The organism is Pararobbsia alpina (assembly GCF_902859895.1).
Classification (GTDB): domain Bacteria; phylum Pseudomonadota; class Gammaproteobacteria; order Burkholderiales; family Burkholderiaceae; genus Pararobbsia; species Pararobbsia alpina.
The window spans coordinates 1-57,671 of the sequence record NZ_CADIKM010000029.1 but is presented as its reverse complement, the minus strand read 5'-3'; the positions used below and the strand labels follow the sequence as shown (position 1 = coordinate 57,671).

The following is a 57,671-nucleotide window of genomic DNA, read 5'->3' as shown; positions in this document are numbered from 1 at the left end:
TATTGACGATGTACGCACCGCGTTTCATCTTCGCGATCATGCGTTCATCGAACAAATGCTCGGTTTCCGGGTGCAGCGGGCAGTTGATGGTCACGACGTCGCACACCTTCACCATCGATTCGACATCGGGATGCCAGGTTACGCCGAGCTCCTTTTCGACGTGCTCCGGCAGACGATGGCGGTCGGTGTAGTGCAAGTTGACCTCGAAGGGCTTGAGCCTGCGCAGCACACCCGAGCCGATTCGGCCGGCCGCAACGGTACCGACGTGCATACCTTCAAGGTCGTATGCGCGTGCGGCGCAATCGGCGATATTCCACCCACCCTTGAGTACCCATTCATGGGACGGCAAATAATTGCGTACTAGCGACAGAATCATCATCACCACATGCTCGGCAACGCTGATACTGTTGCTAAAGGTCACCTCGGCCACGGTAATGCCCCGTTCGATAGCCGCTTGCAGATCGACGTGATCCGAGCCGATGCCGGCGGTAAGCGCAAGCTTCAATTGGGGGGCTTTGGCAATGCGCGCCGCGGTGAGGTAAGCCGGCCAGAACGGCTGTGAGATAACGACCTCGGCATCGATAAGCTCGCGCTCGAATTCCGAGTCGGGCCCGTCCTTATCCGATGTAACGACAAGCACATGGCCTTGCGCTTCCAGAAAGGCCCGCAAGCCAAGCTCGCCGGACACGCTGCCTAGTAGCTCGCCTGGCTTGAAATCGATGGCACTCGGGGTCGGTGCTGTCTGCCCGTCATGGTATTTCGTGATCCTGGGGATTTCGTCGCGTGCGTATTGTTCGGGCACCCCGTCAATAGGGTCGTCATACAACACACATAGAACTTTGGCCATGATGGGCTCGCTCCCTTTGATGGAAACACGCAGTTCTGCTGGCTCTTGGATGTTCCCCGCTGTAAGGAATAGGTCTAGGATGAAAGCGTCACGCTCAGCTTTTCCAACTGAGCCTGAGCTTCGATTCTTCCAAATACTGTATACGCTCCGGGGACAATAGTCTCCGGTTTATCCCGTTTGCTTCCTTCCAGAAGAGGTGCGCCATGTCGATGTCTGCCACTCTCCAGGACTGCCTGCGCAGCAAGGGCTCCCAGTACGAAATCGTGCATCATCCGCACAGCCATTCCAGTATTGAAACCGCGGCGGCAGCGCATATTCCCGGCGACCGTCTCGCCAAGACCGTGCTTTTTGAAGACGAGCACGGCTATGTGGCGGCTGTGCTTCCATCGACCTACGCCGTGCGCTTGTCCGAGCTTTGGGAAAAGACCGGACGCCGCCTGTTGCTTGCCAAGGAGATCGATCTGCGCGATCTGTTCAAGGATTGTGAGGTGGGAGCGCTTCCGCCGGTCTGTACGGCCTATGGCATGCAAACCTATCTTGACGAGAACCTCGCCCGGCAGCCGGACGTCTATTTCGAGGCCGGTGACCATGAAGTACTGATTCACATGGGCATGGATCAATTCCTGAATCTGATGGACCGAGCTGAGCGGGCACGCTTCGCGCGGCGCATGCAGGGGACGCCAACGTGAACGGCGTCCGCCCGACTGATGCGGCAAGGCTGCGCAGCGCGGCATAGCGCCGTAGATCGCACGGCAGACCGCCTCTGCGTTACGTGCGTTGTCGGGGCGGCACCCCGCGCCAGGTCAGCAGCACCATCAGGGCGAACACCACGTAGGAGAGCGTAAACGCCCAGGCCGGCAATTCGTAGTAGAGCAGGCGACTCACCCAGCGCTGGATGAAGCCTTGTGTCCCGGCCGAGCCATTGCGCAGCCAGTCTTCGAGCACAGTGACGGGGCAGGCAATATCCATCAGTGACAATGTCGACACCAGGCCGATCGCGATCAGATGAGCGATCCGGAACAGCCGATGGTGGACCCATTCCCAACCAAGGCCCGAGCCAACCCAGATCGCCGCGAGTCCGCCCACGATAAAAAGCGCGATCAGCGCGTGCATCACGAGCACCGCATCGGCGAGCCAGATCATCAGTGTCTCCGAGAATCCTCCGCCTTCAGGTCCTTCAGGTCGGGGAGGGTGTCAAGATGTCCTCCACCGTCCGCGGCGATCCTTAAACGGGTTTCTCTGAAATGCCCGGATGCGCGCCGCACGTTCGGCACGGTGTAAATATAGTCCGACTGTAATCCAGATTGCTCAAGAAGGTTGCCGTCGACTACAGGTGTTTCGAAGTTCCTCTATGATCTGACGCTGACCGATCAACACCTCGCGTTGACTCTCCTCTGACGCGCCCGTCCTTACCGAATGAAATATTTCTCGAAGATCTTTGCCGTCCTCTTTCTGGCGGTGCTTGCAATAGGTGTCCGTGCTCAAACCGGTAATCCGTCCCCCGATAGCCAGCTACACAGTGACTTGTCCTTGAAGTATCTCGTTCACTTGCCGAGCAAGCCGACAAGTCCCCCGCCCGTCATCATTCTGCTTCATGGCATGGGAAGCAATGAACAAGACCTATATTCCCTGCAAGCCGCGTTCCCTCAGAAATACGCGGTTGTCTCGGCTCGCGCGCCTTACACGCTCGCTGAAGGCAGTTACCAATGGTTTCAGGGCACGTCGGTCAATGGCCGTCTCGACGGCGACCCTCAACAACTCGCGGCCTCGCGCGCCCGTATCGGCCGGTTCATTGACGAGGTCGTAAGGAAATACGGCTTCGACCCGCACCAGGTATACCTGGTCGGATTCAGTCAAGGTGCAATACTGAGCTACCAGGTCGCGCTAACCGAGCCCGCCAAGATAAAAGGCATCGGCATCATGAGCGGTGCGATCTTCGACTCATTTGTCCCGCTGATCAAGCCGTCGCCGCAACTCTCGCACCTTCGTATTTTCATCTCTCATGGTCAAGCAGATCACCGGATCCCGATCAGCTACGCTCAAGAGGCAGACAAGCGCCTGGAACAGCTGCGACTCACGCTCGAGTTCCATGTCTACCCGGGCATGCAGCACGAGATCAATCAAGCGGCCTTGCAGGATCTGGTCAACTGGTTGCAGGCTTCTTGAAGCCTGATGTCGCAAAGATTGGACGATGACGCGGGGAGGGTGACCACCTTGGCTGTCGAGCGAGTCGGGTCGAACCCTCACGCGGTCATCGTACCAACCCGCTCAATCGTCCAGTAGCGCCTCGAGCACCGTCACCTCGAGCGGGTGCGCGAGCAGCGGTGTCAGTTCGCGAACCAGTTGATTGAAGTGCTCGGTGCCCGCGTGCTCGGTGAGTGCCGCTCGACTCGCCCAGCGCTCATAGAAGACGAAGCGATCGGCGCGATCGAGGTCGCGGTGCGGTGTATAAAGCAGGCACCCCGTCTCGGCGCGACTCGGCGCGACACAACGCAATAGCACCTGCTCGATCGCGTCGGCGGTGCCGGGCTTGCCTTGAACGACTGCGACTACACGGATTTCGGATGACATGAGTTGCTCTCCTTAGCAAAGCGCATGAGTGTAGCGCCATACCGGCAACCCTGCCTGACGTGTAGGCACGTAAGGAAAGTCATGCCGGCATCGCTCGAGCCGCGCAGTAGCCGTGCACTTTTCGTCTCAATAAAGCTAAGTCGTCCGATGGCGATCGAACGCGTTCGCAGCGAGCTCCGTACTCTTGAGGGGGAGCCGATTCAGGAACCGCGTATCCGCGTGCCTGGCTAGATGATGCGCTGCATGTAGACCGGCAGGTCCGGCTCGGGCAGCACGGCCAGCACCTTGAGCCTCTGCAAGGTGCGCTTGTGCGCCGCGTGCAAATGCACCAGCAGCGCGTCGGCCGCCGCATCGATATTTCCATCCAGTAGTGACCGCAACACCGCCCGATGCTCGACGAGCGTCGCAGGCTCGGGATGCAGATTGAACGCGTGGAAAAACGCGTGATTGACGGTGAGCGGCATCAGCGCATGGTCGATCGTGCCGAGCAGCTTCTTGTTGGGCGCGTGCTGCAGAAGGTCCACATGCAAGGTGGTTTCGAGACGCTGAATGCCATCCGCATCGATGGAATCGGGGGCGCGAATGGCCCCTTCAATCTCGGCGAATGCATTCTCGATCATCTCGCGCGAGAGCTTCGGGTAGCTCGCGCGCAGTGCCGCCGGCTCGAGCAAAACCCGAAGCTCATAGTCCTGCGCCACCGCCCGAGCGGTCAACGGCCCGGCGAGCCAGTGCGAATACGCAGACTTCTCCACGAGACCGAAATCGCGCAGCCGGCTCAACGCTTCGCGCACGGCACTGCGACTCACACCGAAGCTTTCGGCGGCCAGACTTTCATCGATACGATAGTGACCGAACGCAATCGCGATCGATACGGCCGCTTCGAGTGCGTGATAAATCCGCTCGCTATTCGACGGTAGTTCCAGCGGCGCCTGGGCCTGTTCGAAGCCGAGCTCAGCTTCCGAAAGCGGTGCGCGAACCGGCTCGGGCACGCTGCCATCCGGGCTCGCGACGAGGTAGCCACGCCCTTCAAAGGTATGCAGCAGACCATCGGCGTGCAACATCTCGAACGCCTTGCGCACCGGCACGCGACTCGTGCCGAAAATACGCGCGACCGGCCCTTCCAGCAGCACCAGGCCGGGCACGATACGGCCTAGCACGATCGCGCTTTTCAACTGGTCGTGGATCAGGCGATAGCGCAGCCGCGTATCGGTGTCGATCACGGTGTCGATCACGGGTTCGGCTGGTTTGTCGGTGCGGGTCGGCTGCTTGAGCGCGGCGCGTGCGCTTCTTGTCATCGTCGGATCAGGGTTGCTGCGTCAGGCACGCATGAAATCGTTCCAGCGGCGCACCAGGTAGTTGTGCTCGTCCATCACGGAATCCCACACGGCGATACGGCCCATGCGCGCGACGTAGTTGCCACCGTCGCGCTGCTGGCCCGCGGCGACCAGATGCTTGCTGGTCGGCCCGGGTAGTTCGGCCGCGGCGGGCTTGCCATCGTACCAGTAAGCCCACTCGGCATCGTTCAGATGATCGCGCGAACGTTCGGGGTTGGAGATATAGAAACCCTGCCGCGCCATGGTCGCGCCGGCCCAGCCGTCGAGCCACCAGTTCAGGTATTCGTAAGCGGCGTCGAGCACGCGGCCGCGCACGACGCGCGAGAGCGCCATGCCGCCGAACCATGCACGATAGCCTTCACGCGGACTCGCCAGCCGGAAGCGCAGGCCGGCACGCTCCAGCTCCACCGTCGCTGGCGACCAGATGCTCTGGATCGCGACCTTGTTCGCGATCATCAACTGCGCGGCTTCGGCGAAGCTCGACCAGAAACCGGCGAAATGACCGCGTCGCTTGAAGTCGATCAGCGTCGCGATCAAACCGTCGATCTCTTCGATCGTCAGGTTGCCGATGTCAGCGAACTTCATCAAGCCGGCGGCCTCTACGGCAAGGGCTGCGTCAATCGCGCCAATCGCCGCATCCGCCTGCAACGCGACCCGGCCGCTAAGCTCGGGCGCGAGCAGCCATGCCCAGCTCTCCGGCGTGGCTTCCAGCGCGGGCGGCAACGCGTCTTGAAGATAGACGAAGCTGTCGGCGTTGTGCGTGAGCGGCAACATGCTGATGCGCCCGGTCGGCGTGCGTGCAAGCGAGTTGTCGGGCTGCACGTACAGACGATCGACCGGCACGCAGCCTGCATTCGTGCACGCGTTGTCGCCGAGCTGGCCGGTGCGCGGCAGCGAGTTGATTTCATCCCAGCGACGAATCCGCGCGGTCTCGATGGGCTGCAACGCGCGCGCGGGCCACAGGTAGTCGATACTGTGAAACCACTGATCGTAGACTTCGTAGCTTTCCGGATGCATGACGCCCGTGCGCTGCACCCCGGAACCATCATCGACGATAAAGCGCAGCCTGATACCGAGATCCTGCTCCGCCTGCTTGCGAATATGTTCCTGCAGCGTGACCGTGGTGCCGAGTACGCGCAGCTCGACCTTCGCCGGATGCACGGCGGCCGAGGTGGGTTTGGGCGACGTTGACTTCGGTTTCAATGAACGGCTTCTTCAAGATGATGTTGGAACCGCGCATACGACGCTTCTATTGCATCGCGCCCGAGGCCTTCAGTGATGAACACCAGCCGCGAGCAACCTTCTGAACCGGAACCGGCCTGAGGCCATGCATCCAGATGCAGCACCGGATGCACGAGATGTTGTACGGCATGCAGCACGGCGGGGCGATCCGAACCCGCAATCGACAGCAGCCCTTTGACACGCAAAATCTTATCACCGTGACGATTGAGCAGCATCGTGAACCAGATCGTGAAGACCTGCCAGTCGATCGGCGCATCGATCTGCAAGCAGAACGACTGGATGGACCCGGCACCCGTCGATGTCCGTTCGCCGCGATGCGCGAGCGGACCGTTTGTCTTAGGGGCCGTGCTCGCCAGACGCTGAGCGCGCCCGAGACGCCCGATCAGATCGATCGAGCTCGCCGATGCAAACAGCATGTCGAGCAAGGCACGACCGCTGTGCCGGTCGATGCCCGTCGCATTCGATATATCGCCGCGAATCAGGATCTCGGCGGCGGGATTGAGCGCCGCGAGCGAAGCGGCCAACTCCATCAAGTGCGTTTCATCGACGAGATCGGGCTTGCTGATGAGCAACCGGTCGGCGGCTGTCACCTGCGCGAGCCATTCGGGAAACCGTGCGTGTTGCTCGGCGGCATTCACTGCGTCGACCACGGTGATGGTGGCATTCAGCGCGTAGTGACTGCGGATCACGGGGTCGGCGAGCAGGGTGGCGACGATAGGCGCGGGCGTCGCGAGTCCGGTTGTTTCCAGCACGACGCGCGTGAACGGCGGGACTTCGCCACGGGCGCGCTGCGAAAAAAGCGTCGCGAGCGCGTCCTTCAGTTCGCCCCGGATCGAGCAGCACACGCAGCCGTTGTCGAGCAATACGGTACGTGCATCCACCTCGCCAATCAACAAATGATCCAGTCCGACGTCGCCGAATTCGTTGACGAGGACGGCGGTGTCGCGTGCGGCGTCGCCTTGCAGGACATCGGCGAGCAAGGTCGATTTGCCGCTGCCGAGAAAGCCGGTCACGAGCGTCAGCGGCAGGATGTCGTAGCTCAGGCTCATGGTGCTGCCGTGTCGTCGATGAAAAGCGTGAGCGGATCGAGCGGATGCCCGAGCATGCGTTCAGCTACGCGCCACACCTGCGCAAAATCGCTGACGATTTCGCTTGCGCCGGTGGGCGACGACAACACGAACGACTGCCCGTGGAAGTCGTCGAGTTTCAGCCGGAACGGCACAAGCACGCGGTTGGCGAGTGCCGCCTGAATCAGGCGCTGTCGACGCGGGTTCGCGCCCGCCACCGGTGCCGTGGTGTTCGACCAGTGATTGCCGCCGCCGAGCAATCCGCACATGCCGCACATGCTTTGCCTCCCGGGTAGTTCAATAAAACGTCAAGGCATCACGTCGCCGGAATTCGGCCCGAGCGTCTGGCCGACAAACAGGTTGCCGCCCGGATCGGACGCAAGCAGCAAGGCCGTGGGCGCGACTTCGTTCGTGAGGCCGAAGCGCCGCAAGGGCAACTCCGCCGACTTCGCCTGCTTCCACGCGGCGCTGATGCCATCGACGAGCGGCGTCTCGATCGGGCCCGGTGCAATCGCGTTGACGAGCACATTGTCCGGCGCGACTTCCAGCGCGAGCGACTTCGTGAAGCCGATCACGCCAGCCTTCGCCGCCGAGTAGTGGCATAACTCCGCCCCCCCTTTGATGCCGAGCTGCGACGCAACGTTGATCACGCGGCCCCACCGTTGCGCGATCATCGAAGGCAATGCGCGCCGCGTACACAAGAATACGCTGCGCAAGTCGACGCGCATCATGTCGTCCCACATCGCCGTGGTGAGATCCGTGCAACGCGCCTGCGTCAGCATGCCGGCGTTGTTCACGAGGATATCGATACCGCCGAATGCCTCGATACAGCGATCAACAATGCGGTTCGCATCGGCTTCTTCGCCGACATCCGCCTGCACGATTTCGACCGTCGCGCCGGCCGCGCGACACGCATCGGCCTGGAGCGCGAGGCGCGCCGCGTCGCGGTCGGCAAGCAGGAGGCGTGCGCCGGCCGCCGCATAGAGGTTCGCGATCGCCGCGCCAATCCCGCTCGCAGCGCCGGTGACGACGGCACGGCGGCCGTCGAGTGAAAACAACGTGGTCATTCGAAAACTCTCCTTAGCCCGGCCAGCGCACGGTCAGGCCGCCGTCGGCAATGATCGATTGACCGGTGATGTAGGACGCGTCATCGCTCGTGAGGAAGCGGATCAGCGTGGCGATCTCGCTTGGCCGGCCGACGCGTTGCAACGGGATCGCGCGGGCCGCTTCACGCAGGCCTTCGGGGCCGAGCGAGTTGACGGCATCGAGCGATTGCGGGGTTTCGATCAACCCCGGGATCACCGCGTTGCAGCGCACGCCGCGCGGCGCGAGTTCCATCGCAACGGCGCGGCACAGGCCGGGCACGCCCGCCTTCGCCGCCGAATAGTGCGCGTGCTGTTCCCAGCCGTAGACACCGCCGGCGATGGATGAGATCGCCACCATCGCGCCGTGGTCCTCAATGTGGCGAGCCGCCGCGCGGAAGGTCCGCATCACACCGGACAGGTCGACGTCGAGCATCTCCAGCCATTGCTCATCACGCATCTCAGTGAGCGCCGCCTGGCGCAGCAAACCCGCGTTCGCGACCGCGTAGTCGAGCCGGCCGAAGCGGTCCACCGCCACCTGGGCGAATGCTTCGACCTCGTCGGCCGAGGTCACGTTGACAGCGTGCATCACGCATTCGCCACCCGCTTCACGCACCGCGCGTTCGGTCTCGGCGGGATCGTGCGGATCGCCGGGAAAATAACCGCCGACCACCGCCACGCCGATCTGTGCATAGGCTACCGCGAGCGCCTGGCCGATACCGCTGGCCGCGCCGGTCACAATGGCGACGCGTTGCGGCTTTGCCTTCGATGCTCCGGACTGCAGGTTCATTTGACTTCCTCGGGATTGACGTGCTTCGCAAACATGATCAGCAAGCCGGACAGGAAACACGGCACCGCGCCGAACCAGATGGCCGCGTGCATCCAGTCGCCGCCGTGGTTGAGCATCGCGGTCACGCCCACACCGGCGAGAATCGCGCCGACCGGACCCATTGCGTGGACGATCGAACTGCCGGTGCCGCGAATGGAGGTCGGATAGCTTTCACCGATGAAGAACAGCGCGGCCGAATACGGTCCGATCAGGAAGAACAGGCCGAGGCTATACAGCGCTACGACGACAGACGTGCTGCTCGGGCCCATGATCATGCCGGCGAAGGCGAGGCCACCGAGCATCCAGCCGATTGCCAGCGTGTTGCGCCGGCCGATCTTGTCGCCAATCAAGCCGTGGCTCAGATACCCGCAATAACCAATCACGTTCGACAACACGAGAATCAGCAGCGAGTTCTCGAAGGACACGTTATGCACACGCGTCAGCACCGTGGTGCCGAGTACGCTGAACACCTGGATCGCGGACCAGTTCAGCAGAATGCCGCCGCCGAGCACGAGCGTCGCGCGCAGTGACGTGCCGCGAAATGCTTCACGCAGACCTGCACGGCTGTGCTGCTCATAGTCGATCCGATGCTCGCTCGCAAGCGTGCGTGCCGCACTTTCTTTACCCGCTTCGCGCAAAGTCTTGATGTGCTTGTGCAGCATGAATTGCGGGCTTTCCTTCAGACGCCGCGTCATGAAGAAGATCACGATGGCCGGGAACGTCGCGAAGATAAAGCAGCCCTGCCAGCCGATGCGCGGCAGCAGCAGCGCGGTCAGGCCCGACGCGATCAGTGCGCCGATCGGCCAGCCACCCTGCACGAGGCTATAGATGAATCCCTTGTTGCGATTCAGGCGTGGATCGTTGGCGGCGGAATACAGCTCGTTGAGGTAGGTCGCATTGACCGTTTCCTCGGCGTAGCCGAGTCCCGACAACGAGCGGATGAGCACGAGCGGCCACTGGCCGAGCGCGCCACCGACCACGGTCAGCCCCGAACACACTGCCGCGCCTGCCACCGTCCACAGGAGACCCGCCTTGCGTCCGGCGCGATCGAGTACCGGTCCGATCCCGAACGCGATCACCGCGGTTCCGATAGCGACCAGCGTCGCTATCTCAGATTGCATGGGGGCATCCCATCCGTAGTGCTTGCCAATCTCCGGCAACAGCGTACCGAACAGAATGAAGTCATAAACGGCGAACACCCACGCGAAGAACGCCACGATGGTGGCGCGTTTCACATCGACCGGCAGGATCTTTTCCAGCTTGAAGCCGGACGCAGCGAGCGGATTCTCTTTCATTATTGGTCTCTCCTTGGGTGGCGGACAGCGATTATTTCCCGCGCGGGTGGCGGGCGAGGAAGTCGTCGGCGATTTCATTGCAGGTGCAGAACCGCACGCCTTCATGCGAGCGGAAATACTTGATCAGCCGTTCGAGCATCAACAGCACTTGCGGACGGCCTGAGACATCGGGATGGATCGTGATCGGGAACACGGCATATTCGTCGTGCTCGCGATACATCCAGTCGAACTGGTCACGCCACATTTCCTCGATGTCACGCGGGTTGACGAAGCCATGGCTATTCGGCGACTTCTTGATGAACATCATCGGCGGCAGATCGTCGAGATACCAGTTGGCCGGAATCTCCACCAGATCGGTTTCCTTGCCGCGCACGAGCGGCTTCATCCAGGTGCTCGGATGCTTGCTGTAGTCGATCTTGGTCCAGGTGTCGCCCACGCGCACGTAGTACGGGGAAAAGTCGTTGTGCATCAGGCTGTGGTCGTACTTGATGCCCTTCTTGACCAGCAGTTCATTCGATACCGGACTGAATTCCCACCACGGCGCCACATAGCCGGTCGGACGTTTCCCGGACAGTTGCGTCACCAGTTCGATGCTTCGGTCGAGCACCGCTTCTTCCTGCTCGGGCGTCATCGCAATCGGGTTTTCGTGGCTGTAGCCGTGAATGCCGATCTCGTGACCCGCATCGGCCACGGCTTTCATCTGCTCGGGAAAAGTCTCGATCGAATGACCGGGGATAAACCAGGTCGTCTTGATCTTTTCGCGCTCGAAGAGCTTGAGCAGGCGCATGGATCCGATCTCGCCGGCGAACAAGCCACGCGAGATATCGTCCGGTGAATCTTCACCACTGTACGAGCCGAGCCAGCCGGCCACGGCGTCCACGTCAATGCCGAATGCCACCAGGATTTCCTTGGCCATCTTTGTTTCTCCTTCGGTTGAATATGCAGCGAAATGGTTTGCGAATGGCGCGTGCGGGTGTCGTCAAAGCCCCTTTGTTTCGAGCGCCGCGGCGATGCGCAACAGCGCGTCGTCGTCGCCTTGGGGTCGCATGATTTGCACGCTGGTCGACAGGCCGTCGGCATCGATACCGGACGGCATCGCGACCGCAGGGGTATCGAGGAAACTGCCAAGCATGGTCATGGCAAGCGTCTGCAGGTTCACCCGCGCGAACAACTCGGGATCGGCGTCGAGCGGCCCGAGCAGTGGCGCAACATGAGCGACTGTCGGCATGACAAGAGTCGCGCCGGCGGTTTCCCTGGCGAAGGCCGAGATCAGCTCTGCGCGTCGCGCGATGAGCAAGCCGATCCGCTCGGCCGGCACGGAGCGATTCGCTTCAAGGCGAGCACGCACGCGCGGATCGATCCGCGTGGCGTCCGGCGAGTCGAGCAAGGCACGATGCACCGCAAACGCCTCGAGTCCACCGAGCCAGCCTTGGTTGCGAACCAGATCGCTCACGGCGGCGAGTACGGCGAGCGGTTTTCGCTCGACCACCGCGCCCGCTTCTTCGAGACGCGCGACGAAGCGTTCGAAGTTTTCGCCGACAGCCGGCGTGACCGCATAGCGCTCGAACAGATTCGGATCGACGATAAAACGCGTGCCGGCGAACGCGCTGGCATCGGTCGCCGATGGCGGCTGGATGGCGCGTATGGCAGCGTCGAATGCAATGCAGTCCGAGACATTCGCGGCGAGCGGCCCGCAAGTGTCGAGCGTCGCCGACAAGGCGACCATGCCCTCGCGCGAGTAGCGCGCCCCGCTCGCGCGGTAACCGGTCAGGCCGTTGAACGCGGACGGCACGCGGATCGAACCGCCGGTATCGGTGCCGACCGCGATCGGCACGATGCCCGTTGCCACGGCGATCGCCGCGCCCGACGATGAACCACCCGGCGCGCGTCTACCCCCTTCGAGAGCAGGATTCGTGGCCGTGCCGAAATGGGGATTGAGGCCGAGACCCGAATAGGCGAACTCGCTCAACCCTGTCTTGCCGATGCAGACCATCCCCGCGCGCGTGCCAGCGGCAACCAGAAGCGCGTCGTCGCGAGCGGGTGGGTGTGCGGCGAACACCGCGGAGCCGGCAGTGGTGACGGTGCCGGCGACATCGAAGAGATCTTTCCACGCGACCGGCACACCATCGAGCGCACTCAGCGGCCGGCCTTCGCGCCAGCGCCGTGCCGAAGCGGCGGCTTCGCTACGCGCGCGCTCGGGCGTGGTCGTGAGAAAGACCGTGGGTGCGGCGAGCGCTTTAGACAGTGCGGCTTCTGCTATCGCGACGGGATCGGCCGCGCCAGCGGCATAAGCGCGCGAGAGCGCGGCAGCGGTAAGACAAGAGGAGGGCATCGGCTCTGGCTTCGTCTGAGTTATAAATGTATGTCGTCAACAACATTCATTTTTATTATGAGCGGGACAGAAATGCAACGAATAGGGGGATTTACCCTTAGTGGGTGTTTGAGAGGGGGCGAGCAATAGCATCCGCGCGCCAGGTGAAAGGGCGGGTCGGCTGTTTGATGCAATGGTGGAACGTTCTGTCGGACTGTTGAGGTGCCTCGGGCACGTGACCGGCTCACCTCAAAAGCGAAAAGCCGCCTTGCAGCGACTTTTCGCTCCCGAAGCATCGCTCAACAGCGAATGTGCTTTTCCCGGGATGGCCGGATGTCGGATCCGATTCCCTAACTCGCTCGCCCTCGACTGAACAGCCGCAGGATCGCAAGCAGGACGACCGCGCCGATCAAGGCGGTCAGCAACGAACCGATGATGCCGCTTCCCAGGTGTATTCCAAGCACACCGCCAAGCCAGCCGCCAATGAATGCACCGACAATGCCGACGACGATATCCATGAGGATGCCGAATCCACCGCCATGAACGATGCGGCCGGCGAGTGCTCCAGCAACGCCGCCGATGATCAGCCAGAAAATGATGCCATGCGAAACGGGTTCCATTGCGTCGCTCCAAAAAAGAAGTCGGGGTAGCCAAGACTCTGGCATGGGCAAGGACACAACCGGTCCATCGGTCCTGCCGGCATCGCGCGGGGAGACGCCATTCGACGTTGACGCACGCTTGGACGGCAGCACGACGAGCGTGGCTGTGGGCACAGTATGCGTGCGTGGCGGGATCGAGGCGAGCGAATGTTCAGGGTGAGGCGGACAAGGATGCCCGTGAGATGGGCTCATCGCCCGCCCTGTGTCTACAGCATTTCAATATTCCCTATGCTTCAAATTTGAGAACACGAAAAACGAAATATGATGTTCTCGCGGATTTTTGATAATGGTAGTTTTCGCAAAGCTCTGGGGATTGGTGAGGCGAATCTATTAGCTTCGATAATCCTTACATTTTTATTTCGGCGCGGTAAATGGCGCGCACGAACGTCAGGCCGCGAGAGCACAACCGAACAGGCCGCAACATGTGTCGACGGGGCTCGCCTCGAACACGCATCGCTCCAGCGCACCGCTGGCCGCGGCTCTCCAGTAACTGTAGTGGTTCTCGCTCACGAGCCGGGTCTCGACTTTGTTGCAATCCGCACTGATCAAACATGCACGAAATACCTATACCAACTCGCTGCGCCTATTACCTCGAAATCAAATTGTGGCAATTTGTTTTTTAAAGCCAGTTGCGTAGAAACATCACTGCACTTCAGTGTGGCGATCGATGATTTTTTGTGTGTTGTTTTTTTATTAATTAACGAAATCGGAATTACAGGGGAAGTTGACTCATGAAGAAGTATCTCTTGCTCGTGCCGCTGATGGCATCGTCCGCGCTTGCGTTTGCCGACGGCAGCGTGACGCTCTACGGGCAGATCGACAACGGTCTCCAGTTCGAGTCGGGCCTGGCCAAAGGCTCGCTGTTTGGCGCAGCGACGGGGAACTGGGCGCCCTCTCGCTTTGGCATCAAGGGCACGGAAGATCTCGGCGGTGGAACGCAGGCCATCTTCACGCTCGAGTCGGGCTTCAGCACGCTGTCGGGCGCGCTGTCCGGCAACCTGTTCGACCGGCAAGCGACCGTCGGCCTGACGAATCCGGTATGGGGTACGTTCAAAGTCGGCCGCATGGGTGAATACGAAATCCAGCAGGACAGCTTCGACCTCGATCCGCAACTCATGCAGGAGTACAGCATTGTCACGCTGGTACGGGGCCGCAACTGGTCGCTTGCCTCGAACGGCTTCGAATACACGTCGCCGAAATGGGGCGGTCTCACATTGAAGGGCCAATACGATCTGACCAACAGCACGACCTGGAACAGCGGCAACCCGGGCAGCGGTCCGGGCCAGCTCGGTGGCGCGCAAGGCCGTTCGGACGGTATCGAGATCACCTATGAGACGGGCCCGATGGAATTGATGGCGATCTACGACGAAATCCGCGACAGCAATGGCGAGTTCGACAATGTCTACGTGAATTCGCGCTCGCTGATGGCGGGCATGAACTACTCGGTCGGTCCGGTCAAGGTCTATGTCGGCTACCAGCACCTCGCCGCGCCGCAGGCATCGAACCAGGGCTATTTCGGATCCGACACGCCGACGGCCCTGCCGGGCGGCGTCACACTGCCGACGGCACTCGATCATGAGTGGCTCGGCGCGCTCTGGCAGGCAACGACTGCGGCGTCCTTCACGGCCGCGGTCTATCACGCGAACGCGAACAACGGTAACGGCAACGCGACGCTGTTCACGCTCGGCGGCACGTATGCGCTGTCCAAGCGCACCTTTCTCTATTCGGAAGTCGGCGCAGTCCGCAACAGCTCGACGTCCAACGTCGGCCTCGGCGATGGCTATACCGATCCGTACGGTGCGAACGTCAACGACGATCCGGCCAGCGGCGCTTCGAACTTCCGCACCAATCCAAACTATGGCGGTACGCAGACGGGTGTCTTCGCGGGTATCGTGACGCAATTCTAAAAACGAACGTAGTCACTTGAACCGAATGGCCACGCGATGTCTCATCGTGTGGCCGTTCGCGACCTCTCGCGCGTCACGCCTTGCAGGCCTGTGCGACGTCCGCGAGCCATGCTGGCAGCCTCCTCGGCTAGGCGGGCAGCAGTAGCAGCGATTGCGCACGCCTGACCGCGTGGGCGCGCCTGTTCACATCGAGCTTGCCAAAAATATGCTTGATGTGGGATTTGACCGTTTCAGGCGCGATATTCAGCATTCGCGATATTTCCTTATTGGATTTCTCTTCGGCGAGCAGCATGAGGATGTCCCGCTCGCGCGCGCTCAGCACGACGTCTGATGCTGGCGTGTCCGATTTCGCGCCGTCCGCCGAGGTCGCAACCAGGGTGCCGAGAAAAGCCTTTGCGGCTGGCGAAAGCGAACTCGCCACCGCGGCGCCGAACAGCGACTTGAGCAATCCATGCATGGCGGGACCCTGGTCGAGCACGCTTGAACGGAAATCCGCCGGCGCGGCGAGTTCGATACAGGCGGCCAGGGCTGTGTGCGCCGCGGGGATATCCGCTTGCGCGGCCTTTGCGAGAGCCAGCGATCCCCCGCATTGCAATGCGAGCTGGTAGTCGCCACGTTCCACGGCATGCCGAACCTGCTCTTCGAAACATGACGCGGCCTCGGACACACGGCCTTCGGCCAGATCGAGATGCGCGCGTGAAAGCCTGGACAGGGTGCCGATTGCGTCGGTGAGGGGCGCGTCAGGGGGTGTTGCCACCGCCGCAGCGACGGCGTCCGCGGCCAGCGCGATGCGCTGCACGCAGGCCTGGGCTTCCCAGAGCCGATTGCTCTGCAGCAACAGGCGCTCGTGCTCATAGAGCAGGGCGATTTCGAGCCGCGCGAGTCCAAGCACCCGCGCAAGCGATTCACCTTGCTCGAGCAACGCGTAAGCATTCTCAGCCCGACCTTGCCGGAATTCGATGCGTGCGCAGACTCTATACGCGGTACGAATCGCGTCGCCGAAGCCCGACATCCGGATGATCGGCAGCCGGCCCTCCAGCAATTGGGCGGCGAGGTCCAGTTCGCCGCGCTCGTACTCGAGGTTGGCAAGAAGGCAGGCCGGTAGTGTGGTCGGCAGCGACAGGATGCCGGTATGCGTTTCGCCAAGCTGCATCGCCTCGATCAAGTGGCGCCGGGCCGCACCGGTTTGCAGCTGCTCGAGTTCGCCGCCACCCCGCAAGGTCAGCCGGTAGATCGAGCTGAAGATGTTGCCCTCGTGTTCATCGGGCCGATAGGGAAGATTCGGCGTCGCGTAGAAGTCCGGCCAGCGGCGTGCGCGCCAATGGGTGAACATCAGCACGTTGTATACCGAATTGATCATCCAGGCGTCATTGTCCGGCGCCGGCAGGCACTCGGACGCGAGCTGCCAGGCCGCGGTGACACGATCGTCCTGGGCGAGCGCGATGGCACGCGCGACCTTGCATTCCCACGCGATGCGCGTCCCCTCGACCGCGATAGGGGGCTCGTGGCTTCGTGGAGTCTCGGCGTCCGTTACGGAAGAGGGGGTGACAGGCAGCCCTCGCTGCCGCATCTTTTCGTGGTCCCGCACCTGCACCTGTGCTTCGATCGCATCGAGCAGAAGGACGTTCGCGGGGCATGCGTCGCCCAGCACGTGCGCCCATGTGATGGCAAGGCGCAGCGAGCGTGGTGAGTCGATCAGCGCGGAGCGCAACTGGGTCTCCCAATCCAGCAGCGTGAGCAGGTCTCCCCGCTTGACGAGTCCCATCGCACAGTGGTCGATCCAGCGGATTGCTTGCGCCGAATCGCCCGCGCGCAGCGCGTGGCGTACGGCATCCGACCAGTATGACTGCGCCGCATACCAGTGGCTCGCCCGCCGGTGTTGCTCGGTGATGGCGGCATCGTTGCCCGCGCGCAGGCGTGCCATCAGTACATCGCGCAACAGCGGATGGCATGAGAACCAGTCACCCTCCTCGGTCAGGCGCGTCAATAGCAGCCGGCCTTCGAGCGTTTCGAGCATCGCCTGGTTGCCGACCGTCCTCGTCAGGGCCTCGCAAAGCGGCGCGCAAAGGCGCTCAGCCACCGCGACCTGTTCCAGGAAAATCACTTCGGCCGCCGGCAGTTGCTCGAGCATTTCGTGTGCGAGCCCGGTGATGCGTTCGAACAGGGCAGGGTAGGGCTCCGAAAGCACGCTGTGCGCAGCGGGCGGTGCGTGATACGCGAGCGACGTGTGTGAGGGGGGAGGTGCTTGCGGCAAATGGGCCGACTCCGACGCGAGAATGGCCAGGCGCAGCGCGGCAGCCCAGCCGTCGGTGAGGGTCTGGAGAGGCACGGCGTAGTACAACGGTAATTGATGCGCACTCAGCAATCGGCCCGTTTCCTCCGTGGTGAAACGCAACTCCGATGCATCGACCTCGAGCAGCTGACCCTGCGTCTGCAGCCGCGTCAGCGGCAGCGCGAGGCCCGTGCGCGAGATGAATACGAGATGGAAGTTGGAGGGGCTGTGCCGGAGCAAGGAGATCAACAGCGCGTGGGTTTCCGGACTCGCGAGATGATGAAAGTCGTCGATGAACAGATACAGTTCGTCGCCGTACTCGAGCACGCCGTTCAACACGATTCCCAGCAATTCGTGTGCTGTCGTGCCGATCGGGCTCATCCGGTCCGGGATCACGAGCCCCGCGGTCGTGCCGGCGACCGGCGGTAGTGCGTGAGCCAGCGCGTGGAGCACATAGTGCATGAAGCGCAGCGGATCGTCGTCTTCGGGGTCGAGCGATAGCCACGCGACCCGGGCGCCGCGTTCGCGCAAGGCGTCCACCCATGCGAGCGCGAGCGTGGTCTTGCCATAGCCGGCCGGCGCGCGCATCACAGTCAACAGACGCGTTTCCATCTGGTCGACCATCAGCCGCTCGCGACCGATCACGTCGAGCTTGCGCCGGGGCGGGGTCACCTTGGGCTTGAGAAAAGGCAGGGCATCCTGGAGTGGGGTCATGTTCCGGCCTGCGGGGGGGCGGGCTGGCATCGGGCCGCGAACCGGGCCATGGATCGGAGTGCGAAGCGGGTCTTGGGTCGGGCTATGCAGTGAGGGGCTATGAAGCGGTCCATCCATATCAGCCTTGAATTGGGCCGCAACGCGTCGATCGATGCCAACAGGGTTGTCAGTATCCCTCAATGCTCCTACCAAAAAAACTGGCCAAAGTGTCTCTTCGGGTTTCCACTACCCCCGTCCCATGCCCCTCGCGGGGGATAGGCCGCAGCGGGGTGTCTTTCGATAATGGACGACGAACATCAAGACCGCATCCGCGGTGACTCTATCCGCGAGGAATACTGAATGGCGGGCTTACAACAGGTGGCAGTGCCACTGACCGGCTTCGAAGCGCCGTTGAGCGAAATTGAACAGACCATCCAGACCAATGTGCGCAAGTTTGCCCAGACCGTCATGGAGCCCCTGGGAGTCAAGCTGGACAGAATGAAGGCGGCTGCGGCGATTGCGCCGGACTCTCCCTATTGGCAGATCTTCCCGGAATTCGCGAAGCTCGGCCTGCCGCTCGAGGCCTTGTTGCAGATGCCAGACGGCGAACGCGGCAGACTGATACCGATGATCTTCGAGGAACTGGGTGCTGGCGACGGCGGTCTCGCGATTTCGCTGGGCGCCTCCATGCTGCCTTGGCTGATCATCTATGCGACTGGCAAGACCGCGTTGCTGGAACGCTATCCCGAAGGGTCCAGGATCGGCTGCTGGGGCATCACCGAACTGGACCACGGCAGCGACACGCTCGATTTCGGACGGATGTGCGCTCAACCCGGCAGCGACTATGGCCGTCCCAACTGCGTGGTGCGTCCCGATGGCGACGCCTTTGTCGTGGAAGGACAAAAGTCAGCCTGGGTATCGAACGGCACCGTTGCCCAGCTTTGCTTGTTATATGCAGCTTTCGACGACGGCAGCGGCGAGCACAAGCACTGTGTGGTGCTGGTGCCGCTGGATGCAAAGGGTGTCTCCCGCGGCAAGCCACTCGAAAAGATGGGTCAGCGCGCGCTGCCGCAAGGCGAAATATTCTTCGACAAGGTGCGCGTGCCGGCCGACCACCTGCTCGCCGGAACGGGTCGGCCATACGACCAGGCCCTCTGTGCCGTGCTCTGCGAGGCCAATGCGATGATGGGTTCGGTCTGGATCGGTGCCGCGCGGCGCGCCTATGAGCTCGCACTTGACTATGCCCATCAACGCAAGCAGGGCGGCGTCCCGATTATCGAGCACCAGAATGTGCGCTATCGCCTGTTTCACATGATGCGCAAGGTCGAGGCAGCACGCGCACTCAATCATCGCGTGCACCTGTTCAATGCGACGGCTCCGGCTGCCGCCCTGCAAGGCTCCATCGCGACCAAGATCACCTCGACGCAGACCGCGCTCGAGGTCGCGAGCGATGCCATCCAGATATTCGGCGGCAATGGCGTCGCCTGCGAGTACCCGCTCGAGAAGCTCATGCGTGATGCGCGCGCTTCGATGATCGAGGACGGATGCAACGAAATGCTCGCAATCAAGGGTGGCACGTTGTTGATCGATTCAGTTCGGATCCGGGAGAGATCGAAGTGAAGACGAACGCTTATGTGGCCGGGGTCGGCATGACCCGCTTCGGCAAGCACGGGGACAAGACGCTCAAGGCGCTCGCCGCCGAGGCCATTCGCGCGGCACTGGCCGATGCGGGCCTCGACGCCCGCATGCTGCAGGCGGCATGGATGGGCAACGCCGCCGCGGGTGTGGTGACCGGACAGGAAATGATACGGGGCGAGGTTGCGCTGCGCGGCATGGGCATCGGTCGTATCCCCGTCGTCAATATCGAGAACGCCTGTGCCTCGTCTTCGACGGCGCTCCAGCAGGCGGCCGCTTTCGTTATGGCCGGCCTTTATGACGTCGTGCTGGTATGCGGCTACGAGAAGCTGTTCCACGAGGACAAGGCCAGGAGTCTCGGTGCTTTTCTAAGCGCGGTCGATGTCGAGGATCCCGAAGGCGCGCTCAATGTGGTCAAGCAGCTTGCCCGCGCGGCCGGGGAGTCCTATGAGTCCGATGGGCCGTCGGCGGCACGCTCGGTCTTCATGGATATCTACGCGATGATGGCGCGTGCCCATATGAAGGCCTACGGCACCACTGCGGGAGATTTTGCACGCGTGGTGGAGAAGAACGCCTTTCACGGCAGTCTCAACCCGCGTGCGCAGTTCCGCGAGCGCGTCTCTGTCGAGGACGCGCTGAATGCGCGTTCGATCGTGGCGCCGCTGACCTTGCCGATGTGCTCGCCGATCGGCGACGGCGCCGCCGCCGTTGTCCTGGTCAGTGCCCGCAAGGCACGCGAGATGAGTCTCGTCAGGCCCGTACGCATGGTTGCCAGCGTACTCGCGACTGGCTGGGACAGGGATCAAGACAGGGACGATGGGCAGCACGACAGCGTGGGCGCCCTGGCGGCCCGCGCGGCCTATGAGGCGGCCGGTATCGATCCACGCGATCTGTCGTGCGTGGAACTGCACGACGCGTCCGCGCCCTCCGAACTCATTGCCTACGAATACCTCGGCCTCTGTGCCGAAGGGGCGGGCGCGAGCCTGCTTGCCGCGGGTGATACCCGTCTCGGCGGCCGCATTCCGGTGAATGTCTCGGGTGGCTTGCTGCGCAAGGGCCATCCAGTCGGGGCCACCGGCTGCGCCCAGATCGTCGAGTTGACCGAACAGTTGCAGGGGCGTTCCGGCGCTCGCCAGGTCGAAGGGGCGCGCATCGCACTCGCTCACAACGGCGGCGGCGCCATCGGTGTCGACGCCGCCGTGACGGTGGTCACCATTCTGCAACGCGAGTGATGTCTATGAATCTTGACGAACATATCTTCGGGCACGTGATCGCGAACCGCGCTTGCACGCACCCGGATTTCCCGGTCGTGACGTTCGAGAACGGCGCGGCGCCCGATGTGGTGCGAACCTACCGACAGCTGTGGGAGAACGGCCAGCGTGTCGCCCAATGCCTGATCGAGCGCGGCATGCAACCCGGTGACCACGTTGCGTTCCTGATGGCCAATCACGCTGAATTTGTCGACTGCATGGTCGGCGCATCGATCGCCGGCGTGGTGTTCGTGCCGATCGATCCGCGCACGCGCGGCGACAAGCTCGCTTTCATGCTGGAGCGTGGCCGCTGCCAGGGTGTGATTGCCGCCGACTATGTATTGGCGCATGTCGGGGAGATTCGCGCGCAGGTGGAAAACCTGCAATGGGTGATCGGATTGCGGACCGATGAAGGCGCCGCGTTCGCATCGAACTGGTCGAACGTACTCGATTTCGCCGCCTCGCTGCCGGCTGGCGTCCCGGACCTGGTGTCGCGCACGGTCGATCCCGCGAGCGCGATGCAGATCACCTTCACCTCGGGCACCACGGGCGACCCGAAAGGCATCGTGATGACCCACGGCCGTTTCTGCGGCGCGTCGGCCCTGTTGCCGTCCGTGTTTGGCTACCGGCCGGACGACCGTCTGTACACGGGGCTGTCGCTGACCCACGCCAATGCGCAGGGCATCACGCTCGGCCCGGCGCTGTGCGTGCGCATTCCCTGTGTGCTTTCGCGCCGCTTCACCAAACGCCGACTGTGGGACATCACGCGACGCCATGGCTGCACGAGCTTCACATTGCTTGGCGGTATGGCGACGGCCATCTACGCGGAGCCTCCGCGTGCGGACGATGCGGCCAACCCGGTTCGCTTCGTGGTGTCCGCCGGCATGCCTGCCGCGATCTGGACGTCGTTCGAGCAGCGTTTCGGCGTCCAGGTGCTGGAATTCTACGGCGCGGCCGAGGGCGGCCTCACGTTCACGCCGATCGGAGTCGGCCCGGTGGGCAGTATTGGCCGCGCCGCGCCGAACCTCCGTTATCGCATCGTGGACGAGGCGGGCTGCGACGTGCGTCGAGGCGAGTCGGGCGAATTGCTGTTCCGGCCCGCGGACGGTACGCCCTTCGAGGTCCGCTATTTAGACAACCCGGCGGCGTCGGAGGCGAAGGGCAAGGACGGCTGGCTCTGGATGGGCGACATCGTGCACGAAAACGCCGAAGGCTGGCTCTTCTTCGAGTACCGCAAGGGTGGGGGTCTGCGTCACGACGGCGACTTCGTCAATCCGGGGTTCGTCGAAAAAACGATCGCCGACAGCGGCCTGGTCGACGACGTCTATGCATGGGGTATCGCGGCGGCGAGCGGCGCGCCAGGCGAGAAGGACGTGGTGGTCGCCGTGGTGCCGAAATCCGGCAACGATTTTGACGCACAGGCGCTGTTTCGCATCTGCCGCCAGACGCTCGAGGCGAACTGCGTGCCGAGCTTTGTGCAAGTCGTCGAGGCCATCCCGAAGACGGCGTCTGAAAAGCCACAAGACCGGATCCTGCTGGAGCACTTCAACACCGCATCCGAAGCCGTGTTCGTCGAGCGGCAAGGCATGCCGGTGAACTGACGAGACGGACCGGTTCGCGCCGCAATCCGTCGCGAGATTCCACTGCAAACCCACTGAACCCCGAGACTCACCCGCGGCATGCGCCGCGGCGCAATCCTGGAGACAATATTGAACGCCAAGCAACCCATCGTCGTGTACGGCATCACCGGCTACACTGGCAAACTGATCGCCGAATACCTGACCCGGCGTGGTCTTCCCTTCGTGGCGGCCGGCCGTGACCGCGCAAAGATCGAGGCGCAACTCGCGACCGTGCCTGGCAGACATCAGGTTCGCATCGAGGCCGTGAGCCATGACGAAGCCTCGCTCACGCGTCTGTGCGAAGGTGCAAAGCTCGTCATCAACGTTGTCGGTCCGTTCGGCCAGCTCGGCGAGCCGGTTGTCAAGGCGGCGCTCGCCAACGGTTGCCACTACATCGACACGACGGGTGAACAGGACTGGGCGATCAAGCTGCGCGACGAATATGGGCAGGCCTTCGCGGACAAGGGCCTGCTGCTCTCGCCCGGTTGTGCATTCATGTGGACTGCGGGCATGATCGCCGCGGAAATCGCGCTCGAAGATCCGGCCATTGACTCGGTCGATATTCTCTACGCGCCGAGAAGCGCGCCGACGGTTGCTTCGACGCTGTCGTTCCTGCGCATGCTGTGCCTGCCGAATCCGCTCAAGCAGTCCGGCGCGATGACTGTCTGGCCGCCGATGACCCAGGTCGACGTGGCCGTACCCGGCAGCCATGCGATCCATGCGGGCTTGCCGTGGGGCGGCGGCTTCGAGCCGATCTGGTTCGAGCACGACACGCGCGTACTCAACTGTTCAGTCCTGGTCGCCTTTCCCAAGGGGCCGCTCGTCGATTTTGTGATGGAACGCATGAAAGAGTATGCGGATCTGGCCAAGACGCACACGCTGAAGGAACTCGAAGCCGTCACCAACGCATGGGGGATGTCGATTGCTTCGACCCCGGAGCGCGAGGTCCCGCGGATCAACCAGACCATGATCTCGGTCTGGGCACGCGGCACGCATGTCGGCAAGCAGATCCTGCTGCACGTGACGTCCCCTTACCTGAGTACCGGCGCGCTGTGTGGGATCGTCGCGCAGCGACTCCTCAACGGTGGCCTGCTGGCGAAGGGATTTCAACCGGCCACGCGGGCATTCGGCCACCGCCAGTTGATGGCCGGTCTTGCTGAAGACGGTCTGCATTGCTGGTCCGAACAGATCCGTTGAATGAGATTGACTCTTGCGTGCAGCGATCCGGCAGCGCGCTACCCGAGGTGTTCGAGGGGGCTCGACCCGTTTTAAGTTAGCATTCGCCAATACGAAAATTGCAAGGCTGCGCCTGGATGGGCGCGGGCTTGTCCATTTACACAGCGTCTGGCTTGCCGTTGAGGCAGCCGGGCGCGTATCCGGCGTCTGCATGAAAGTACCCAAACGGCTTGCCCCGCTGCTCGAGGAAGGGCTGATCGACGAAGTCATCGGCCAGTTGATGAGCGGCAAGGAGGCGACGGTCTACGTCGTACGCAGCGGCGATGCGACGCGTTGTGCGAAAGTCTACAAGGACGCGAAGCAACGCAGCTTCCGGCAGGCGACGTCGTATCTCGAGGGCCGCAAGGTCAAGAACTCGAGACAGGCACGTGCGATGGAGAAAGGCACGCGCTATGGTCGACAGATGCAGGAAGAAATGTGGCAGAACGCCGAGGTCGACGCGCTGTTCCGGCTCGCCAATGCCGGCGTGCGCGTGCCCCAGCCCTACATCTGCACCGACGGCGTGCTGCTCATGGAGCTGGTGACCGATGCGGCCGGCAATGTCGCGCCGCGGCTCAACGACGTCGACCTGACTGAAGCGCGCGCGCTCGAACTGCATGCATTCCTGCTCAATCAGGTGGTTCGCATGCTCTGCGCGGGCATCGTCCATGGCGATTTGTCCGAATACAACATCCTGCTCGCCGATGATGGGCCGGTGATCATCGATTTGCCACAGGCTGTCGATGCGGCGGGCAACAACGAAGCCGAGGCGATGCTCGGCCGTGACGTCGACAATCTCGCCGTCTACTTCGGCCGATTCGCGCCGGAACTGTTGTCGGCTGCCTACGGCAAGGAAATCTGGAAACTGTTCGAAGCCGGCGAACTCCAGATCGACACGCCGCTGACCGGCCGTGTCGAACTCGACGTCCACCCGGTCGACCTCGAAAGCGTCATGCAGGAACTCGAAGACACACGGCTCGAGGAAGACGCACGGCAGCGGCGGCTACGCGAAGCGGAAGCGGACAGGTAAGCCGCCCGGTGAACAGTTCGGAGCGTCAACTGCTTGCCGAACCCAGTGCGTCGTTGCCTGCTGCATGAACGGCTCGCTGCATTCGCGCTCAGCAGAGCCGTCAGTAGTCTTGCCTGCTCAGCGAACCGTTCGCAGCGTCAGCCGGTTGACCGCGAGAAAGGCGAGCAGGGTGATGCCGAAGATGCCCTGCCGCCCCGCTTCGCCGATCTGGAGTGCGGTCAGCAGGCTGGTCAGCACAGTGATGAAGATCGTCGCGAACGCGACGTTCAGATAGTCCCCTCTGCCGCCCGCGAGCGATACCCCGCCGATCACCGCGACCACCACGCTCGTCAGCACATAGGTGTTGCCGAGTCCGAGAAAGGCCTGGCCGACGTAGCCAACCAGCAGCACGCCCGTGAGTGCGGCGATCACCGCGCTTGCCACATACGCGGCGATCCGCACCCGGTGCACGCGTACCCCGGTCAGCCAGGCGGCGGTCGGGTTGGCGCCGGTTGCCATGAGCCGCCGCCCCCATGCCGAGTGTTCGAGAAAGCCGAAAGTGAGCGCGGCCGCGACGATCCAGAGCAGCACGACACTCGGCACGCCAAATACATTCCGTCCCGATAGCATGACGAGCCCTGGGCTTGCCGCCGTGTTCGCCTGGACGACCGACGACCAGACGATCAGCGCGCCGTCGACCAGGCTCGCCATCGCGAGCGTCATGACGAGCGGCGGCACGCGAAAGGTCGCGATGCCGACGCCGTTGACCAGGCCGATCACGACACCGCAGGCGATCGCGCCGACGAACGCCGCGGCCAGTCCGCCCGGCACGCTGCCGATCAGCGCGGCGCCGATGATGCCACCGAGGGTCGCCGCCGCACCGACCGACAGGTCGAGGCCCTGGCCACCCGCGATCATCACGAGGGTCTGCGAAATGCCGAACAGACCGAGGAAGGTCGCAATCTTCAACTGATTGCCCATCTGCGCCGGGCTCGTGAAGCCGGGCACCGCAAGCTGGCCGGCAACCAGCACGAGTGCGACGAGCACCAGCAATAGCAGACGCCGGGATGAGAGCAGGTTCATACGTTCTTTCGACTGCCGACAAAGGTGAAGGCGAGTGCGATCATGACGACCGCACCCTTGAAGACTTCCTGATAGTTGCTCGGCACCCCCGCGAAATAGACGACGTTGCCGATCAGCACCAGCACGAACGCACCGCACACCGCGCCAAGCATCGAGCCGCGTCCGCCCGCGAGGGAAATGCCGCCGATCACGACGGCGGCGACCGACGTCAGGGTGTAGGACAAGCCGAGACGCGCATCACCCGAGGCCGTCTGCGCGGAGATGCATGCCGCCGAGATGAAGACGAACAGCCAGCCGAGCAGATAGCCGAGGATCTTGATGCGGCTGACGCTGAGGCCGGCCTTGAACACCGCATCCTGGTCGCTGCCGGTGGCGATCAGCCGGCGTCCGAAACGATGGCGCTGGATGACTGCCCAGAGCACGAGTGCAAACACCATCGGCAAGGCGGCGACAGGTATCCAGCCGACGTTCGCGGCGAATGCGTTGCTGAGCGCTTCGGGCACGGCCCCGCCGGGCTGCGGCATCAGCGCGAGCGCGAGACCGAACCAGATCGCGCCGGTCGCGAATGTCGCGATCAGCGAACTTTGCCGAAAGTGACCGACCAGGATGCCATTGACCGCCCCGCATCCGAGCGCCACGGCGAGTGCGGTGGCGTAGGTTTCCCAAGGCCCCCAGCCGAGGCCGGGCAGTCCCGCGAGCAGACAGTTCACGAGCGAGATGCCGGCGCCGACTGACAGGTCGAGTTCTCCGGACAGCACGATGACGGCCTGGGCGATGCAGACGAGCACGACCGGCGCGGCGCTCTGCAGATTGCTGCTCAGCGAGTCGGCCGCGAAAAAGCCTGGCTGCAAGGCCGCATTGACGGCCAGCGTCACGATCAGCATCACGACGGCGGGCAGTGCGGTCGAGGCGCGCGAGCGGCCGAGCCGTGCCCGTAGCGAGGCGGCGCCCCGCCTGGCAGGCTGCGCAAGCGCAGTTTCGTTCACGCGTGCGGTCATAGGGGGCTCCTGCTGAAGGGCACGTCGACGTACGCTGTCGCGCATGCAGGAGAACACTTGTTCAAACACACTTTCATGCGGCGCTCCTGCCGAACGACGCACGCGTGACTTGCGCTTCATTCATAGAGGGTCCTTCAAGTTCGCTGACTACGCGTCCTTCGTACATCACGAGCAGGCGATCGCAGACGGCGAGCAGCTCGTCAGTATCCGATGCATAGAGCAGGATGGCGACGCCGCTTTCGGCGAGCGCATGGATCGCCTGGTAGATCTGCTTGCGCGCGATCACGTCGACGCCCTTGGTCGGATCGCTGAGCAGCAACACCTTGACGTCGCGATCGAGCCAGCGTCCGATCACGACCTTCTGCTGGTTGCCGCCGGAGAGCGCACGCACGGGTTGTCGCGGGTTCGAGGTCTTGATCCTGAGACGGTCGATGACGTCCGCGACCATCGTGCGCAGTTCCGTGCGCCGCAGCTGCCAGGCGTGCCGATCGAAGTTGACGCGGACCTGTGCGAGATTGAATTCGACTGAGTGATCGAGCCAGAGTCCCTGGCGATGCCGGTCGTTCGGCACGAGGCAGACGCCGCAGGAGATCATCTGTCGCGGCGAGCGCGGCATGATCGTTTCGCCATCGAGCACGACCTCGCCGGCCTCGTGTGGCAGGAAGCCGGCGAGCGCGTCGAGCAATTCATCCTGCCCGTGCCCCTGGAGACCGGCGACACCGAGCACCTCACCGCGCCGCAAGGTGAGGTCGGCACCGGCAAGCCGGCGCCCCGCTTTGAGACCGCGCACCGTCATCACGAGCGGGCGAGACTCGGCTGGCGTCGACGACGCGCCTACATCCGCCGCTTGCCTTGTCGATCCGGTTGCCGCGAAATCGGACGGGGCTGTCGCCGCACGGGCCCCGGGAGTGGTGGCGCTTGTCGCCGCACGCGCCCCGGGAGCGGTTGCGCTTGTCGCCACAAGATGCACGGTCGCCTCAGGCGGCGTAGCGTCCGTATCCGCCGCCCCGCCCGCGATGCCGCCCATCATCTGGAGCACACGCGCTTCGTCGAGCGAACCCCCGACCTCGAGCTGACCGATGCGCTTGCCGTTGCAAAGCACCACGACACTGTCGCAGAGCGCTTCGATCTCGGCCATCCGGTGCGAGATGAAGACGATCGCCGTTCCTTGCGCAGCGAGCGCCTTGACCATGCCGATCAGGGCATCGACTTCGGCGGCCGCGAGCGCAGCTGTCGGTTCGTCGAGAATCAGCAGACGCGGCCGCAGCACGAGTGCTTTGGCGATTTCGATCAATTGCTGGTCGGCGGCGCCGAGCGTGCCCGCCGGCACGTCGATATCCCAGCCGGCACGCAGCGTCTCGAGCGCATCGGCCGCTTCCCGCCGGGCCGCACGACGATCGATGAAGCCACCGCTCATGCAACGTTCGGCGCCCAGGAATACGTTCTCCCAGACCGGCAGGTCGGGCGCGAGGCCCGGATGCTGATGGGCGATCACGATACCGGCCTGTCGCGCGGCGCGTGGGGTGCCGCGCGGCAGTGGCTGGCCGTCGACGAGTACGCTTCCCTCGTCAGGTCGCGTCTCGCCGGAGATCACGCCCGACAGGGTCGATTTGCCCGAGCCGTTTGCGCCGAGCAGGCCGAGCACGTGTCCGGCCTCGATCTCGAGATCGACCGAAGCGAGGGCGGTCACGCCACCGTAGCGCTTGGTGACGTTGCGTACGCTGAGCAGTGTCATGGCGCCTTCATTTCGCGGCGAACATCGCGTCGAGATCGGGTTCGGACAGCCACTCGGCGAGGAAGTAGCTGTCAGGCTTGTCCTTCATCGAATCGAGCGTCGAGTCGAGCGTCTGCTCAGTCACGGTCTTCGTGATCGGGTAGTAGTAGGTGTTCTCGGGCAGCGTCTTGAGCGCGCGGCCGTTCGCGACGCGCACCGCGATGCCGAGCGCCGTGCGGCTGATATCGGGCGGGTTGGCCTGCACGAACACCTTCATCGGATTGCCGGCGTCACGTTCCTTCTTCCATGCCTCGAGAAAGCCCTTCTGCGCTTCGCCCGTCATGATCGCGACGCGCCGGTTCGCGTTCTGGAACGCGCGCAATACGCCGAGCGCCATGGCGTCCTCGGTGAAGACCGCATCGATCTTCGGTTGCGCCGCGATCACGGTCGCCATCACGGCTTGCGCCTTCGCTTCATCCCATTCGCCATAACCCGACCAAACGACCTTGATGCCCGGGTACTTCGCAAAGGTCTCGAGCGCGGCCTTTTTGCGCGCCTCGGCTGCCGGATGACCCGGAATGCCGTCGAGCACGACGACATTCCCCTCGCCGTGCAACTGGTCGGCGACCCATTGTGCATAGCGCTGTCCCCACTTGTAGTGATCGACGGTCACGTTGATCGCGTACTTGTTCGTCACGGCCTGGTCGAACGAGATCACCGGCACCTTGGCGCGCTGCGCTTCGGAGATCACACCGTTGAGCGCGGTCGCCGAGTTCGCGTCGACCATGATCGCCCCCACCTTCTGGCGAATCATGTTGCGCATGTCCTGGATCTGCTGGCCCGTGTTCGCGCCCGATTGCTGGACGACCAGATCGCTCGCGAGGCCCTGCGTCTTGTAGGTGTCGAACTGCTCCTTCGCGCCCGCAATCATCTGGTTGCGCCATTCGGTGCCGAAGTAGCCGTTGGACAGGCCGATGCTCGGTGCGGCAGTGGCCGCCGCCGTGGCGCCCGCGAATACTGCGGCAAGCAGGATGCGGGCAAGGGGTGCTTTCATTGGGGGTCTCCTCGTGTACGGGCTCGCAAAGCGCTGGATCAGGAGTGCGCTGAAAGCCCGGTTGTGTCGTTGTGGAATGTAGGGGTGTGCGCTTAACCGACTCCGCCTGCCGGCACCAGCACCAGAAGCACCGGCACCGGCACCAGCACCAGCACCAGCACCAGCACCAGCACCAGCACCAGCACCAGCCGGCCGGGCCGCATTGCAGCGGGACGGCGGAGGCCGGTGCCGGGTCTTGCAGGCCGTTGCGCCGCTCAGGCGGTCACGGGCGTCTTTTGCGGGGAGGGCACGTTCGGCTCGGTGAGCGGGGCCGGGCGTTCGCTCCGGGGCGACGGTTCCTTGAAGAACGCACCGTCCTTCATGATCGCGAGCAGGCGGCTGCGATCCTGGAAGATCGTGATGTCCGCAAGCGGATCGCCATCGACGAGGATCACATCGGCGAGATAGCCAGGCTTGATCTGGCCGAGCTGGTCCGGCATGGCCATGATCTCGCCGCCGAGCTTGGTCGCCGATAGGATCGTATCCATCGTCGAGAAGCCGAGCAGCTTGACGAAGTTCTCGAGATCGCGGGCATAAGTGCCATGCGGCATCCACGCGAAACCGAAATCGCCGCCCGGCAGGATACGCACGCCGCGGCGCTTCATTTCCTTGATGCCCTTGATCGCAGTTTCGAGCTCGTGGTGATAGCCCATCTGCTTCGCGATCTCGGGTGTCAGCCCCCAGGCCGACGCTTCATACGAGGTCGTGTAGAGCCAGTGCAGCGCGGGCGCGACGAATACGTGATCCTTGTGCTTCTCGAGCAGGTCGAGCGCTTCCTCGTCGGCGAACGAGGCGTGATAGATGATGTCGATGCCGTGGCGGATGCACATCTTGATCGATTCGGCACTGCGTGCATGCGCGCAGGCACGCACGCCGCGGCGGCGTGCCTCTTCCATCGCGGCGCCGGCTTCGGCATCGCTCATCAGCGTGTCTTCGGCACGCGCGGTGATCGTGATTTCCTCGCCCGACAGATTAAGCTTGATCAGGTCGACACCTTCCTTGAGCAGCGCACGCACCTTCTTGCGCATTTCCTCCGCCCCGTCGACGATCTCGACAAAACTGTAGGCGGGCAGGTGGGAAGGGTTGACGTCACCGAGGCCGCCGGTCGTCGTGATCTCGGGACCGTTGGCGAGCAGGCGCGGACCGGGGATCTTGCCCGCGTTGATCGCATTGCGGATCACGACGTCGAGCCGCGGCTTCGCAGCCGCGGCACCGACCGCCGAGGTATAGCCGCATTCAAGATAGGTGCGCGCGGCGATCATGCATTCGAGCACATGCTCCTCGACCGGCATGCGGCCGATCGAGTCGAGGCTGTCCTGGTTGTTCCAGCTGAAGTGTGCGTGGGCTTCGATCAGGCCCGGCATCAGCGTCGCGCCGCCGCCGTCGACCACACGCACCTCGCCCGAGCGGGGGGCGCCGCCGGACTTACCCTCGGATCTGAAAACCTCCTTGATCCGGTTTCCTTCGATCAGCACTTCGCCCGCATAGGCCGCGGCGCCGGTGCAGTCAAGCACCGACACGTTCGTGAACAGAGTCTGTTGCATAGTGTCTCCACCAGTCGTGGGTCATCGCGCTCCGTCTTCATGCGGATGTCGCGATGGGTCGGGGTTGAATCCCGCCGTGCGGAAGCGGCTGCCGCCGCATGGATGGATGGATGGCTTGTCGTTTACCTATACGTCTGCCTCTAATCGAGCGCTACGTTTGCGTCTACTTCAGAAAATCGGTGAGCGCCTCGCCGACACGCTCGGGTTGTTCGATGGCCGTCCAGTGTCCGCAATCGTCGAGCACCGTGAGCCGCGCGTCGGCGATCAGGTCCCTGAGCGCCTGCGCGGTCGCGGGCGATCCGACACCGTCGTCCTTCCCCGTGAGCAGCAGGGTCGGCGCCGTGATCGCCGCATAGTCGACTTCGACCGCATTCGCGAGAGCTTCACAGGTCGCCGCGTAGCCGGCCGGGTCCTGGCGCAGCAGCAGTTCGCGCACGAACGACACCGCGATGGGTTTGTTCGCACGCGTGGCCGGCGAGAGCGCGGCCCCCACGATGGCGTCGGCGACAGCGATCATGCCCTCGGCGCGTACCTTTGCCGCGCGATCGCGCGGGCCCTGGCGGTTGGCGTCGGCCGGAGCGCGGACCGGCCCGACCAGCGCGACCTGGGTGACGCGATCGGGGTGCTTCGCCGCGAGATGCTGGACTACGAGCGAACCGAAAGAATGCCCGGCGAACGCGGCGCGATCGATCTTCTCATGGTCGAGCAGCCCGATCAGGTCCGCGACGATCTGATCGACTGTCAGCGTGCCGCTGCCGTTGGCACCGCTGCTGCCGCCATTGAGCGGCGAGCGCCCCGAACCGCGCATGTCGGGGCGGTAAACGGTGAACGTTGCGCTCAGCGCGGCGAGTTGCGGAAACCAGAAATTGCCCGTTCCGCCGAGTCCGTGGACCAGGACCAGGGCGGGACCGCTACCGGTTTTCTCGACTTCCATTCCATTGATCAGCACAGAAACTGTCTCCTGACATTGAGGGTAAGTGCGGCGAAAAGCCGGCGCTACCGTGCTGCGTCATCACGCTGTTGCCGTATTACTCATCGCTGCCTTGTTGTCGCGCCTTCCGGTTCGAGACGGCGACCGGCGAGACATCCGTGCCAGGCCGTCGCTCTTGCCGCTGCTACTGAATCCGGTTGGTCAGCGTACCGATGCCTTCGATCGACACGCTCATCTCGTCGCCGGGCTGCAGAAACTTCGGCGGCTTGAAACCGATGCCCACACCCGCGGGCGTGCCGGTCGCGATAACGTCGCCAGGCTGCAGCGCGATGACCGCCGACAGCGTCTCGATCAGTGTCGGGATATCGAAGATCAGGTCTGCGGTGTTCGCATCCTGCCGCAGTTCCCCGTTGACTCGGCACTGTATCTTGAGGCGGGTCGCGTCGATCTCGTCGGCGGTCACGATCCACGGGCCCATCGGGCAGAACGTGTCGATCGACTTGCCGAGGAACCACTGGCGGTGGCGCTGCTGGAGATCGCGCGCGGTCACGTCGTTGACGATCGTGTAGCCGTAGATGTGCTCCCAGGCGTGTTCCTTCGCGATGTCCTTGCCGCCCTTGCCGATGACCACCGCGAGTTCGGCTTCATAGTCGAGTTGCGAGGTCACGTTGCGGTGGGCCTGGACCGGCTCGCCGTCGGCGATGACCGTGCTCGGCGCCTTGGTGAAGACCACGGGGAACGGTGGTGCGGCTTCGCCGTCCTTCGCGGAGGTGTCGAAGCCCGAGTCGCCGAATTCCTTCGCATGCTCGTGATAGTTCTTGCCGACACAGAACACATTGCGGCGCGGCAACAGCGGCGCGAGCAACTTCACGCCGTCGAGCGGCTGCCAGTTCACGTTGCCGTTCGGCTTCGCGGCGGGGGGACGATCCGTGGTGTCCGAATTGCGTTCGATCCAAGCGTTCATGTCGGCGCCGAAAGCGGCGCCCGCATCGATCGCATCCGTGTAACGCGTTCCGTCATCGGAAATGGCCACGACGCGCGGCGAGCCGTCCACCTTGATACTCGCAAATCTCATCGAATTGGTCCCAATTGGTTGAATATTTGTTCCAACAGAGTCCAATTTATTCGTTGTTATTCCGAGCGTCAACCTACTATGGTGGTTGATCATGGAAAGTCCCGAGGACTGGCAAGCCATCAGCGCTCCCCAAGCTGGGCTCGGTGATGAAACCAATTGAGACCAATTCGCCCATTCGATAGAATGGTGGCGACTTCAATCGGGGAACAAGAGGATGTCGACGACTCATGAAGCAGACGGCGTAGACGGAGCACTCGCGCTGAAGAGCTCGCTGATCGAAGGTCTGAAGACCGGGCGTTATCTCGCCGGGCAACGCCTGCCGACTGAACGCCAACTCAGCGAGACGTTCCGGATCGCACGTTCCACCGTGCGCCGCGTGATCGGCCAGCTCAAGGAGAAGGGCCTGGTCAGGCAGAGTGTCGGCAGCGGCACTTATGTGTCCGATGAAATCGAGGCATTGCTTGCGAGCGAGCGGCCGTCGCCTCAGCACAATGTGAGTCCGGCCGAGGTCATGGAGGCCCGCCTGGCGCTCGAACCCTCGCTGATCGAACTCGTGGTGCGCAATGCGACGTCGACCGACTTTGCCGAGATCCAGCATTGCGTCGAGCAGGCCGAGGCCGCCGCGACGTTCGAACAGTTCGAGTACTGGGACGGCGCACTGCACCAGCGCATTGCCGAGGCGACGCACAACAATATCGTGCTCGTCGTGTTCGATGCGATCACGCGGGTGCGCGCTTCGAGCGAATGGGGCGCACTCAAGCGCAAGAGCGTCACACCCGAGCGGCGCGCGGCTTATCAGATCGAGCATCGAGCATTGGTCGACGCGCTGGTCGATCGCGATATCGAACGCGCACGCGAAGCGACGATCGCGCACTTGCTGCATGTCCGCAAGAACCTGCTCGGGCACTGAAGCGGCACTACCGGTGGTGAGGCGACGCTTGTCGTACTTCGTCCTGGCGGCTGTCCACCGGCAGTGCATTGTCCACTTCATCGAGCGCGGCGCCATCCTGGTCGAACACATGGAGGTGGTCGAGGTCCATCTCGAACGCGACCGACTCGCCCAGGGCGACCTCGACCGCACCGCGCAGCGAAGCGCGGATCGATTCGCCCGATTGAAGCGTGCCGCTCACGATGGTTTCCGAACCGAGAAACTCGCGGCCCGTGACCGTCACGCGCAGTGCGCCGCGTTCCGACAGCGCGAGATGCTCGGGCCGGATTCCCAGCGTGCAGCGCAGGTCACCCGTGGTCGCCTCCGCGCGCCGCGCGAGCTGAAGCCGCAGGCGGCCGCCGTCGGCCGACACGGAAAAGCGGTCTTCGCTTGACTGGAGCCCGAGGCCGGCAAGCATGTTCATCTGCGGCGAGCCCAGGAAACCCGCGACAAACTGGTTGACCGGCCGCGCGTACAGTTCGGCCGGCGAGCCGACCTGTTCGATGCGGCCGTTGCGCAAGACCACGATCGTGTCGGCCATCGTCATCGCCTCGACCTGGTCGTGCGTGACGTAGACCATAGTCGCCTTGAGCCGCTGATGCAGCGCGACGATCTCGCCGCGCATCTTCACGCGCAACTCGGCATCGAGATTGGACAAGGGCTCGTCGAACAGGAAGGCCTTCGGCTGCTTGACGATTGCACGGCCAATTGCGACGCGCTGGCTTTGCCCGCCTGAGAGTTGCGAGGGCTTGCGATCGAGCAGATGCGAGATCTGCAGGATCTCCGCCGCGCGCTGGATGCGCGGTTCGATCTCGGCCTTGGGCGTCTTCTGGCAGACCAGGCCGAAGCGCAGGTTCTCGTGGATGTTCATATGCGGATAGAGCGCATACGACTGGAACACCATGGCCATGCCGCGTGCCGAAGGCAACAAATGATCGCAGCGGATGCCGTCGAGATGGACTTCGCCCGAACTGACTTCCTCGAGACCCGCGATCATGCGCAGCAGGGTCGATTTGCCGCAGCCCGAGGGCCCGACGAAGACGGTGAACGAGCCGTCTTCGACGACCAGGTCAATGCCGTGGATGACCGCGGTGCTGCCGAAACTCTTGCGAACGGATTTCAGTTCAAGCCGGGCCATGCTGCGCCTCCGTGAAGGTGGGCGTCGCGCTTGCGGCATCGGCGGGAGCGTCGGCGGCATCGCCACGTGCGCACGAGGCATCAACGGTTGCGACGTCAGCATCGCCGGCCGCGGAGGCTTTGCCGTGCCGCTCGATGCGCCGCACGACAAGCCGTTCTCCCGCACGCATGAGCCGCGGCGACGCGAGATGCACGCGCGAGCCTTCGCGCCGCGCGGTCACACCGTCGACCGTGACCTCGCCGTCGAGCGAAGGCAGCGACAGGGAGGCGAGCTGCAATTCACCCCCCTTGACGTAGAGGCTTACCTCCGCACCGTCGACCGTGACGTCGCCCCAGCCCTTGCCGGCCGACCAGGGGAACACGCCGCTCGCATGGCGCGCGGGTCTGAAGCCGATCTCGCCGCGCCGTGCATCGAAGCTCAGACCGAGCCAGGCGTTGACGAGCGCATAACTCGACAATGAACGTGCGTAATAGCTGCCGCACTCGATATCGTTCCATGGATTGCGATTCGAACCGTCATGCCGGGCCCGCGCCGCGCGCACGATCGTGAGGCCCTCGTCGACGAGGCCGCGCATGATCAGGTGCGAGGCCATCATGTACTCGAGTCCGGTCCAGACTTCCTCGGCGTATGGCGCAGGCACGGCGGGCTGGTGGGTGCCTTCGGGCCAGGTGGCCAGCAGCAGGCCTGCGTCGTTCTCGTAGGCATATACGCGGCATGGGTTGAAGTGATCACGCAGCGTCGGGCGGAAATTCTCCCGATAGACCGACTGCAAGGCCGTGCCGACATGCCGGGGATCGACGAGATCGCCAAGACCCGCGAGGTCCGCATGCCATTGGCCGAGCAACTGGTCGGTGAGGCATCCGTCGCCGACCTGATATTTGATCTCTCGATACTCGTCGGACCAGTAGGCTTGCATGAAACTCTCGGCCAGCACACCTGCCGCGCGGTTTTCGTCGAAGGGTTCGAGCAGCGCGCGATTGCCGAGGTCGAGCTTCTGTGTGAACCAGCGTCCATTGAACAGCTCGCAGTCGACGAACTCGCGGCCCTTGTGCGCGATATGTACGAGTTCGCCGGCAAACGCGGGTTCGTCCATCGCCTCGGCCATCTCGGCGCCGGCCTTGAGTGCCGCGAGATACATGCTGGTCAGCCACGAGTTCGGGCCGAACAGTTCCATGTCGAGCGTGTGATGCTGGCGGCCCCAAAGCACGCCTGTCCGCTCAGGGTCCCAGCGATCCGGATTGCCGGGCGACCACGCATAGTCGATCGCGCGCCGGATCGCGGGCCACTGTTGCCGCAGCCACGCATCGTCCCCCGAGTTCTTCCACTCGCGAAAAGCCTTGATAATCGCGCCGAAGTGACCGTCCGCGCAGGGCCCGATCACATCGAAGCCTGAGCCGAGCGGCAGCCGCTGGCGGAAGGTGAGGCCGCCATTGGGTAGCTGGTTGTAGGCGAACTCGGTCTCGCGCAATGTGCGCTCGAGCGCCGGGAACAGGTAGGGCAGCGCCTGCTGGTAATTCCAGACGTGGGTGCAACTACCCTCGCAGGAGCCGTCGTGTTCGTGCTGGCCTTCCCAGCCCCAGAGCTGTCCGCCCTCGAGACGGATCACCGTCGCGCTGCGCAGGATGCCGAGCGTGCCCGAGACGGCGCTGACGATCTCGCGCGGCAGCGACGAGCCGAACAGCGAATCCCTGAACGCGACCGTGCGCGCTTCGAGATCGGGCCAACGCCGCATCGCATCGGCTCCGCTCGCGAGTGCGTCGGCCCATTGCGTCGCGTAGTAGTTCTTCCACGTCGGCGCGCTGCCTTCGTAGAACGGGCTGCCGGGTCCGCGACGATTGAACCAGTAGATGCTGCCGACCGGGTAGTTCCAACTGATCGCGAAACGAACGCGGCGGCGCTCGCCCGGCGCGACCGTCACACGCGCCGCGAGCGTGCCGTGCTCGGGCTGGCTGAACATATTGCGGCTCGCGCGCGGCGCGTCGTAGCTGCGCTCCTTGAGCCGCCCCGCGCGCGCGAACTCACGCCAGTAGAGGCTCAGGCTGTCGAACCATTGCCCGCGGAAGTGATAGTCGACATGCTCGACATCGTCGGCATCCGTCACGATCGCAAGATCGCCGCGTTGTTCGGGCGGCCGGTCGGCATCGGCCGACGTCAGGTGCAGCGCATGCAGGCCGCGGTCTTCGACGAAGCGATGCACGCCGCTGTCGCAGCCGAGATTGCCGAGCGTGCCGCCGATCGTGTAGTCGATCGAGTGATCGCTCGTGTTGGTGACCTCGATCGTGAACATCGCGACGGGCATCGACGAGTCGCGGTCTTCGTGCGGGATGAAGGGGCTCATCGCCGTGAGCCGAACCTGGCCCGGAAAGCGCGTGTCGGTGAATTCGACCTCGGCCACCGGGAAGCGGCCGATGAAGGTCGCCTCCTCGAAATGCGGGACACCCGCGAGCGTATCGCGGTTTGCTCCGAAACCGAAGCCGTCGAACTTGCGCGTAGCCGGCGATCCGGTCGGGTTGCCTTCATAGGGGCCGTTGAGCACGCGCGCATCGAGCAGCACGCCCCTATGTTCGGCCTTGATTGCGAAATGGCTGTAGCCGTTGAATTGATGGATGTCCGGCTTGTTGCGGATGCTCCAGTCGACGAGCCGGCCACTGCCGGTCAGCGACACGCTGCCGGTGCCGATGCCTCCCAGGGGGAACGCAACATACTTGCTCCGTGTGCCCCGGTAGACGAAATCATCGTCCGGGTGGCTGGCGCTGTCCGTGCTAGGACTGGAATCGCTCGCTGCCTCGGGCGCAGTTCCGGCATAGGTGCCGGTGTGCGTTGCACTTCCGCTGGTCTGCCGTGCGGCCTCCGCAACGGTCTTCTGTGTGGCTTCGTCTTGGTGATCCAACATACTGGCTGTCCCTCCGACGTAGGTATCAGTTCTTGATTCCGCTCATTGCGATGCCCTCGATCACGAGCCGCTGGGCGACGAGGAATATCAGCACCACCGGCAGGATGGCCATGCTCATCGCGGCCATCACGAGCGAGAGGTTTCCTGAGCCGATATAGCCCCGCAGCAGATCCATTGCCACGGGCAGGGTCATCGCATCCTGCGGTTCGAGCAGCACGCGCGCCTGGAAGTAGTAGTTCCATGTTTGCGTGAAGGTGATGATGCCGAGCGCAGACAAGGCGGGCCTCAACTGCGGCAGCGAGATGCGCAGGAAGATTTTCACGTAGTTCGCGCCGTCCATCAGTGCCGCTTCCTCGAGCGCCTTCGGCTGCGAGAGCATGAACTGGCGGACCAGGAACACACCGAAGCTCGAGGTCAGGTACATGAGGGCGAGACCGATCGGATGATTGAGCAGACCGGTCTGCGCATAACCGAGATAGATCGGGATGATCGTGACCTGGGCCGGGAACATCAGACCGATCAGCATCACGAAGAACAGGCTGTCGCGCCCGGGGAACTGCAGCCTCGCGAACGCGAATGCCGCGAGCGAACAGGTCACGAGCTGGCCCACCGTCACGAGTACGGCGATTTCGATCGAGTTCCAGTAGATCTCGAGGAAGGGGATCGACGAGGCGAGCACCGCGCGATAGTTCGCGAGATTCAGGTTCGGCGGCAGGAAGCTCGGCGGCATCCGGTAGGTCTCGGCGACCGGCCGGAACGACATGCTGAAGAGCCAGGCGAACGGCAGCAGCATGGCGACGGCGAGCACGGCCATGACCGCGATGATTGAGCGGTCGATCCATTTGACGCTGGCTCGTGTACGCATGATCGAGGTTCCGTCGACAGGAAAGACTGCGGGCAGGCGCCCGGCTATTGATGAACGAGCCGCCGCGAAGCGACGAGTTGCATGGCGGTGATCGCGAGGATCACGAGCGTCATGATCACGGCGATCGATGCGGCATAGCCGATCTCGAAACTGCCGAACGCCTCCTCCACGATCAGGATCGACATCGAGCGCGTCGAGTCGCCGGGGCCACCCTGCGTGAGAATCACGATCGACTCGTAGACCTGCAGCGCGCCGATCGACGCATAGACGATATTGAAGAACACCACCGGCGAAATATAGGGCAGCACGATCCGGAAGAAACGCCGCCAGTAGCTCGCGCCGTCCATGATTGCGGCATCGAGGATGGTGCGCGGCACACCTTGCAACGCCGCGATGAAGATGATCATGAAGAAGCCGGTGTTCTTCCAGACATCCATGATGATGATCGACATCATCGCGGTGCGGCTCGAGGTCAGCCAGTGGACCGGCGTGAAGCCGAGGCTGATCAGGTAGTAGTTGATGATGCCGAGGTCGTCGCCGTAGAAATAGCCCCAGACGATCGAGACGAACGCGGCCGCGATGATCACCGGTAGGAAGTAGGCGAGCCTGAACAGGTAGAGCAGAAAGGCTGGCATCGCACGATTAAGTGCGAGGGCGAGCAGCAGGCCGATGCCGACGTTGAACGTGACCGCGAAGATCGCGAAACGCAGCGTGTTCCAGAAGATCTGCAGCGAACGGTCATCGGTCAGGAAGCGGTGATAGTTGTCGAGACCGACCCACGTCGCACCGGCGAGGGGATCGTAGGCGGTGAAGCTCAGGTAGACCGTGACCAGCACGGGCGCGAGCACGAACGCGAGGTAGAGCACGAACGACGGCATCATGAACAGATAGCCGACACGCGCCTGCGCGCGGCTCAGGTCCGAGCGGCGGCCTGAGGGAGCGGCGAGCGAAGCTTCGCCGGCAAGCACCGGCGGGCGGCCATGGTTGAACGTGCTCATTCGATTGCGCTATTCCTTCTTGGCGGCGAGCCGCTTGAACGAAGCCTGGATCTCTTCATGACAGCGTTTCACCCCTTCCGCGATCGGCATCTCGTCGGCCATCATCGCGTCGTAGTAGCGAATGAAGATCTTCTCGATTTCCTGGAAATTCGCGGGCGAGGGCACCGGCTTCGTGTTCGGCAGCGTCTGGTAGTAGAGGAAGGCGCTCGGCGGAAACTTGAGAAAGCCCGGTGCTTCAGCGGCCGACTTGCGGCCCGGCACGCCGCCGCCGAGTTCGCCTTCTTCCTTCTGCGTTTCAGCACTCGTGAGTTCGGTGATCAGCGCCTCGGACAGCTCCTTGTTCTTCGAAGTCGACGATACGCCATAGCCGCCGAAGCCGATCACCGTCGTGTCGCTGACCTTGGCCGGTGGAATCGCGACATCCATGTCGAGCTTCGCCTTGATCGCGTTCTCGACGATCCAGTGACCACGCGAAATCATCGCGATCTGGCCCGCGAAGAACTGGTTGTCCAGCATGTCCTTGCCCGGAATCGGCGAGACCTTGTCGACCTGGATCAGGTCGTGGAGGAATTGCAGCGACTCGGCGACCTTCGGGTCGAGCATGTTCGACGCGGTCCAATCCGCATTCAAAATCGAGGTACCGTTCGAGAAGAACCACGGCTGCACGAAGAAGAACTGGTTCGGCACTTCATAGCCGTATTGCTTGACGTTGCCCGCCGAGTCCTTGATGGTCAGCTTCTTCGCGGTCTCACGGAAGTCGTTCCAGGTCCAGCCCTGCTTGGGGAGCTCGACACCCGCGCTCTTGAAGAGTGCGCGGTTGTAATTGATCATGATGTTGTTCCAGCCGATCGGGATGAAATACGTGTTTCCCTGATACGAGGCTTGCTGGAACAGGCTCGGTGCGAAGTCGGAGAAGCCGGGGTTTTTCGCGATGTAGTCGTTCAGCGGGATGAACAGCTTGCGTGTCTCGAAGGTGCGGAAGGTCTCGATCGCCGTACCGTACACGTCGTAGGCGCTGTGCGCGTTGTACTGACTCAGCACCTTCGTCACATAGTCGCCCCAGCCGTTCGAGATCGGGTCGATCGACACCTCGACCTTCACGTTCGGATACTTCTGGTTGAAGCGTGCCACCGCATGCTTGATCGCGGTCAATTGGGCATCGCTGCCGAACGCCATGAGCCGCAGATTTCCCGGTGCATTCGATTGTGCGAAGACCGAGGCGGACAAGGCAAGGCCGGCCGAAAGCAAAAAGGCCGACAGAAGGCGTCTCCTCATGACTGCTCCTCCAGAGCGCAGGAGACTGGTGTCCTCGTACCGGGACGCGCCTCCTTGTTTTACGAGTCGTTTGATCTCGATCCGATGCTTGATTCACCGGCTGTCCGAAACGTTTCGATTCACTATAGACAAGAAATCTGGTGGTGCAAGGTGGGGTTTATGCGGGCTTCGTAAAGATCTCGAAAGATTAGTAAACCAAATTGATCAATGCATCGAGAGCGAATCGACACGCGGCAAGAGACTTGCCGGACATGACGATTCCGTGTCAAACGCGGTTGCATATGGAGCGAATCGAGGGGTGTGGCTTTCCCAGGCGGCGGGTATGCGCTCGCTTCCGGGATAGTGTCGAAGCGGGTCCGTGCACCGATGCGAAGGTCTCGACCCCTGCGGAAGACCCGTGCTTGTACGAAACGTTTCGATGCGCTATACCGGTGGCGTTCCCGCCGCGGAAGAATAGCCATGGTCTCCGTTCGCGATGTCGCAAATCGGGCCGGCGTGTCGATCTCAACGGTCTCCGTCGCCCTTAACAATTCGGCTCGCGTTTCCGCCGAGACGTATCGTCGCGTCATGGAGGCCGTCGAGGCCACCGGTTATTCACCGAACAGCATTGCACGCAGCCTGAGGCTCGGACGGACCAACCTGATCGGACTGGTCGTATCGGAAATCACCAACCCGTTTTTTGCGGCGCTCGCGAAGATCATCCAGAGCGAGGCACTGCGTGCGGGCTATAACCTGATCGTCTGCAATTCCGATGAGAACCCGATGCGTGAGCTCGAACTGCTCGACATCCTGCGTGCGCAGCGCGTCGCCGGCATCATCGTGTCGCCGAGTGGACATGATGAAGCTTACCGGCGTGCACTTGGCGGTTTCGCGGATATCCCGCTGGTCACGATCGACCGTTACGTCGAAGGTCTCGATCGGGGTTTCGTCGGTCTCGACAGCTGTCTCGCCGGACGCATGGTCACGCAATATTTGTTGCGCCTCGGCCATCGCGAGATCGCATTCATTGGTGGACCGGAGGGCATTTCATCTGCCGATCAGCGGCTTGCGGGCTTCGGCGAGGCCATGAACGAAGCAGGGCTCGCGGTGGTTCCCGATCTTTGCCGGCACGCCGACTTCCGCGCCGAGACGGCCTATTCGATAGCGCGCGAACTATTGCTGCGGGCGAGGCGGCCTACGGCGTTCGTTGCAGTCAACAACGTGACGATGATCGGGACCCTGCAGGCGATCGAGGACCTGGGTTTCCAATGCCCGTACGACGTCTCGCTTGCGGGCATGGACGAGTTTCCGCTCGCGGGTGTGTTGCGGCCCCGGCTCACGGTCGCCGCGCAACCGATCGACGAAATCGGGCGCCGGGCCGTCGCGTCGTTGCTTGGCAGTGTCGCCCAGCCGAAGGGGACGGTCTTCGAACATCAAGCGGACTTTCTGCCGCCGACCCTGCTGATCGGCGGCTCGTGCCGGGATTTGCGCGATACGCATGGCGAGGCGAGTGTCACCCGGCACTTGGGCGGATAGCCGGTTCGATAGCACGCGTGCTGGCATGCGGGTGCGGGAAACCACGGTGGTGGACGGCCGCGTGCATCAGTATGCTGGACGGCGGCCGCTTGTCCTTCGCTTTCTTCTGGCTTGTTCTTGTCTATCAGCGCTCGGTATCTGCGAAGCCCGGGCAGATCTTCACGGCGGCGTGCAGTCTCAAATAGGCGCATTCGCGCTTACATATCCACATATCAGGATTCGGCCGGCATCATCCGCGCGCCACGTGGTGCGTGGCCCGGGATGCCGGTGTGGCAGGGCAACCGGCGTTTGCCGGTAACGACAGGCCGGGCGGGCAGCGCCGGTCCCAACTGGAGGAAGACACTATGAAGTCATTCGTTTCCCGCAGTCTCGCGATCGCCTCGGCCGTTCTCGCCTGTGCGTTCGGCGGCCAGGCCCATGCGGACGCCGCGCACCCGGTCGTCGCGTTGTTGCCCGGCGTGACCGATCCCTTCTACTTCACCATGCATCGCGGCGCCGAGAAGGCGGCCAAGGAAGAAAACGTCGAGTTGCTGTTCCAGGTTCCCAAGGCATGGAACACCTCCGAACAGGTTCCGATTCTCAAGGCGCTGATCGCCAAGCATCCGGACGTGCTGCTCGTCTCGCCCGTCGACAAGCAGCAACTGATCGGGCCGCTCAAGGAAGCCTTCGACGCGGGCATCAAGATCATCACGGTCGATACCTTTATCGGCGACGGTCATTACCAGACCGGCAAGGGCGATGCGGACTTCCCGCTGTCGTATATCGCCTCGGACAACCTTGAGGGCGGCCGCGTCGCGGCGCGCGCACTTGCGAAGGCGATCGGCGACAAGGGCACGGTCTATTGCGAAAACAACAAGCCCGGCATCTCGAGCACCGACGCGCGTGCGGAAGGCTTTGTCGACGAGATGAAGAAGCATCCGAACATCAAGGTCCTGCAGACGCTCTACAACGAGGACGACGCGAACAAGGCCGCATCCCATATCGCCGCCGTGCTCGCGCGCAACCCTGATCTCGCGGGCGTGTTCGCGGCCAATACATTCTCCGGTGCCGGCGCGGCGCAAGGCGTGAAGTCGGCGGGCAAGCAGGGTGTGATCAAGGTCGTCGTGTTCGACGCGATACCCGGCATCGACCGCGATCTCAAGAGTGGCCTCGTCGATATCGCGATTGCGCAGCGGCCTGACGATATCGGCTACTTCGGCGTGAAGTACGCCGTCGATGCCATTCGTGGCAAGAAGATCCCGGTCTACAAGGGCACGGAGTTCGTGATTCTCGACAAGACCAATATCGACCAGCCCGAGATGCACGCCCATATCTATTCGAACTGATCGTCCATGGCTCATTCACGACTCGACCGGCTTGAGCTGCTCAGCAGGTTCTGGCCCTGGCTGTTTCTCTGCGTGCTGCTGGTGTTTTTTGAAACCTGCGCGCAGGTCTCCGATCACCGCTCGTTCCTGTTGAATGCCTACAACCTCCAGTCGATCGGGCTGGCCGCCGCGGCTCCGCTGCTGCTCGCGCTCGGGCAGACCTTCGTGATCATCACGGCGGGCATCGACCTGTCGGTGGGCTTCGTGATGGGCCTCGCGGCCGTGTGCGTCGCGCAGTCCACGCTCGCGAGCGAGGCCTCGCCGTGGATCCTGTTGTTCTCGATACCCCTGACGATCCTGGTCTGCCTGATACCAGGCTTCGTCAACGGCCTGCTGATCGCGCGGCTCGGGGTACCGGCCTTCATCGGCACGCTCGGCATGTATGGCGTGGCGCGTGGGGCGGGCTTTCTGGCGGCCGGCAGCGGCATGACGGTGTCGGTCAACAATCCGGGGCTCGCCTGGCTCGGCACAGGCTGGACACCGGTCGTGCTGACCGTCGTGTTGCTGATCGTCATGCACTTCATCCTGTCGAAGACGCGGTTCGGCCAATACACGTATGCGATCGGTGGCAATCCGCAGTCGGCGATACGCGCGGGGATCAATGTGCGCCGTCATCTGATGATCGTCTACCTGATCGCGGCGGCGTTTGCGGCGATCGGCGGGATCGTCTACACCGCGCGATTCGCGGCAGGTGTCGCCAATGCGGGCGAACCGATGCTGCTCGATTCGATCGCCGCGGTCGTGATCGGCGGCGCGAGCCTGTTCGGCGGCACGGGCAATGTGATCGGCACGCTGATCGGTGCGCTGATCATCGCGGTGATCCAGTTCGGCCTGGTGTTCATCGACGTCAACGCCTTCTGGCAGTTCATCGTGGTGGGCATCGTGATCATCCTGTCGGTGCTGATCGACCAGTACAAGGATCGTCTTGGAGATGCACGGTGACTACGCCGATTCTCGAAACCCGCGATATCTCGATCCGCTTCGGCGGTGTCGAGGCGCTCAAGCGCGTGTCATTGCAACTCTATCCCGGGGAAGTGCTTGCGCTCGCGGGGGACAACGGTGCGGGCAAGTCGACCCTGATCAAGATCATCTCGGGCGTCTATCACCCGAGCGAGGGCGAACTGCTGTTCAACGGTGCGCCCCTGCAGATGCGCGACCCGCAGGAGGCGCGTGCGCACGGGATCGAAACGATCTATCAGGACCTTGCGCTCGCCGACAATCTTGATGTCGGCAGCAATATCTTCCTCGGACGCGAGCCAACGCGGCGGCAGTTCGGCATGCAAGTCATCGATCGCCTGAAGATGGCGGAGGTCGCTCGCGAAGTGCTTGACCGACTCGACATCGTGATTCCCGAGCACAAGCTGAGGGGGCCGGTGAAGATGCTTTCCGGTGGACAGCGGCAGGCGATTGCGATCGGGCGCGCGATTTACTGGAACGCGCGTGTGCTGATCATGGACGAGCCGACTGCGGCGCTTGGCGTACCCGAGCAGCGCAAGGTAACGGAGCTGATCGGGACGCTCAAGGCACAGGGTGTGGCCGTGCTGCTGATCTCGCACAATCTGCACGACATCTTTGCGGTAGCCGACCGCATCGCCGTGCTGCGGCGTGGCGAGAAGGCCGGCGAGCGCGCCGTGCGAGAGACGAGCGGCGACGAGATCGTGCACCTCATGGTCGGCGACACCTATGCCGATACGCGCGAGACAGGGGCGCACTAAAACACATTACGCAGCCCCGCGCGGCAGTTCAAGTTTGCTCGGCGGCAAATCCGGACCCGATCAGGCATCGGGTCCGGCCGCATGTCAGGCATGCGGTCACAAAGGGCTTACCAGACGCCCTGGTTCTGCATCGACGTCCACGGTTCTGCGGGCGGCAGCGGATCGCCGGCTTGCAGCAATTCGATCGAGATATTGTCGGGTGAGCGCACGAAGGCCATATTGCCGTCGCGGGGCGGCCGGTTGATCGTCACACCGTGTGCCATCAGCTTTTCGCAGGCCTCGTAGATATTCTCGACGCAATACGCGAGATGTCCGAAGTTGCGTCCGCCGTCGTAAGGTTGCGGGTCCCAGTTGAACGTGAGTTCGACCTGCGCATCTTCGTCGCCGGGCGCCGCGAGAAACACGAGCGTAAAGCGGCCCTTCTCGTTCTCGGTCCGGCGGATCTCTTGCAGACCCAGCGCGTCGCGGTAGAAACGCAGAGATTGTTCGATATCGGTGACACGCACCATCGTGTGAAGGTATTTCATGAGCGAAAGCCTGTTGGAGTATTGGGGGGGAAGAACATCGGCGGGAACACACGCCCGCGCGCCATTGTGCCTTAGTACGCAATATTGCATCGGGGCTCGCTTACCCGGGGCAGAGCACCCCTGCGCGTGACCAGGTCGCTGATCTCTTCGGTTTCCAATGTCATGGTTCCCCATCCGGCGCGAAGCGCTCGACCAGGAAGTCGACGAATGCGCGCACGGCGGCCGACGATTGCCGGTGTTGAGGGTAGACCGCGAATACGCCGCCCGCCGCCGGTTCATAGTCCTCGAGCACCTTGACCAAGCGGCCCGATCGGATCGCGTCGCCGACGATGAAGGTCGGCAGCGCAGTGATGCCAAGTCCGGCCAACGCCGCGTCGCGTGCGAGTTCGCCATTGTTGACGCGAATCCTGCCGGTGACCGCCACAGGCCGCGGACGTTCGTGGATCTTGAACAGCCAGTCGACGCTCTTGCTGTGCCCGTACACCAGGCAGTCGTGATGCACGAGCTCATCGGGGGTCTTGGGCTGCCCTCGTCGCGCGAGGTAGGCGGGGCTGCAGCAGGTGAGCATCTCGAACGGCGCGATGCGTCTCGCGATCAGCGACGAGTCAGACAACACGCCGATGCGGATGCCCATGTCGTAACCCTCTCCGACAAGATCGACGAGGCGGTCATTGAGATCGATTTCCAGCGACACTTCCTCGCAACGTTGCAGGAACTCGGGAATCATCGGCCCCAGATGCATCGTGCCGAAGGACATCGGCGCGGTGAGTCGCAAGGTGCCGCGCGGCTGCGCGTTCTCGCTCGTCACGGCACGCTCCGCTTCTTCGACGTCGCCCAGAATCTGCACGACGCGATCGTAGTAGGCACGCCCGACCGGTGTCACCGACAGGCGGCGTGTCGTGCGCACGAGCAGTCTTGCACCGAGATGCTCCTCGAGCGCCATCACGCGCTTGCTGACGAACTGCTTGGACAGCCCCAGGCGTGCCGCCGCGCCCGTGAAGCTCGCTGCATCGACCGCCGCGGCAAAGATCCGCATGTCCTCGAATTGCATGATTGTCGTCACTGTATTGACAGTATTTCCGATTCTAGAGGATTTATTAAACGAATCGTTGACACTACACTGCTTTCATTGCTTGGTCATTTCGTAAGACAGGCTGGACCTAAAAGGGGGCGGGCCTGTTTCGCGTACTGATGCCATCAAGCAGTCTGCAAAGTTATTCAACACCGTTCTCGGAGGTTCAAATGCTTGAAGTTCGCAAGGCGGGCGACCGCGGGGTCGCTGAGCATGGTTGGCTGAGTTCGCGTCACACGTTCTCATTCGGCCACTACCGTGATCCCAAGCAGCAAGGGTTTTCCGACCTGCTGGTGATCAACGACGACCGCGTCGCGGCAGCGGGCGGTTTCGGCCAGCATCCGCACCGCGATATGGAAATCTTCTCGTATGTGCTCGAAGGTGCGCTGGAACACAAGGACTCGATGGGCACGGGCTCGGTGATCCGTCCCGGCGATGTGCAGATGATGAGCGCGGGCACGGGCATCGCGCACAGCGAGTACAACGCCTCGCAAACCGAGGGCGTGCACTTTCTGCAGATCTGGCTGATGCCGGAGAAGAAGGGGGTCGAACCACGCTACCAGCAACAGCATTTCACCGAAGCCGACAAGCGTGGCCGGTTCGCGAAGATCATCTCGCCCGACGGTGCGGACGGTTCACTCGGCGTGTATCAGGATGCGCGCGTGTACGCGGGCCTCTTCGATGGAGCGGAAAGCGCGACGCTCGAACTCGAGCACGACCGCTATGCCTATGCTCAAGTTGCGCGCGGCGGCATCACGGTGAACGGTACCGTGCTCGAGGAGGGCGATGGCGTGCGGGTGCGCGGCGAACGGTCCCTGACGTTCTCGGGCGGTAAGGACGCCGAGGTCCTCGTGTTCGATCTGCGTCCGAACGAGGAACCGATCTGGTAGAGGTCGGCTTCGAGGCCGCCGAGGTGCGGGGTTCAGGCCCCGTCTGAAACATCGGCACCAACGATCTATTGCCACAAGCAATTCGGGTTACATGTATGACGCCATGAACCCGGCGCCTTCACTGGGGACGCGCCGCCAATGGACGGCGCGCGAGCGTTCGTTGTTCGAATGCTCGCGCGCGACCAGAACGACGTGTTCGGCGTGGACTCCAATTGTCGAAACGATAGTCTGGCGAACGTGCTGGGGTGGTCCAAGGTCGCCCCCCCCTTCGTTAACCTACCGTCTATCAGAATCATCGATCCAAACCGTCCATTGCAGCCCGATGGCGCTCCTTGCGAATCGAGGGTGTCCGTTGATATGTCACACCCATCGTCTTCACGCCTGCGCAATCAGACGATTCCAAACAATTCTCGAAGGCACTCACCACGCATCGATAGAGTGCGCTGATATGCCGCACCCATCGTCTTCATGCCTGCGCATTCAGACGATTCCGAATAGTTTTGAGTTTGTGTTGAGCGTCGCGAACTAGTGCCTTCTGACAGTATTCGAGATCGGTTTTCGATATCGTCTGCGGCATCGCTACGTTGTGCAAAAAAAATGAATGATCGTCGTTATCGCCTGGTGTTCAACCAGTGGCGGGGCATGCGGGTGGCCGTGGAAGTAACGGTGCGCGGCGCCGGCAACGCCGGCCAGAGCGAGGCGGCTGCAGTGAGTTCTGCCTCGGGTTTTGCAAGGGGTTCTGCATCGGACTCTGCCTCGCGTTCTGCAGCGGACGCCGCCGCGCGCGGTGCGGCGGTCATGTCAGGGTTCGCACGGCCTCATACCGCGATGCTGCTGCTCGGCGCGATGCCAGCGCTGATGCCCATGATCAGCGAAGCGCAGGTCGTGGCAGCCGGTGCCCATGCGCCGACGGTCATCCCGACCGCCAACGGCATCCCACAGGTCAACATCAGCGCCCCTTCCGGGGCGGGTGTTTCGCAGAATACCTATTCGCAGTTCGACGTGCCGAAATCCGGCGTCGTGCTGAACAACTCGCCGACGATCGTCAACACGCAGCAGGCGGGCTATATCAACGGCAACCCGAATCTCGCGCCGGGCCAGTCCGCGCGGATCATCCTCAATCAGGTCAACAGCTCCTCGCCGACACAGTTGCGCGGCTACCTCGAGGTCGCCGGCAGCAAGGCCGAAGTCGTGGTGGCCAACGGCTCGGGCATCGTGGTCGACGGCGGTGGCTTCATCAACACCACGCGCGGCATCCTGACCACGGGTTCGCCCCTTATCGGCGCGAACGGCGCCGTGACGGGGTTCGATGTGCACGACGGCCAGATTACTGTGCAGGGCGCGGGGCTCAACGCAGCGAATGTTGAGCAGGTCGATCTCATTGCGCGCGCGGTGCGGGCCAATGCAGCCCTCTATGCGAACCAGCTGAACGTGGTCACCGGTGCGAACCACGTCGATCATGAGGCGCTGGCGACGACGCCGCTTGCGGACCTCGCGGACCTCACGGGCCTCGCGGACCTCGCGGGCACTGGCGCGGCACCCGGTGGCGCAGCACCCGGTGTGTCGATCGACGTGGCCCAATTGGGGGGCATGTACGCGAACCGCATTTGGCTCGTCGGCACCGAAAAAGGCGTAGGCGTGTCGCTCGCCGGCATCGCGGCTGCGCAGGCCGGCGACCTGACGCTCACCACGGAGGGCAAGCTGGTGCTCACCGGCAAGACCCAGGCGAGCGGCAACCTGATGCTGTCCGCGCACGACGGCATCGACAACAGCGGCACGACTTACGCGCAGCAAGCGGTCTCGGTCAGCACGGCCGGTGACCTGACCAACCGCGGCACGCTCGCGGCGCAGCAGAACACGACCGTGAACGCGAACAATGTCGCATCGATGGGCACGCTCGGCGCCGGCATCCACAGCGATGGCTCGATCGCACCGATCACCCAGGGCGGCGACCTGACGGTGATCGCGCGCGGCACCCTCTCAGCGACGGGCCACAACGCGGCGGCTGGCCACGCCACACTCTCCGGCGCAGCGCTCAATCTCGCGGGCAGCCAGACCTCAGCGAATGGCCATCTTGCGCTCACGGCACGGGGTGGCCACCTCAGCGGCGAGCTCAATCTCGCAAACGCGACGACGACCGCGGGCGGCGCACTGTCGGCCCACGCGAGCGGCGACTTGATCAACCGCAACGGGGCGATTCGCCAGTACGGGCAGGCTGACCAGACCTTGTCCGCCGATGGTGTGCTGGACAATACCGGTGGCACGGTGGCGAGTCACGCGGCGAACCTCACCGTGTCGGCGCAGACACTCTTCAATCACAGCGGCTCGATCCAGCATGCGGGCACCGGCACGCTGAACGTGACGGCTGCGCGCGCCGCATCGAGCGTGGGCGGTCAGGTCGCCACCCACGGCGCGCTCACCCTGCAAGCCGCCAGTCTCGACAACACGAACGGCAAACTGACCGCGCAAGGCGCCGCGCGGATCAACGCGGCCTCGGGCATCGTCAACCGAAGCGGCACGCTCTATGGTCACGATGGCCTGACGGTATTCACACAGGGCGCATTGGACAACACATTGGGCTCCGCCCAGACGGTGGGCACGCTATCCGTCACGGCGGGCGAGACCCTGACCAATACCCAGGGCACGCTCTACGCGAATGGCGCGCACGGCAAGCTCGATGTGTCGGCGGGCCGCCTCGACAACACCTCAGGCAAGCTGACAAACGCGGGCAATCGCGCCACGACCGTGTCCTCGGCCACCGGTATCGTCAACACCGGCGGCACACTTGGCGGCAATGGCGACGTGACGGTGAACGCGCAGGATCTCGTCAATACGGAGGGCGCGCAGCTCATTGGCGCAGGCGCCACGAAGCTAAACATCGCGCGCCGCGTGAACAACGCAGGCGGCACGATCTTCGGCGGTACCGCCCTAATGCTGAACTCCTCGGGTGCCATCGTCACGAACGAAGGCGGGGCGATTGCGGGCGGCCAGGACGTGTCGCTTCAGGTGGCGTCGCTGTCGAACCCGGGTGGCACGATCCGCGCGAACCGCGACATCACCGCCAGCGGCGCGATGACGGGCGCCGGCGAGATGACCGCCGGGCGGAACCTGGCACTGAACGTCGCGGGCGACTACACGAACGATGCCGCGAACCGCCTGCATGCGGATGGCGACATGAGCGTTTCCGCCACCGGCACACTGACGAACACCGGCACGCTCGCCGCGACCGGAGCACTGCGCGCCAGCGGCGCGAACGTCATCAATGCAGCGGGCGCAGACATCCACTCGTTCTCGACCACGCTCAACGCGGCGGGCACCCTGACCAACGCCGGGCGCCTCGAGGGTGAGACGGTCACGACAACGAGCGCGACGCTCGCGAACACGGGCACGGTGATCGGCAACGCGCTGCAGGTAAACGCGACGGATGTGCAGAACACGGGCGTGGCGGCCGTGATGGCCGGTGCACAGAGCGTCAAGATCCATGCATCGAACTCGGTCTCGAACACCGATGGCGCACTGATCTATAGCGCGGGCGATCTCGAGATCGCCAAAGACGGTACGCGCGAGCCCGCAGGGACTGCTTCCGACCCTGCCTCCGACCCTGCACCCGGGCTGCTTGCGAACCAGACGGGCACACTCACGAACCGCGCGGCCAGCATCGAGGCGGAGGGCGACATCGACATCGCCGCGCACACGGTCGAGAACATCCGCACCGGTGTGCTCACGCAGGCGGGCACGCCGCAGGTGAGCAGCAAGACGCTGACGATCTGGACCGCGGGCATCCCGATTGGCGATCTGCTGAACAGTCATCGCAGCGACACGTTCTCGCAGTGGAACTGGACGAAGGACCGCGCCCCGCTGAAGGCCGAAATCGTCGGCAGGCTCGCGACACCGATCCGTGTCACGGTACCGAAATCGCAGGTCACGAATCTCGATACGACGGCGCAGACCTTCTCACTCACGCAGCCGCTCACGGAGCACTACAAAGACCGCTCGCAAACGAAAGAGGTCTGCCACGTGCGGGGTGCCTGCACCAGGCGGCCCGTGGCGCAGACCCGGCCCATCGCGACGAACCCGACCCAGTGGTACGAGCGCCTCACCGAGCACGGCGACACCTACACGTTCACCTTCTGGCCGGACTTCGACCCGAACCGGCACATCCGGCCGGACCAGGTCAAGACGCGCTTTGACCTCGGACCCGACTCGCACGACTACAGCGAGATTTCGCGCACGGTGCACACGACGGCCACCTCCGACGCGCTCGTGAGTGCGGGCCGCGCGGCACGGATCCAGGCCCAGGGCGCGATCCGCCTCCAGGCCGACGGGGGCCGCATTGACAACCAGTCCTCGGTGATGGCCGCCGGGGGCGATCTGGTGCGGCGGGCAAGCGGCGGCAGCGTCAGCGATTCGGGCACGGTGCTCCAGCAGACGCTCACACAGCACGCGCAGTCGAGCTTCTACTGGCACCAGAAACGGGGTGGCAGCACCGACACGCAGCGCGTTGACACGGGCATCACGCAGTCGAGCACGACCGTCGATGCGCTGCCCGCGATCGCCGCGTCGAACCAGGACGTGCAGACGCACGCGCAACACATCACCGTGCGTTCGGTGGACCGCCAGGGACAGACCGTCGCCGGCTCGGGTGTGACGGGCGTAGCGGACGTAACGGACGTAACGGGCATAACGGACGTTCCGGGCATAGCGGACGGCCGCGCCGACGGCGCCCAGTCGGGCGCGATCAGTGGCCCGTTGACCCGTCCGCAGACAATCGGCACGGCGACGGGCGGTTTGCCGAACCTCACGCTACCGGTCAATGGCCTTTACACCTATCACCCCGCGCCCGACGCCACGTATCTGATCGCGACCGACCCACGCTTCACACAGGCCGGCCGCTTCCTGTCGAGCGACTACCTGCTCGGGCAACTGGGCCTCGACCCGCAGAAGACGGTCAAACGTCTGGGCGACGGCCTCTATGAGCAACGGCTGATCCGGGACCAGGTGACGCACCTGACGGGCCGCCCCTTCCTCGCGGGCTACACCGACCCCTTTGCCCAATACACCGCGCTGATGAACCGCGGTGTCGCGTACGCGAAAACGTTCGACCTCGAACCGGGCCTCGCGCTCACGCCCGCTCAGATGCGGCAACTGACGACCGACATGGTGTGGCTCGTGGCACAGGACGTGACGCTGCCCGATGGCTCGCATCAGACGGTGCTCGTGCCGCAGGTGTATCTCGCGCAGTCCAACTCGGTCGAGCTGACGCGCAGCGGCGCACTCGTCGCCGGTGGCCGCGTGAACCTGAACGCGAGTGGCGAGGTGGACAACAGCGGGCACGTCCTCAGCGATCTCGCGACGACCGTGGTCGGTCACACCATCACGAATAGCGGCATCCTGGACAGCGCGGGCTCGACGATCGTGGCGGCCGGCGAGGACGTGCGCAACACGAGTGGCCGCACCGGGGGCGACGAGGTGCGCGTGCAGGCCGGTCGCGATGTCATCCATGAGACGCGCACCGAGGGCGTATCGAAGTCGTTCGGCTCGAACACCCTGACCGGCCGGGTCACGGGAACCGGCGTCCACGCGATCGGCACGATCTCGGCGACGAACCGCGCCACCGTTCTGGCGGGCCGCGACGTGAGCCTGTCCGCTGCGACGATCCAGGCCGGCGGCCACGCGACGATCGGCGCTGGCCGGGATCTGAACATCGAGACGACAACGCTCACGAGCACGCAGGACGTGCAGACACGCGACGGGCTGAACGGCGGGCACGATCGGCTTACGCAGAACCTGGGGAGCGCCCTTCTCGCGGGCGGCGATCTGACGACGCGATCGGGCCGCGATACCACGCTCACGGGTGCCACCGTGTCGGCGGGTGGTCATGCGACGCTGGTCGCGGGCCAGGACCTGACGGTGACGGCCGCCAAGGACAGGCACACGCACGACGCACGTTCGATGGGCGGTGAGCTGTCGCATCACACCCGTTCAAGCGATGACGAAACGGTCCAGGGGGCGCGTGTCGAGGCGGGGGGCAACGTCACACTGGCGGCCGGCCAGAGCGCAACGGGCAAGCTCACGATCCTCGGCTCGACCGTCGCGACAGACTCCGGCGCAGTCGAACTCGTCTCGAGTGGAGATGTGACGCTTGGCCGCGTAGCGCAGACGCACGATGCGCAAGGCTGGTCGGAACACCATCATGCGGGGTTCCTGTCGAGAGCCAAGACGACGGACACCACCCGTTCGCATCAGGTGAGCGCGATCGGCTCGACCGTCTCGGGTGAGTCGGTCACGGGCGCGGCCGCTCACGACCTGACCATCAGCGGCTCGACCGTCGCGGCCACGCAGGATGTGAGACTGGCGGCGGCGCACACCCTGCGCCTCGCCCCCTCGCAAGACACGCGCGCGAGTAGCCACTTCCATCAGGAGCTGAAAACCGGCCTCGGTAGTGCGGGCGGTGTCGGTATCTCCTACGGCAGGGTCGACCAGCAGGGCACGACGCACGATAGTGCGCTTACGCAGAACGGCAGTCTGGTGGGCAGCACGGACGGCAGCGTGCATCTGTCGGCAGGGCGTGACCTGCATGTCACGGGCAGCGACCTGATCGCGGCGAAAGACGTGAGCGGCACGGGCGCGAACGTGACGATCGATGCGGCGACCGACACGATGCACCACGACGAGACGCATGAGGTGAAGCAACGCGGCTTCACGCTCGCGCTGAAAGCCCCTGTCCTTGACGGGCTGTCGAACACGGTGGGTCAGGCGCACGCGGCAAGCCGCAGTCAGGACAGCCGCGCGGCGGCGCTCCATGGGATGGCAGCAGCCAGCGGCGCGGTCGATGTGGTCGGTACGGGCGGCGCCGCGGCTGGCGCCCTGGCGAACGGACACCCTCCTGAAGCGAAGCTTGAGCTGAGCTACGGCAGCAGCCACAACACGAGCACGTTCGCCCAAGATTCGACCACGAGCAAGGGTTCGTCGGTCACGGCGGGTGGCACGGCCGCGTTCGTGGCCACCGGTGGCGGCGCATCGAGCAACAGCATGGGCAACACTGGCAACGGTGGCGACACCAGTGTTGGCAGCGGCGATGTCACGATTGCCGGTTCGAACGTGAACGCGAACGATATCGTGCTGTCGGCGAGGAATCAGGTCAGTCTTCATAACACGACGGATACCGATTCGACGCGCAGCACGAATGCGTCGAGTAGCGCGAGCGTCGGGGTGTCGTATGGCACACAGGGCCTGGGTGTATCGGCGTCGGGGTCGAAAGCGCACGGCGACGACAGCAGCGACGCCGCGATGCAGAACAACACGCACGTCAAGGGCGCGAACAGCGTACAGATTGTCTCGGGTGGCGACACGAACCTCATCGGCGCGCACGTGAGCGGCAGGCAGGTCACGGCCGACATCGGCGGCAACCTGACCATCGCGAGCGTGCAGGATACGGCGACCAGCCGTGCCGATCAGGAAAGCTCGGGCGGAAGCTTCAGCATCAGCCAGGGTGGCGGCAGTGCGAGCTTCAGCCGCACGAGCGGCAACGCGAACGGCCGCTATGCGGGCGTGAATGTACAGGCTGGGATTCACGCCGGTTCAGGTGGGTTCGACATCACCGTCCAGGGCAATACGGACCTGAAAGGGGGCGACCATCGCGAGCGAGGCGGATGCGGCGAGGAACACGCTTTCGACGGGAACGCTGTCCTTCTCCGATATGGCAAACAGTTCGAGTTACAACGCGAAAAGTGGTGGCTTGAGCGCGGGGGCGTCGGTCGGTGATGGCGGCAACAACTATGCAACGACTGGCACTGGTTCGGTACATAACGCGGGCGGCATCACGCCCTCGCTCAGTCAGCACGACAGCGGTAGCGACAGCGCTATGACGAAAAGCGGCATCAGCGCAGGCACCCTTAGCGTGATGGATTCCGCGCACCTGACGCAGGACGTGGCGAGCCTGAACCGTGACGCGTCGAACGCGAACGGTATGGTGGCGAAGACGCCGAACGCGAATACCCTCCTGGACAATCAGGCCGACATAATGGCGGCAGCGAGCGCGGCCGGGGAGTCGATCGTGAAGCGCATCGGCGAGTATGCGGATAGCAAGCGAGATACGGCCAATGCAGCAGCCGAACAGGCCGAAACGGAAGGTAATTCCGAACTGGCTGCGAGGTACAGGCACGAAGCGAAGGATTGGGACGAAGGTGGTACGAGCCGCGTGGCGCTACATACTGGGGGAGGCGCGTTGATTGCCGGTCTTGGCGGCGATAGTGCGCTTGCAGGTGCGGCAGGTGCAGGTGCGGCGGCAACGCTCGCAGGCGATCTGAACCAGCTCGCTGATTCGACCAAAGGTGACAGTGACTCCAATTCAGGCCTGATGGCGGGCAATATTGCGGCGAATGTCCTTGCTGGATGGGGCGGCGCACTCGTGGGCGGCAATTCGGGTGCGTTCACGGCGGCGAATGCAGACCTGTATAACAGGAGCGCTGGCAATGGCAGCGGCCAAGGAAGCACGGCCAATTCGGCACTAGGATGGATCGGCGAGCAGTTTGCGAGCGGGGCACGCGGCGCGGTGAACATGGCCAATCAATTCGCAGCGTTGGTGAACGCGAATGGTCCACAGGGACCGCAAGTCAACCCAGACGAGCTGAACGGACCGTGGGGAAACTCGAAACCGCCTGCGATTGGTGGGTCAGCGATTCCGGTTGCGGTATGCGCGCCGCCGGTGTGCGCTGTGGTGCCGATCGCGACACAGGGGACGCCAACGTACCTACCCGGCCATGCGACCATTGTTAACGCACAAGGCGATAGCGTCAAGGCTACCGGGGGCGGCCAGTTCGATGCCTCCGTACCAATGGGCAGCAAGAGTAACCAGTTCAATCAACCGAAAAATCCATCGTATCAGCCTGTCCGCAACGAGGCGGCGAATGTTGACGGAACCGATTTTTCAGGGCACGCGCTCGACCGGATGCAAGATCGAGGACTTACGCCATCTGTAATTCAGAATGCAATTGACAATGGCGTCGCGACGCCAAGTCGAGGCGGCACGGCAATTCACTATGATTCGGTTAACAATGTGTCGGTGGTCACAAACAGCGTTGGCAGGGTCGTTACGGTTAAGTACATCTCGTTATACACATCTTGACTGGCGAGTCTCGGTCGCGAAAAAGCGTGTTTACTTTCAATGACATAGAGCGGCGCTTGTAAACTGGCGGCGGATCGCGTTTACTCTCT

44 protein-coding genes and 1 pseudogene (1 of these 45 running past the window's edge) are annotated in these 57,671 nt (G+C 63.4%); 17 read left to right on the top strand and 28 right to left on the bottom strand.

Going from position 1 to position 57,671, the window contains the following annotated elements:
- Positions 1 to 847 carry the 5' portion of an NAD-dependent formate dehydrogenase gene (locus HV670_RS21865; RefSeq protein WP_175107016.1) on the bottom strand. Its footprint begins 356 nt before the window's first position, so only the first 847 of its 1,203 coding nucleotides appear in the window; its start codon is at positions 845 to 847; its stop codon lies beyond the left edge, outside the window.
- A 203-nt stretch (positions 848 to 1,050) separates the two neighbouring features.
- On the opposite strand from HV670_RS21865, the gene HV670_RS21860 reads away from it, so the two are divergent.
- Positions 1,051 to 1,536, top strand: a complete 486-nt coding sequence (locus tag HV670_RS21860; RefSeq protein WP_175107014.1) for an aminoacyl-tRNA deacylase — start codon at positions 1,051 to 1,053, stop codon at positions 1,534 to 1,536.
- 79 nt (positions 1,537 to 1,615) lie between these two features.
- Here the strand turns inward: HV670_RS21860 and HV670_RS21855 are convergent, their stop codons facing one another.
- Positions 1,616 to 1,990: a DUF2784 domain-containing protein gene (locus tag HV670_RS21855; protein WP_175107012.1), complete on the bottom strand. Its 375-nt coding sequence runs from the start codon at positions 1,988 to 1,990 to the stop codon at positions 1,616 to 1,618.
- A 273-nt stretch (positions 1,991 to 2,263) separates the two neighbouring features.
- Between HV670_RS21855 and HV670_RS21850 the strand changes: the two genes are divergently transcribed.
- Positions 2,264 to 3,013 carry an alpha/beta hydrolase gene (locus HV670_RS21850; RefSeq protein ID WP_175107010.1) on the top strand — a complete coding sequence of 250 codons (750 nt, stop codon included), beginning with the start codon at positions 2,264 to 2,266 and terminating at the stop codon, positions 3,011 to 3,013.
- 102 nt (positions 3,014 to 3,115) lie between these two features.
- On the opposite strand, the gene HV670_RS21845 is transcribed toward HV670_RS21850, so the two are convergent.
- From HV670_RS21845 to HV670_RS21795, 11 genes are all read right to left on the bottom strand, one after another.
- On the bottom strand, positions 3,116 to 3,418 hold the full coding sequence (locus tag HV670_RS21845; protein WP_175107008.1) for a putative quinol monooxygenase: 303 nt from the start codon (positions 3,416 to 3,418) through the stop codon (positions 3,116 to 3,118).
- Positions 3,419 to 3,645: 227 nt separating this feature from the next.
- A complete protein-coding gene (locus HV670_RS21840; RefSeq protein ID WP_175107006.1) occupies positions 3,646 to 4,713 on the bottom strand; it encodes a GntR family transcriptional regulator in 1,068 nt (355 codons plus the stop codon).
- 21 nt (positions 4,714 to 4,734) lie between these two features.
- Positions 4,735 to 5,913, bottom strand: a complete 1,179-nt coding sequence (locus HV670_RS21835) for an ABC transporter substrate-binding protein (RefSeq protein ID WP_175107029.1) — start codon at positions 5,911 to 5,913, stop codon at positions 4,735 to 4,737.
- A gap of 38 nt (positions 5,914 to 5,951) precedes the next feature.
- Positions 5,952 to 7,043 (bottom strand): CobW family GTP-binding protein, encoded by a 1,092-nt coding sequence (locus HV670_RS21830; RefSeq protein WP_175107004.1) that lies wholly within the window; start codon positions 7,041 to 7,043, stop codon positions 5,952 to 5,954.
- Entirely contained in the window at positions 7,040 to 7,339 is a 300-nt protein-coding gene (locus tag HV670_RS21825; protein WP_175107002.1) for a hypothetical protein, read from the bottom strand. The genes HV670_RS21830 and HV670_RS21825 overlap by 4 nt, the downstream gene beginning before the upstream one ends.
- A 30-nt stretch (positions 7,340 to 7,369) precedes the next feature.
- Complete coding sequence (locus HV670_RS21820) at positions 7,370 to 8,128, bottom strand: SDR family NAD(P)-dependent oxidoreductase (RefSeq protein WP_175107000.1); 759 nt, start codon at positions 8,126 to 8,128, stop codon at positions 7,370 to 7,372.
- Between the two features lie 13 nt (positions 8,129 to 8,141).
- On the bottom strand, positions 8,142 to 8,933 hold the full coding sequence (locus HV670_RS21815; protein WP_175106998.1) for an SDR family NAD(P)-dependent oxidoreductase: 792 nt from the start codon (positions 8,931 to 8,933) through the stop codon (positions 8,142 to 8,144).
- The gene (locus HV670_RS21810) at positions 8,930 to 10,267 is read right to left on the bottom strand and encodes an MFS transporter (RefSeq protein WP_175106997.1); all 1,338 of its coding nucleotides are present in this window, start codon (positions 10,265 to 10,267) and stop codon (positions 8,930 to 8,932) included. The genes HV670_RS21815 and HV670_RS21810 overlap by 4 nt, the downstream gene beginning before the upstream one ends.
- 31 nt (positions 10,268 to 10,298) lie before the next feature.
- A complete protein-coding gene (locus HV670_RS21805; RefSeq protein ID WP_175106995.1) occupies positions 10,299 to 11,183 on the bottom strand; it encodes a polysaccharide deacetylase family protein in 885 nt (294 codons plus the stop codon).
- Between the two features lie 63 nt (positions 11,184 to 11,246).
- On the bottom strand, positions 11,247 to 12,599 hold the full coding sequence (locus tag HV670_RS21800) for an amidase (protein ID WP_175106993.1): 1,353 nt from the start codon (positions 12,597 to 12,599) through the stop codon (positions 11,247 to 11,249).
- Between the two features lie 329 nt (positions 12,600 to 12,928).
- Positions 12,929 to 13,198 (bottom strand): GlsB/YeaQ/YmgE family stress response membrane protein, encoded by a 270-nt coding sequence (locus tag HV670_RS21795; RefSeq protein WP_175106991.1) that lies wholly within the window; start codon positions 13,196 to 13,198, stop codon positions 12,929 to 12,931.
- A gap of 300 nt (positions 13,199 to 13,498) precedes the next feature.
- On the opposite strand from HV670_RS21795, the gene HV670_RS21790 reads away from it, so the two are divergent.
- A complete protein-coding gene (locus tag HV670_RS21790) occupies positions 13,499 to 13,972 on the top strand; it encodes a hypothetical protein (RefSeq protein WP_175106989.1) in 474 nt (157 codons plus the stop codon).
- Entirely contained in the window at positions 13,969 to 15,144 is a 1,176-nt protein-coding gene (locus HV670_RS21785; RefSeq protein ID WP_175106988.1) for a porin, read from the top strand. Before HV670_RS21790 ends, HV670_RS21785 begins: the two co-directional genes overlap by 4 nt.
- A 127-nt stretch (positions 15,145 to 15,271) precedes the next feature.
- On the opposite strand, the gene HV670_RS21780 is transcribed toward HV670_RS21785, so the two are convergent.
- Positions 15,272 to 18,130, bottom strand: a complete 2,859-nt coding sequence (locus HV670_RS21780) for a helix-turn-helix transcriptional regulator (protein WP_175106986.1) — start codon at positions 18,128 to 18,130, stop codon at positions 15,272 to 15,274.
- Between the two features lie 339 nt (positions 18,131 to 18,469).
- On the opposite strand from HV670_RS21780, the gene HV670_RS21775 reads away from it, so the two are divergent.
- From HV670_RS21775 to HV670_RS21755, 5 genes are all read left to right on the top strand, one after another.
- Positions 18,470 to 19,729, top strand: coding sequence for an acyl-CoA dehydrogenase family protein (locus HV670_RS21775; protein ID WP_175106984.1), 1,260 nt, complete (start codon positions 18,470 to 18,472; stop codon positions 19,727 to 19,729).
- Positions 19,726 to 20,976, top strand: a complete 1,251-nt coding sequence (locus tag HV670_RS21770; RefSeq protein WP_175106982.1) for a thiolase family protein — start codon at positions 19,726 to 19,728, stop codon at positions 20,974 to 20,976. Before HV670_RS21775 ends, HV670_RS21770 begins: the two co-directional genes overlap by 4 nt.
- 5 nt (positions 20,977 to 20,981) lie before the next feature.
- A complete protein-coding gene (locus HV670_RS21765) occupies positions 20,982 to 22,595 on the top strand; it encodes an AMP-binding protein (RefSeq protein ID WP_175106981.1) in 1,614 nt (537 codons plus the stop codon).
- Positions 22,596 to 22,703: 108 nt separating this feature from the next.
- A complete protein-coding gene (locus HV670_RS21760) occupies positions 22,704 to 23,810 on the top strand; it encodes a saccharopine dehydrogenase family protein (RefSeq protein WP_217478490.1) in 1,107 nt (368 codons plus the stop codon).
- Positions 23,811 to 24,000: 190 nt separating this feature from the next.
- Positions 24,001 to 24,858, top strand: coding sequence for a PA4780 family RIO1-like protein kinase (locus HV670_RS21755; protein WP_175106977.1), 858 nt, complete (start codon positions 24,001 to 24,003; stop codon positions 24,856 to 24,858).
- Between the two features lie 117 nt (positions 24,859 to 24,975).
- Here the strand turns inward: HV670_RS21755 and HV670_RS21750 are convergent, their stop codons facing one another.
- The 7 genes from HV670_RS21750 to HV670_RS21720 form a co-directional block, all read right to left on the bottom strand.
- Positions 24,976 to 25,920, bottom strand: coding sequence for an ABC transporter permease (locus tag HV670_RS21750; RefSeq protein WP_175106976.1), 945 nt, complete (start codon positions 25,918 to 25,920; stop codon positions 24,976 to 24,978).
- On the bottom strand, positions 25,917 to 26,918 hold the full coding sequence (locus HV670_RS21745) for an ABC transporter permease (protein WP_175106973.1): 1,002 nt from the start codon (positions 26,916 to 26,918) through the stop codon (positions 25,917 to 25,919). Before HV670_RS21745 ends, HV670_RS21750 begins: the two co-directional genes overlap by 4 nt.
- A 73-nt stretch (positions 26,919 to 26,991) precedes the next feature.
- The gene (locus HV670_RS21740) at positions 26,992 to 28,653 is read right to left on the bottom strand and encodes a sugar ABC transporter ATP-binding protein (protein ID WP_175106972.1); all 1,662 of its coding nucleotides are present in this window, start codon (positions 28,651 to 28,653) and stop codon (positions 26,992 to 26,994) included.
- 7 nt (positions 28,654 to 28,660) lie between these two features.
- Positions 28,661 to 29,686 carry an ABC transporter substrate-binding protein gene (locus HV670_RS21735; protein WP_175106971.1) on the bottom strand — a complete coding sequence of 342 codons (1,026 nt, stop codon included), beginning with the start codon at positions 29,684 to 29,686 and terminating at the stop codon, positions 28,661 to 28,663.
- 254 nt (positions 29,687 to 29,940) lie between these two features.
- On the bottom strand, positions 29,941 to 31,269 hold the full coding sequence (locus tag HV670_RS21730) for a metal-dependent hydrolase family protein (RefSeq protein ID WP_175106969.1): 1,329 nt from the start codon (positions 31,267 to 31,269) through the stop codon (positions 29,941 to 29,943).
- 163 nt (positions 31,270 to 31,432) lie between these two features.
- Entirely contained in the window at positions 31,433 to 32,218 is a 786-nt protein-coding gene (locus HV670_RS21725) for an alpha/beta fold hydrolase (protein WP_217478489.1), read from the bottom strand.
- A gap of 166 nt (positions 32,219 to 32,384) precedes the next feature.
- Entirely contained in the window at positions 32,385 to 33,275 is an 891-nt protein-coding gene (locus tag HV670_RS21720; RefSeq protein WP_175106967.1) for a fumarylacetoacetate hydrolase family protein, read from the bottom strand.
- A gap of 214 nt (positions 33,276 to 33,489) precedes the next feature.
- Here HV670_RS21720 and HV670_RS21715 point away from each other — a divergent pair, with 214 nt between their 5' ends.
- A complete protein-coding gene (locus HV670_RS21715) occupies positions 33,490 to 34,185 on the top strand; it encodes a FadR/GntR family transcriptional regulator (RefSeq protein WP_175106965.1) in 696 nt (231 codons plus the stop codon).
- Between the two features lie 7 nt (positions 34,186 to 34,192).
- Here the strand turns inward: HV670_RS21715 and HV670_RS21710 are convergent, their stop codons facing one another.
- Genes HV670_RS21710 through HV670_RS21690 form a run of 5 tightly spaced genes read right to left on the bottom strand, consistent with a single transcriptional unit; the run spans position 34,193 to position 41,372 of the window.
- A complete protein-coding gene (locus tag HV670_RS21710; RefSeq protein WP_175106964.1) occupies positions 34,193 to 35,341 on the bottom strand; it encodes an ABC transporter ATP-binding protein in 1,149 nt (382 codons plus the stop codon).
- Complete coding sequence (locus tag HV670_RS21705) at positions 35,328 to 38,234, bottom strand: GH116 family glycosyl-hydrolase (protein WP_175106963.1); 2,907 nt, start codon at positions 38,232 to 38,234, stop codon at positions 35,328 to 35,330. The genes HV670_RS21710 and HV670_RS21705 overlap by 14 nt, the downstream gene beginning before the upstream one ends.
- Before the next feature lie 25 nt (positions 38,235 to 38,259).
- Entirely contained in the window at positions 38,260 to 39,099 is an 840-nt protein-coding gene (locus tag HV670_RS21700; protein ID WP_175106962.1) for a carbohydrate ABC transporter permease, read from the bottom strand.
- Positions 39,100 to 39,143: 44 nt separating this feature from the next.
- Positions 39,144 to 40,097: a carbohydrate ABC transporter permease gene (locus HV670_RS21695; RefSeq protein ID WP_175106961.1), complete on the bottom strand. Its 954-nt coding sequence runs from the start codon at positions 40,095 to 40,097 to the stop codon at positions 39,144 to 39,146.
- Positions 40,098 to 40,106: 9 nt separating this feature from the next.
- Positions 40,107 to 41,372, bottom strand: coding sequence for an ABC transporter substrate-binding protein (locus tag HV670_RS21690; protein WP_175106960.1), 1,266 nt, complete (start codon positions 41,370 to 41,372; stop codon positions 40,107 to 40,109).
- A 459-nt stretch (positions 41,373 to 41,831) separates the two neighbouring features.
- Here HV670_RS21690 and HV670_RS21685 point away from each other — a divergent pair, with 459 nt between their 5' ends.
- From HV670_RS21685 to HV670_RS21670, 4 genes are all read left to right on the top strand, one after another.
- Positions 41,832 to 42,887, top strand: a complete 1,056-nt coding sequence (locus HV670_RS21685; protein WP_175106959.1) for a LacI family DNA-binding transcriptional regulator — start codon at positions 41,832 to 41,834, stop codon at positions 42,885 to 42,887.
- Between the two features lie 344 nt (positions 42,888 to 43,231).
- On the top strand, positions 43,232 to 44,212 hold the full coding sequence (locus HV670_RS21680) for an ABC transporter substrate-binding protein (protein ID WP_175106957.1): 981 nt from the start codon (positions 43,232 to 43,234) through the stop codon (positions 44,210 to 44,212).
- Positions 44,213 to 44,218: 6 nt separating this feature from the next.
- Positions 44,219 to 45,193: an ABC transporter permease subunit gene (locus tag HV670_RS21675; protein ID WP_175106956.1), complete on the top strand. Its 975-nt coding sequence runs from the start codon at positions 44,219 to 44,221 to the stop codon at positions 45,191 to 45,193.
- Positions 45,190 to 45,966, top strand: a complete 777-nt coding sequence (locus HV670_RS21670; protein WP_175106953.1) for an ATP-binding cassette domain-containing protein — start codon at positions 45,190 to 45,192, stop codon at positions 45,964 to 45,966. The genes HV670_RS21675 and HV670_RS21670 overlap by 4 nt, the downstream gene beginning before the upstream one ends.
- A 107-nt stretch (positions 45,967 to 46,073) precedes the next feature.
- On the opposite strand, the gene HV670_RS21665 is transcribed toward HV670_RS21670, so the two are convergent.
- Both HV670_RS21665 and HV670_RS21660 read right to left on the bottom strand, forming a co-directional pair.
- Entirely contained in the window at positions 46,074 to 46,493 is a 420-nt protein-coding gene (locus HV670_RS21665; RefSeq protein ID WP_175106951.1) for a VOC family protein, read from the bottom strand.
- A 160-nt stretch (positions 46,494 to 46,653) separates the two neighbouring features.
- The gene (locus HV670_RS21660) at positions 46,654 to 47,544 is read right to left on the bottom strand and encodes a LysR family transcriptional regulator (RefSeq protein WP_217478488.1); all 891 of its coding nucleotides are present in this window, start codon (positions 47,542 to 47,544) and stop codon (positions 46,654 to 46,656) included.
- A gap of 191 nt (positions 47,545 to 47,735) precedes the next feature.
- Between HV670_RS21660 and HV670_RS21655 the strand changes: the two genes are divergently transcribed.
- The 3 genes and pseudogenes from HV670_RS21655 to HV670_RS31180 all read left to right on the top strand — a co-directional run bounded on the left by HV670_RS21655 (position 47,736) and on the right by HV670_RS31180 (position 57,582).
- Complete coding sequence (locus HV670_RS21655) at positions 47,736 to 48,455, top strand: pirin family protein (protein WP_175106949.1); 720 nt, start codon at positions 47,736 to 47,738, stop codon at positions 48,453 to 48,455.
- Positions 48,456 to 49,052: 597 nt separating this feature from the next.
- Positions 49,053 to 56,157 (top strand): annotated as a pseudogene (locus HV670_RS21650) (two-partner secretion domain-containing protein); the annotation flags it as partial.
- A gap of 267 nt (positions 56,158 to 56,424) precedes the next feature.
- Positions 56,425 to 57,582 (top strand): DUF4258 domain-containing protein, encoded by a 1,158-nt coding sequence (locus HV670_RS31180; RefSeq protein ID WP_246257803.1) that lies wholly within the window; start codon positions 56,425 to 56,427, stop codon positions 57,580 to 57,582.
- Positions 57,583 to 57,671: the final 89 nt, after the last annotated feature.

Coding starts and splice junctions, on each gene's coding strand:
- HV670_RS21730 (WP_175106969.1), bottom strand. CDS start 31,269: ATGCAACAGACTCTGTTCACGAACGTGTCGGTGCTTGACTGCACCGGC.
- HV670_RS21750 (WP_175106976.1), bottom strand. CDS start 25,920: ATGAACCTGCTCTCATCCCGGCGTCTGCTATTGCTGGTGCTCGTCGCA.
- HV670_RS21785 (WP_175106988.1), top strand. CDS start 13,969: ATGAAGAAGTATCTCTTGCTCGTGCCGCTGATGGCATCGTCCGCGCTT.
- HV670_RS21705 (WP_175106963.1), bottom strand. CDS start 38,234: ATGTTGGATCACCAAGACGAAGCCACACAGAAGACCGTTGCGGAGGCC.
- HV670_RS21740 (WP_175106972.1), bottom strand. CDS start 28,653: ATGACACTGCTCAGCGTACGCAACGTCACCAAGCGCTACGGTGGCGTG.
- HV670_RS21675 (WP_175106956.1), top strand. CDS start 44,219: ATGGCTCATTCACGACTCGACCGGCTTGAGCTGCTCAGCAGGTTCTGG.
- HV670_RS21845 (WP_175107008.1), bottom strand. CDS start 3,418: ATGTCATCCGAAATCCGTGTAGTCGCAGTCGTTCAAGGCAAGCCCGGC.
- HV670_RS21825 (WP_175107002.1), bottom strand. CDS start 7,339: ATGTGCGGCATGTGCGGATTGCTCGGCGGCGGCAATCACTGGTCGAAC.
- HV670_RS21755 (WP_175106977.1), top strand. CDS start 24,001: ATGAAAGTACCCAAACGGCTTGCCCCGCTGCTCGAGGAAGGGCTGATC.
- HV670_RS21800 (WP_175106993.1), bottom strand. CDS start 12,599: ATGCCCTCCTCTTGTCTTACCGCTGCCGCGCTCTCGCGCGCTTATGCC.
- HV670_RS21780 (WP_175106986.1), bottom strand. CDS start 18,130: ATGACCCCACTCCAGGATGCCCTGCCTTTTCTCAAGCCCAAGGTGACC.
- HV670_RS21735 (WP_175106971.1), bottom strand. CDS start 29,686: ATGAAAGCACCCCTTGCCCGCATCCTGCTTGCCGCAGTATTCGCGGGC.
- HV670_RS21665 (WP_175106951.1), bottom strand. CDS start 46,493: ATGAAATACCTTCACACGATGGTGCGTGTCACCGATATCGAACAATCT.
- HV670_RS21720 (WP_175106967.1), bottom strand. CDS start 33,275: ATGAGATTTGCGAGTATCAAGGTGGACGGCTCGCCGCGCGTCGTGGCC.
- HV670_RS21660 (WP_217478488.1), bottom strand. CDS start 47,544: ATGCAATTCGAGGACATGCGGATCTTTGCCGCGGCGGTCGATGCAGCG.
- HV670_RS21710 (WP_175106964.1), bottom strand. CDS start 35,341: ATGGCCCGGCTTGAACTGAAATCCGTTCGCAAGAGTTTCGGCAGCACC.
- HV670_RS21655 (WP_175106949.1), top strand. CDS start 47,736: ATGCTTGAAGTTCGCAAGGCGGGCGACCGCGGGGTCGCTGAGCATGGT.
- HV670_RS21715 (WP_175106965.1), top strand. CDS start 33,490: ATGTCGACGACTCATGAAGCAGACGGCGTAGACGGAGCACTCGCGCTG.
- HV670_RS21805 (WP_175106995.1), bottom strand. CDS start 11,183: ATGGCCAAGGAAATCCTGGTGGCATTCGGCATTGACGTGGACGCCGTG.
- HV670_RS21765 (WP_175106981.1), top strand. CDS start 20,982: ATGAATCTTGACGAACATATCTTCGGGCACGTGATCGCGAACCGCGCT.
- HV670_RS21680 (WP_175106957.1), top strand. CDS start 43,232: ATGAAGTCATTCGTTTCCCGCAGTCTCGCGATCGCCTCGGCCGTTCTC.
- HV670_RS21695 (WP_175106961.1), bottom strand. CDS start 40,097: ATGAGCACGTTCAACCATGGCCGCCCGCCGGTGCTTGCCGGCGAAGCT.
- HV670_RS21820 (WP_175107000.1), bottom strand. CDS start 8,128: ATGACCACGTTGTTTTCACTCGACGGCCGCCGTGCCGTCGTCACCGGC.
- HV670_RS21860 (WP_175107014.1), top strand. CDS start 1,051: ATGTCGATGTCTGCCACTCTCCAGGACTGCCTGCGCAGCAAGGGCTCC.
- HV670_RS31180 (WP_246257803.1), top strand. CDS start 56,425: ATGGTGGCGAAGACGCCGAACGCGAATACCCTCCTGGACAATCAGGCC.
- HV670_RS21775 (WP_175106984.1), top strand. CDS start 18,470: ATGGCGGGCTTACAACAGGTGGCAGTGCCACTGACCGGCTTCGAAGCG.
- HV670_RS21810 (WP_175106997.1), bottom strand. CDS start 10,267: ATGAAAGAGAATCCGCTCGCTGCGTCCGGCTTCAAGCTGGAAAAGATC.
- HV670_RS21830 (WP_175107004.1), bottom strand. CDS start 7,043: ATGAGCCTGAGCTACGACATCCTGCCGCTGACGCTCGTGACCGGCTTT.
- HV670_RS21700 (WP_175106962.1), bottom strand. CDS start 39,099: ATGCGTACACGAGCCAGCGTCAAATGGATCGACCGCTCAATCATCGCG.
- HV670_RS21790 (WP_175106989.1), top strand. CDS start 13,499: ATGATGTTCTCGCGGATTTTTGATAATGGTAGTTTTCGCAAAGCTCTG.
- HV670_RS21850 (WP_175107010.1), top strand. CDS start 2,264: ATGAAATATTTCTCGAAGATCTTTGCCGTCCTCTTTCTGGCGGTGCTT.
- HV670_RS21795 (WP_175106991.1), bottom strand. CDS start 13,198: ATGGAACCCGTTTCGCATGGCATCATTTTCTGGCTGATCATCGGCGGC.
- HV670_RS21815 (WP_175106998.1), bottom strand. CDS start 8,933: ATGAACCTGCAGTCCGGAGCATCGAAGGCAAAGCCGCAACGCGTCGCC.
- HV670_RS21855 (WP_175107012.1), bottom strand. CDS start 1,990: ATGATCTGGCTCGCCGATGCGGTGCTCGTGATGCACGCGCTGATCGCG.
- HV670_RS21690 (WP_175106960.1), bottom strand. CDS start 41,372: ATGAGGAGACGCCTTCTGTCGGCCTTTTTGCTTTCGGCCGGCCTTGCC.
- HV670_RS21840 (WP_175107006.1), bottom strand. CDS start 4,713: ATGACAAGAAGCGCACGCGCCGCGCTCAAGCAGCCGACCCGCACCGAC.
- HV670_RS21745 (WP_175106973.1), bottom strand. CDS start 26,918: ATGACCGCACGCGTGAACGAAACTGCGCTTGCGCAGCCTGCCAGGCGG.
- HV670_RS21685 (WP_175106959.1), top strand. CDS start 41,832: ATGGTCTCCGTTCGCGATGTCGCAAATCGGGCCGGCGTGTCGATCTCA.